Origin of the sequence: Actinomadura sp. WAC 06369 (assembly GCF_003947565.1) — a bacterium.
Lineage (GTDB): Bacteria > Actinomycetota > Actinomycetes > Streptosporangiales > Streptosporangiaceae > Spirillospora > Spirillospora rifamycini.
On the sequence record NZ_QHJN01000055.1, the window covers coordinates 1 to 43,845 of the forward strand.

Annotated in this window: 36 protein-coding genes and 1 pseudogene; 16 read left to right on the forward strand and 21 right to left on the reverse strand. The window is 67.6% G+C overall.

Annotated features, from left to right (window positions below):
- A partial coding sequence (locus DMH08_RS17010) for an AfsR/SARP family transcriptional regulator (protein WP_199747839.1) occupies window positions 1-1,225 on the forward strand: 1,225 nt, incomplete at its 5' end.
- Between the two features lie 91 nt (window positions 1,226-1,316).
- On the opposite strand, the gene DMH08_RS17015 is transcribed toward DMH08_RS17010, so the two are convergent.
- Entirely contained in the window at window positions 1,317-2,222 is a 906-nt protein-coding gene (locus tag DMH08_RS17015; RefSeq protein ID WP_199747840.1) for a phosphoadenosine phosphosulfate reductase, read from the reverse strand.
- Between the two features lie 140 nt (window positions 2,223-2,362).
- Here DMH08_RS17015 and DMH08_RS41030 point away from each other — a divergent pair.
- Window positions 2,363-2,761 (forward strand): annotated as a pseudogene (locus DMH08_RS41030) (IS5/IS1182 family transposase); the annotation flags it as partial.
- A 45-nt stretch (window positions 2,762-2,806) separates the two neighbouring features.
- Here the strand turns inward: DMH08_RS41030 and DMH08_RS17025 are convergent.
- Genes DMH08_RS17025 through DMH08_RS17035 form a run of 3 tightly spaced genes read right to left on the reverse strand, consistent with a single transcriptional unit; the run spans window position 2,807 to window position 7,199 of the window.
- Window positions 2,807-3,700 carry a phospholipase D family protein gene (locus DMH08_RS17025; RefSeq protein WP_125615652.1) on the reverse strand — a complete coding sequence of 298 codons (894 nt, stop codon included), beginning with the start codon at window positions 3,698-3,700 and terminating at the stop codon, window positions 2,807-2,809.
- 2 nt (window positions 3,701-3,702) lie between these two features.
- Window positions 3,703-5,577, reverse strand: a complete 1,875-nt coding sequence (locus tag DMH08_RS17030; protein ID WP_233617643.1) for an ATP-binding protein — start codon at window positions 5,575-5,577, stop codon at window positions 3,703-3,705.
- The gene (locus tag DMH08_RS17035; RefSeq protein WP_125615659.1) at window positions 5,574-7,199 is read right to left on the reverse strand and encodes a DEAD/DEAH box helicase; all 1,626 of its coding nucleotides are present in this window, start codon (window positions 7,197-7,199) and stop codon (window positions 5,574-5,576) included. Before DMH08_RS17035 ends, DMH08_RS17030 begins: the two co-directional genes overlap by 4 nt.
- 867 nt (window positions 7,200-8,066) lie before the next feature.
- On the opposite strand from DMH08_RS17035, the gene DMH08_RS17040 reads away from it, so the two are divergent.
- Genes DMH08_RS17040 through DMH08_RS17055 form a run of 4 tightly spaced genes read left to right on the forward strand, consistent with a single transcriptional unit; the run spans window position 8,067 to window position 14,903 of the window.
- Window positions 8,067-9,230, forward strand: coding sequence for a cysteine desulfurase family protein (locus tag DMH08_RS17040; RefSeq protein WP_125615662.1), 1,164 nt, complete (start codon window positions 8,067-8,069; stop codon window positions 9,228-9,230).
- A 56-nt stretch (window positions 9,231-9,286) separates the two neighbouring features.
- Complete coding sequence (locus tag DMH08_RS17045; protein ID WP_125615665.1) at window positions 9,287-10,411, forward strand: DUF4007 family protein; 1,125 nt, start codon at window positions 9,287-9,289, stop codon at window positions 10,409-10,411.
- Window positions 10,408-14,073, forward strand: a complete 3,666-nt coding sequence (locus tag DMH08_RS17050) for an ATP-binding protein (RefSeq protein WP_125615672.1) — start codon at window positions 10,408-10,410, stop codon at window positions 14,071-14,073. The genes DMH08_RS17045 and DMH08_RS17050 overlap by 4 nt, the downstream gene beginning before the upstream one ends.
- Window positions 14,070-14,903, forward strand: coding sequence for a phosphoadenosine phosphosulfate reductase family protein (locus DMH08_RS17055; RefSeq protein WP_125615676.1), 834 nt, complete (start codon window positions 14,070-14,072; stop codon window positions 14,901-14,903). The genes DMH08_RS17050 and DMH08_RS17055 overlap by 4 nt, the downstream gene beginning before the upstream one ends.
- 1,278 nt (window positions 14,904-16,181) lie before the next feature.
- Here DMH08_RS17055 and DMH08_RS17060 read toward each other — a convergent pair.
- A complete protein-coding gene (locus DMH08_RS17060; protein ID WP_233617644.1) occupies window positions 16,182-17,273 on the reverse strand; it encodes a hypothetical protein in 1,092 nt (363 codons plus the stop codon).
- A 622-nt stretch (window positions 17,274-17,895) separates the two neighbouring features.
- Between DMH08_RS17060 and DMH08_RS17065 the strand changes: the two genes are divergently transcribed.
- From DMH08_RS17065 to DMH08_RS42390, 4 genes are all read left to right on the forward strand, one after another.
- Entirely contained in the window at window positions 17,896-19,188 is a 1,293-nt protein-coding gene (locus DMH08_RS17065; protein WP_125615679.1) for a hypothetical protein, read from the forward strand.
- Window positions 19,185-21,686 carry a ThiF family adenylyltransferase gene (locus tag DMH08_RS17070; protein ID WP_125615682.1) on the forward strand — a complete coding sequence of 834 codons (2,502 nt, stop codon included), beginning with the start codon at window positions 19,185-19,187 and terminating at the stop codon, window positions 21,684-21,686. Before DMH08_RS17065 ends, DMH08_RS17070 begins: the two co-directional genes overlap by 4 nt.
- On the forward strand, window positions 21,668-22,780 hold the full coding sequence (locus DMH08_RS17075; protein ID WP_199747842.1) for a patatin-like phospholipase family protein: 1,113 nt from the start codon (window positions 21,668-21,670) through the stop codon (window positions 22,778-22,780). Before DMH08_RS17070 ends, DMH08_RS17075 begins: the two co-directional genes overlap by 19 nt.
- A 756-nt stretch (window positions 22,781-23,536) precedes the next feature.
- Complete coding sequence (locus tag DMH08_RS42390) at window positions 23,537-23,662, forward strand: hypothetical protein (RefSeq protein WP_267898551.1); 126 nt, start codon at window positions 23,537-23,539, stop codon at window positions 23,660-23,662.
- Window positions 23,663-23,760: 98 nt separating this feature from the next.
- On the opposite strand, the gene DMH08_RS17080 is transcribed toward DMH08_RS42390, so the two are convergent.
- The 7 genes from DMH08_RS17080 to DMH08_RS17110 form a co-directional block, all read right to left on the reverse strand.
- Entirely contained in the window at window positions 23,761-24,225 is a 465-nt protein-coding gene (locus DMH08_RS17080) for a hypothetical protein (protein WP_125615685.1), read from the reverse strand.
- A gap of 1 nt (window position 24,226) precedes the next feature.
- Window positions 24,227-25,084, reverse strand: a complete 858-nt coding sequence (locus DMH08_RS17085; RefSeq protein WP_199747843.1) for a TIR domain-containing protein — start codon at window positions 25,082-25,084, stop codon at window positions 24,227-24,229.
- Window positions 25,085-26,134: 1,050 nt separating this feature from the next.
- Window positions 26,135-27,154, reverse strand: coding sequence for an HNH endonuclease (locus DMH08_RS17090; protein WP_125615691.1), 1,020 nt, complete (start codon window positions 27,152-27,154; stop codon window positions 26,135-26,137).
- A gap of 148 nt (window positions 27,155-27,302) precedes the next feature.
- Window positions 27,303-27,650 (reverse strand): integrase, encoded by a 348-nt coding sequence (locus DMH08_RS17095; RefSeq protein ID WP_199747844.1) that lies wholly within the window; start codon window positions 27,648-27,650, stop codon window positions 27,303-27,305.
- Window positions 27,651-27,875: 225 nt separating this feature from the next.
- Window positions 27,876-28,076, reverse strand: coding sequence for a hypothetical protein (locus DMH08_RS17100; protein ID WP_125615694.1), 201 nt, complete (start codon window positions 28,074-28,076; stop codon window positions 27,876-27,878).
- A gap of 208 nt (window positions 28,077-28,284) precedes the next feature.
- On the reverse strand, window positions 28,285-28,872 hold the full coding sequence (locus DMH08_RS17105; RefSeq protein WP_125615697.1) for a dihydrofolate reductase family protein: 588 nt from the start codon (window positions 28,870-28,872) through the stop codon (window positions 28,285-28,287).
- 95 nt (window positions 28,873-28,967) lie between these two features.
- Window positions 28,968-29,708, reverse strand: coding sequence for an IclR family transcriptional regulator (locus tag DMH08_RS17110; RefSeq protein ID WP_125615700.1), 741 nt, complete (start codon window positions 29,706-29,708; stop codon window positions 28,968-28,970).
- A 66-nt stretch (window positions 29,709-29,774) separates the two neighbouring features.
- Here DMH08_RS17110 and DMH08_RS17115 point away from each other — a divergent pair, with 66 nt between their 5' ends.
- Genes DMH08_RS17115 through DMH08_RS17130 form a run of 4 tightly spaced genes read left to right on the forward strand, consistent with a single transcriptional unit; the run spans window position 29,775 to window position 33,628 of the window.
- Entirely contained in the window at window positions 29,775-30,899 is a 1,125-nt protein-coding gene (locus DMH08_RS17115) for a cupin domain-containing protein (RefSeq protein WP_125615703.1), read from the forward strand.
- On the forward strand, window positions 30,899-31,726 hold the full coding sequence (locus DMH08_RS17120) for a fumarylacetoacetate hydrolase family protein (RefSeq protein WP_125615706.1): 828 nt from the start codon (window positions 30,899-30,901) through the stop codon (window positions 31,724-31,726). Before DMH08_RS17115 ends, DMH08_RS17120 begins: the two co-directional genes overlap by 1 nt.
- Window positions 31,723-32,355: a maleylpyruvate isomerase N-terminal domain-containing protein gene (locus DMH08_RS17125; protein WP_233617645.1), complete on the forward strand. Its 633-nt coding sequence runs from the start codon at window positions 31,723-31,725 to the stop codon at window positions 32,353-32,355. The genes DMH08_RS17120 and DMH08_RS17125 overlap by 4 nt, the downstream gene beginning before the upstream one ends.
- Before the next feature lie 22 nt (window positions 32,356-32,377).
- Complete coding sequence (locus tag DMH08_RS17130) at window positions 32,378-33,628, forward strand: FAD-dependent oxidoreductase (RefSeq protein WP_233617646.1); 1,251 nt, start codon at window positions 32,378-32,380, stop codon at window positions 33,626-33,628.
- A 51-nt stretch (window positions 33,629-33,679) separates the two neighbouring features.
- Here DMH08_RS17130 and DMH08_RS17135 read toward each other — a convergent pair whose 3' ends face one another.
- Genes DMH08_RS17135 through DMH08_RS17160 form a run of 6 tightly spaced genes read right to left on the reverse strand, consistent with a single transcriptional unit; the run spans window position 33,680 to window position 40,484 of the window.
- Window positions 33,680-35,395, reverse strand: a complete 1,716-nt coding sequence (locus DMH08_RS17135; RefSeq protein WP_125615709.1) for a CocE/NonD family hydrolase — start codon at window positions 35,393-35,395, stop codon at window positions 33,680-33,682.
- Window positions 35,396-35,407: 12 nt separating this feature from the next.
- Entirely contained in the window at window positions 35,408-36,346 is a 939-nt protein-coding gene (locus DMH08_RS17140; RefSeq protein WP_125615712.1) for an MBL fold metallo-hydrolase, read from the reverse strand.
- On the reverse strand, window positions 36,343-37,284 hold the full coding sequence (locus DMH08_RS17145; RefSeq protein WP_125615715.1) for an alpha/beta hydrolase: 942 nt from the start codon (window positions 37,282-37,284) through the stop codon (window positions 36,343-36,345). Before DMH08_RS17145 ends, DMH08_RS17140 begins: the two co-directional genes overlap by 4 nt.
- Window positions 37,285-37,287: 3 nt before the next feature.
- Window positions 37,288-38,418 (reverse strand): FAD-dependent oxidoreductase, encoded by a 1,131-nt coding sequence (locus tag DMH08_RS17150; protein WP_125615718.1) that lies wholly within the window; start codon window positions 38,416-38,418, stop codon window positions 37,288-37,290.
- A 42-nt stretch (window positions 38,419-38,460) separates the two neighbouring features.
- Complete coding sequence (locus DMH08_RS17155) at window positions 38,461-39,426, reverse strand: phosphotriesterase (RefSeq protein ID WP_233617647.1); 966 nt, start codon at window positions 39,424-39,426, stop codon at window positions 38,461-38,463.
- Entirely contained in the window at window positions 39,423-40,484 is a 1,062-nt protein-coding gene (locus DMH08_RS17160; protein ID WP_125615722.1) for a phosphotriesterase, read from the reverse strand. The genes DMH08_RS17155 and DMH08_RS17160 overlap by 4 nt, the downstream gene beginning before the upstream one ends.
- Window positions 40,485-40,675: 191 nt before the next feature.
- Between DMH08_RS17160 and DMH08_RS17165 the strand changes: the two genes are divergently transcribed.
- Window positions 40,676-41,299, forward strand: a complete 624-nt coding sequence (locus DMH08_RS17165; protein WP_125615725.1) for a TetR/AcrR family transcriptional regulator — start codon at window positions 40,676-40,678, stop codon at window positions 41,297-41,299.
- Here DMH08_RS17165 and DMH08_RS17170 read toward each other — a convergent pair whose 3' ends face one another.
- Window positions 41,300-41,689: a DUF6463 family protein gene (locus DMH08_RS17170; protein ID WP_125615728.1), complete on the reverse strand. Its 390-nt coding sequence runs from the start codon at window positions 41,687-41,689 to the stop codon at window positions 41,300-41,302.
- On the reverse strand, window positions 41,686-42,243 hold the full coding sequence (locus DMH08_RS17175; protein WP_125615731.1) for a TetR/AcrR family transcriptional regulator: 558 nt from the start codon (window positions 42,241-42,243) through the stop codon (window positions 41,686-41,688). The genes DMH08_RS17170 and DMH08_RS17175 overlap by 4 nt, the downstream gene beginning before the upstream one ends.
- A gap of 216 nt (window positions 42,244-42,459) precedes the next feature.
- Between DMH08_RS17175 and DMH08_RS17180 the strand changes: the two genes are divergently transcribed.
- Window positions 42,460-43,239: a CAP domain-containing protein gene (locus DMH08_RS17180; protein WP_125615751.1), complete on the forward strand. Its 780-nt coding sequence runs from the start codon at window positions 42,460-42,462 to the stop codon at window positions 43,237-43,239.
- Here the strand turns inward: DMH08_RS17180 and DMH08_RS41655 are convergent.
- Window positions 43,240-43,845, reverse strand: a 606-nt coding sequence (locus DMH08_RS41655; RefSeq protein WP_233617648.1) for a CAP domain-containing protein, incomplete at its 5' end; no start/stop codon positions are given.

Consider the following 43,845-nt stretch of genomic DNA (forward strand, 5'->3'; position numbering starts at 1 on the left):
CCTGCTGGAAACGACCGACCGGCCCGACCTGGCCTCCCTACGCGCCACCGACCCCGCCGAACCCCTCCCCGTCCTCCTCCTCATCGGCTCGATAACCGACCAAGCAGCCCCCACCCTGCAAGCGATCCTCGGCCTGGGACGCCGCTACGGCATCGGCGCTCTCATCCTCGGCCCCTGGCCCACCGGCGCCACCGTGCACCTCAACGCCGACGCCACCGTCCACCACGCCACCGGAACGAACGCCGACACACTGGCGGGCGCACGCCTGTTCAACCTCACCACCGCCGACGCCGACGCCATGCTCCGCACCCTCCACACCGCCACCGGCGCCGAACCCACCGCGCCGCCGTCCCAGGCCAACGACAACGACACTGCGGCAGCCACCCCCGAACCCACTTCGCAGCCCGAACCGGACCTCGTCCCACCACCCCGCCCCACCAGCGAAGAACCGCCGCGACCCGCCCGACTACAGGTACTCGGCCCGGTCACCCTCCACACCGCCGACGGCCCCATCACCACCGGCCTTCGCCGCAGCGCCCGCGACCTACTCGCCTACCTCGCCCTCCACCCCAACGGCATCACCCGCGACCAAGGAACCGGCGCCCTCTGGCCCGACCACAACCCCGACACCGCCACCACCCAGTTCAACACCGCCATCAGCAACATCCGCAAAGTCCTGCGCACCACCACCGGCCTCCGCGAACCCATGTTCGTCCTCCACAGCACCGGCCGCTACCGCCTCGACCCCCAACTCATCGACGTCGACCTCTGGAGCCTCACCACCACCCTCAACAGCGCCAAACACGCCACCAACGACACCCACCGCATCACCGCACTCTCCCCCGTCGCCGACCTCTACACCGCCGACTTCGCCGACAACCTCGCCCACGACTGGGCCGAAGCCCACCGCGAATACCTCCGCCGCATTACCACGGACGCCCTAACCCGCCTAGCCCAACTCCAACGCGAAGACCACCCCGACAGGGCCCTCACCACCCTCGAGCAAGCCATCCACCTAGACCCCTACGCCGAACCCCTCTACCGCACGATCATGCAAATCCAACTCGACCTCGGCCACCCCGACGCCGCCCACCGCACCTACCGCCTCCTAACCACCCGCTTAGCCGACCTCGACACCGAACCCAACGACCAAACGGAGCAGCTCCTCAACGAACCCCCAACAGCGCCGAACCACCGTGCCAACACATGGCGGACAAAGCACTGAGAGTCACGGCATTTCAACTATGCCACTTCACTCCTAGCGACGGTCAGCGGGTGCAGCCGATTTTGTCGACCGAGCTCATACACAGAGCTTCTCAAGTCATACACCAACCTGAATCACAATCAAGCTCCCCCTCCCGCAAGGGCGCCGCTTCGATCGCTTCACCAAGCGGAACGCCATATCGCGTTAGGTACACAGCATCCCTACCAAGCATGGCTCGCTTCTCGTTAATCACTACTTCAAGCTGAACGGCCTTAGAAAATAGGTCCGGCTCATCACGTCGCTGCAGCCGCCACTCTTCAACCGTTTTTAACGGGCAGAAGTAGCAGGCGCTTTTAGCAGGTACAGGCAGACCAACGCCCGCGACGACATCAGCACAATCTTCACGACGAAGCCCAAGGTCGAGAAGCGGATATTCAATCTTCTCATAAGGTTCACACCGACGCTTGTTGGCTCGATGAATCTCGTCAACGGAGATACCGATCCCAACCGTAGCCGGAAACTGCACGCTTGCACCCCGCTGACGCAACCATTTGCCTACCACTTTGATCTTGAAGTCAGCGGTACACGACCGCCGCCCCGGAGCTCCGTTGCGCATTCGAACGGGTATTGGTATTGATCGCAGATTAGGGTTGTGAAGCTGTCGCCAAAGAGTATCGATACTCCCATCGCGACGGCATCGCCCCACCTCATGCAACTCAAGGCCGTGGCTCCGAGCATAGGGAATGGCGATCTCGCGAACATATGCGAGGGTCGCGGGATGCTCGCTGTCGTCACCAACGTTAGCGAACACAAAGGTACGATAATCAATCTGTCGCTGCGCAGCGAGAACCAGCAAAGCAGTTGACTGCACACCGCCACCATAAGAGATTACCCTGAGCGACTCCATTTCCACCCTTCCCATTTGAGCGACCGGGGTAACCATACATTTTGACATCAGATTTCGCAAGCAATAATTTCGACAAGCCGACATCTCGCGCAAGAAGTATTTATCCTTCAAGCGACAAAGGAAAGTTGCTCTGCAAATTTAGGAGCAGTTACTTCTCCAGCCGAGTCGATGCGGTGCCCACAGGTAAACCCGAGCCGGGTGTAGGTGTCCCGTTGCGTAGGTAGGCGAGGACCAGCACGGCTTTGCAGCCCGCGAAGTTCGGTGTCGGGATCACCACCGCCTACTGGTACATCACCGAGGCGGTCGAGCCCCTTGCCACCCTGGCGCCAACGCTCGCCCGGCGGCTCGGACCGCATCGACGAAGGCGCTCGTCCCGCTCGACGGTACCCTGCTGCCGATCGACCGGGGTCGCCGCCGCCGACCCTTCTACTCCGGAAAGCACACGAAACACGATACGAACGCGCAGGTCCGGCAAGGCATACCAGAGTTGCTAGCGACACGGTTCGCGTCCCCTCCCGCTGCTGGCGGGAGACGCTCTCGGAGGGACAGCAGGCATCAACCGCTCTCATGCCAGGATCCGGGCACTGGTCGAGCAGGCCATCGCCACGTTCAAGTCCTGCCACCTCCTGCGCAGCTGCGCAGCTCAGACTGAGGATGGAAAAGGCACTGTGTCGACCGTCACGGCAGGGTGGAAATCAGCTGAGCTGCCGGCCTTTACGAAGCTCCCAGCCTTCATATGTCCGATAGAACTCTTCGAAGTGGAGAATCCAAGAGGCCAGAGTCTCGATCACGATTTGAACACCCTCTTCATCGCGATTGTCAGCGGCAATGACAGCTCTCACATCTTCTGAACTCAGGCGCCCCTGGTCCAACAGTTCACCCAGACCAGGAATTGCTCGAAGTTTACCTCTCACCGCGGCGTTGAACTCGGCTTCAGTAAGCCCAGCAGGCACGTTAAGATACGCGAGATCTTTAATGACACCGGTTCGAACGGAAGTCGGGAGGTCTCTTTGCCCCTGGTAGGCGGGATACAGGCGGCTGGGGGTTCTGGTGAGGGGATACCAGGATGACAACGGCGGCCCCATCTCCTCGGACAGGACCATTGCTGACCTAAGAATCTCGGACTGCTCGCGGATCAGTGTGGCCAACTCCTGCGACGCGGGAACGAGTTGGCGCTGGATCCTGTCAAGAAGACCTTGAACCTCAAGATGGTCGAGTGCAGTCTCGACGAGAAGCTCGACGTTGGGCATTGGCGCGTGCCCCACGGCCTTAGCGGTGAGATTCGCAGAGCCGACGAGGCATGTGTTATCAGCGACGAAGAGCTTTGCGTGCAGCGCATGACAAAGCCCGATCTGAATACGGTTATCCCTGGCGATGCTATGGATGATCTCTGGGTCGGAGACGCCTGCGGCAACCTCTGCCGGAGACCAGCGTGTGATGCACTGAATCTCCCGCACTCTCGTCGGTACGGCCTCGAGGGCTGCCTCGAACACATCGCGCTTGATAAAGGGAGCTACGAGCATGACGCGGTCTTCTGCGCGGTGAAGCAGACCTTCGATCTGCTCCCAGATGTGTCCTGGGCGCTGCATTGCTAGAAATCTTCATCTTCGATGAAGGTGGTGGCGTAACGGCCCCAGTCACGGCGGGCCGCCTTAAGGGCCTTCAGGTAGTCCCTGTCGGCAGACGCCTCCTGTTCCATACGCGCCCAGGAGAACAGCAGGAGCTTGAACGTGGTGGACGCTTTGGCCAATCGATCACGCAATTCGTCGACCGCGATGTCTTCGGGGACTTCGCCGATCACAGCCATCAGACGTTCATGGAGAACATGCTCGGTGTTGAATACCACCTGAAGAATACTTTTCAGGGGATCGATGACAAAGAAGGCTTCGGTATCCTCCGCAGACTCGATCCAGTTTGCCAAGAGTCCCCGTTCCAGCGACTCCTCAACAATGGAATTAGCGGTTTTCGGATCGACATTATGGCGCTGCGTCAGATTGTCCATCTGTTCTTTGCGCTTCTCGTCGTCCGTTTGCGTCTCACTGACGCGGTCGTTCTCAGTAGCATGTCCGCTGCTTCGGCGCTTCTCGATCGCCTTGGTTGCCTTCTCTGGAGCAGGATCTGGATGACGTGTCGTGCCACCAGAGCGTACGCCAAGAGTTTGTTGCTTGAGGGCGCGTCGCATGGGCGGGAGAAGCTGAGTTTTAATGTAGAGAGCCAGATCGATTAGTGGAAGGCGCGGGTCGCCGAACTCTGCGAGGCGATCTTTGAATGCCTTGAATGTCTCGTCCCCTTCCTTCTCTGTCTCCCAATCGAACCGGGCGAGCGATTCGAATACTGTGGCATTTTGCTTGCTGTTGGTGACTCCGAAGGTCTTGTCGAGCGCTCGAGGGAAGTTCACTTCGATTCCCCACCAGCGTTCGGTGGGATCGTAACCGATGGTCCAGGCACTATCCAGGATTAGTTCCCGATTCTCCCGTACCAGTGACACCCCTAGGTTGCGCCCGGCGTGCTTACCCCAGGGCTGGTCGCCACCCTTTTTGCCAGGGATTGCGTTCTCTGGCCACGGATGGCCGGCAATGTCGGATCGTCGGGCTTCCGGACGCGAAATAGATGCTCGGACGGTAACCGGGTGAGGAGTTCCGTTTTCGTCAGCGATAGAGACTTGGTATTCTCCCGGTCGTTCTGGGTCTCCGAGGTCCCACGCTGTGAACATGGGCTCGGTGCTGAACGGTGCGGGGGTACAGGAGTCGGGTGTCAGGTACAGCGGATCGTTGGGGGCCGCATAGTACTCGCCCTCGATCACTTTGCCTTCTCGGACCGGGGCCATGCGGATGCGTACTTCACCGGACTTGAGGAAGTTGCGGTAAATTCGGCCGATCGCCTCTTCAGTGTGCTTCAGCGTGGTGCTTGCGCCGTGCCAGTCGACTCGGTCCAGGTTGGTCCACAGCACCAACGTGCCCGCCGGGCCGAGACCTTCACTAAGATCGCGCCAGTACTGAGGCACCGGGTCGAGCCGGGGCTCAGGGACGTCGTCAAGGCCAGTCTGGATCTCCTTAAGATCCAGGTAGGTGTAGAGGGCGTTGCCTGGCCCGTTCTTCCACGACCAGACCTCAACTTTCGTACATTGCGACAGGCTGGAGTTTGGCAGTCCCATACCGAAACGTCCGATGCGCCGTTCGCTGGTGCTATGGCCATCGCCGTACTTCAAGGCACGGCGCAGGACATCGGCCTCCATGCCGTGCCCGTTGTCAAGAACTGCGAGCTTGTCGACCCGGTGACTCGTGCGGGCACGGAGTTGGACCGGGCTTTCACAGGCAAACACTTCGACTAGGGACGCTGTGGCGTCGATGCTGTTATCGATGAGTTCGGCAAGCGCGTGTGCGGTGTTCTTGTAGCCGCTGTCGCGCATCGCTTTAACGGTCAGCTCGGGGCTGACGATCCGGTAGCCGCCGTTCTCGCTGCTCATGCGCTCTCCCATACGTCTTCCCAGTTGGTGAATGCTTCAGCGAGGTCACCGAATCCCGGAAGGGCCGGGTCGACGACGGTGACGATCTCGCATGTGGGGGTTCCGCCGGCCTTCGGCCCGCGAATGACACGGCCGACCATCTGGCTGTAGAGGACCAGCGACTTGGTTGGACGGGCGATGACGGCAGCGCTGGCGGCAGGAGCGTCGAACCCTGTTGTCAGCACGCCGTAGTTGCACAAGACCATAGTGCGCGGAGAGCGTCCCTTGAATCGTGCGACCGTTTGCTTTCGGTGGCGTTGTGAGGACTCGCCGGTAATCAAATCGGCGTCAATGTTTTGAGACCGCAGGATCGCTGTCAGGACGCGACAGTGATCAACTGATGCAGCAAACACGAGGACCCGTAGGTTCCGCTGTGCCAGATCGTGGATGGTCTGGATGACCTGGAGGTTCCAACTTTCTGAGACGCTGAGGCGGTCGACCAGGTCTTTGGGGATGTCGAAGGAGCGCCCAATCCGCTGGAGATCCTCCGTGGACAGCTTAAAGCCCGCCTTCGCCGCCACAGTGCGCATGGTCGGTTTGGCAAGGTATCCCTGTTCAATGAGGGCGGTGACGGGATTGCTGTGCCCTCCAATCTGGAGCATCACCTTCTGACGGTGGAAGAACTCGGAAAGTTCTTCGTCTTTGCTGATGTCGGCCCAGGTGCGCCCCGGGGTAGCGGTAAGGCCGAGCAGCGACGAACTAGGGCGGATAGTCAGTGCGTCGACGACCCTCTGGTAGGTGGGTGCAATGATCTGATGCGCCTCATCGAAGATGACCAGGCTGGTGCGGCTAGCGAGCTTACTTAGGTAGTCGGGCTCGCGTTTGGCGGCGGCGACTGCTTTCTCGAGGCCGAGAATGATTATGCCGTCGGTGATGTCGCCGACTTCAGAGGGTGCCACGCTCCAGGAGCGTGCCACCCTCACAGGCCGGTTGCCCATTTTTGTCCAGGCTCGTTCGAACTCTGCGGCGGCCTGTTCCAGAAGTTCCTGTCCGTGGGCGAGCCAGATAACGACGGTAGGGGCATTCTGGCGGAGATGGTCGGCGGCGAGGTACATGGCGCATCGAGTCTTGCCGACCCCAGTGGGCAAGTGCAGCACAGCGCGTCGATACCCGTCGTATAGCAGTGCCTTGCTTCTTTCCACAGCATCGAGCTGATGCGGGAACAGGCTGTACTCGGGAGTGACCGTGATGCGGCTCTGGGGAATAGGCGCTGCGTGTACTTCCGAAGTTTCGCCGAAGAACTCCAGAAGTTGCGTCTTCTGGTCCGATGTCCACGGGAGCGCGTACAGCAGAGCCAGAGGTGGAGCTTCCCCTGTTTCCTGTTGCAATCGCTGGAGGAGCTCGACTTGCTTGGTCTCGGGTAGGAGGGCGAGGAGTTTCTCCCGTTCCGTAGCGTCCCCAATCAGGCGATCAAGATCGAGGGCGACGCTCGCGACGGCACGGAGTCGCGGCTCGGTGACTTGGCCACCTTCGAGGACGTCGAGGAGCCGGCTGAAGTCCTCGCCGAGAAGGGAGCGTATGTAAGGGGGCGATGCAGCTTCAAGGACAGACTCGAAGGAGATGCCGGGTGACCATATCGTCATGAGCTACCACCACCGCGGGTACGTTGAGCACAGGTCTCCACCAGTTGCATTAGGGACCCGATGCCACAGGGCGCGGCCCCTAGCACTCAACGCGGTACGGGGATGTTCGCGTGTCTTCCCATCCGCAACTCCTCCTCGTTGCTTCAACTCAAACCCACACGGCGACTTGGGAGCTTCTTGGTCACGTGAGACCAACCATAGACGGAGACACTGACGCTTTGGGTCCGATTGGGTCAGGTCGCCCAAACCGGCAAACGACAGCGGGCTCATAGCCAAGGCGAACGTCGTAGGCCTGCGAGCCAGCGAAGGACGAACGGGCCATTCGGCGAACCTGCCCGCGTTGCGCTACAGGTTGGCTAGGATCTCAGTCGACTCCTGGAGAGAAGGGAGCGATGCTTGAGCGTCGCCACCAGGAGTAGTGGCCAGATTGTGCAGGAGCGGGGGGATTGCGGATGAGGTTCACCGTGCAAACGTGGTGCACCTCGTCTACCGCGCCACTCCCCCCAAGAGCGGAAGTTCTGCGACCGTCACCGAGTGCACTTCAACGTGCGGGTTACGACTCCGCCGCCGAGCTTGCCAACCGGAACGCACCATCAAGCGTCAACGCGGCTCGACGGCAGGTTGCCGGGCTGCTCGGCCGCCGCCTGAGTCGACCTCGCCCGATTTCATCAGCTTGTTTGCACCTTGTGGGCAAGCATGCGAATGCTCCACATGTGACACGCGACACATCATTAGCGACTGCCGTCGTTCCTTGCTGCTTCCTTACTTGCAAGGGATCGCCCTGTACTCCTGGCAGCTCGGCGGGCGAGAGAGATACGATGCTCCAGGAGTCGCGAGAGGTGAGCATGACGCGGAGAGTCGATCAAGATGACTGAGCCTGAGCCGACGTACCTCGACTACAACGCCACAGCACCACTTCGCCCCGAAGCAAGGGCAATGATCATGGAGGTCTTCCGGCATGCAGGCAACGCCTCCAGCCTTCATCAGGCGGGCCGGAACGCCGCCGCTCGCGTAGATCGGGGTCGACGGCAACTCGCTTCCCTGCTCAACTGCACGCCGGGGGAGCTAGTCTTCACGTCTGGCGCTACCGAGGCGAACAACCTAGCACTCCGCGCTTCCCACGCCGCAGGTGAGGCGTTGGTGATCTCAGCCGTGGAGCACCCTGCGGTGCTGGAGACAGCTCAAGATTTAACCCGTGATCGACCGGAACTGTTGACCAAGCTCCCTGTGGACGGAGACGGCACGGTCGACCTGGAGCCGCTGCGGGAGGTGTGCGCGCAGGAGCGGCTGTCGATTGTCTCGGTCATGTCGGCAAACAACGAGACTGGAGTGCTAACCGACCTAGCGCCGATCATCAAGTTGGCGCACGATGCTGGGGCACTGGTGCATACCGACGCGACGCAACATGTAGGTCGTATCCCGTTAGATCTGGCCGAGCTTGAGGTGGACCTGCTGTCGTTGTCGGCACACAAATTCGGAGGCCCCCAGGGGGTAGGTGCGTTGTTCATCCGGCGGGGCGTCCCCTTGCCGTACCGGCCGTTGTTGACGGGCGGCGGGCAGGAACGCGGTTGGCGCGCCGGGACTTTGAATGTGTCCGGCATCGCGGGAACTGGTGCCGCTGCCGAGGCGGCGCGCCTCAACCTCGTGCAGGAGATGCAGCGGGTAGGAACGCTGCGTACGCTCTTGGAATCCGAGTTGAAACGACGGGTGCCAGGCTGTCGCATCAATGGGGCTGGAACACGACGGCTACCCGGTGTCAGCAGCGTCACCTTCCCCGGGGCCCCAGCGGATGCGGTGCTGGCCGCGATGCCGGAGGTGGCTGCGTCGGAAGGCAGCGCCTGCGCATCCGGAGCGCCGACCCCGAGCCACGTGTTGTTGGCAATGGGGCTGAATCGCGACGATGCCGACGCAACCGTGAGGTTCTCGCTCGGCCACGCCACCACCGAGGACGATGTCCACCATGCCATTGAGGCGACGGTCCGGGCCGTGATGCACGTGCGCACGGCCATGGCCGCCGAAGCAGAACCGTAGCCCGCCGCAGTCCCACGCGCGGCGTCCACCCTGAACCATCGAAAGGGCTCCATCGCATGTCCGACAGTCGGCTCGCAGAGGCAGCCGAGCCGAAGTTCGCCCGGCACGAGACGTTCGCTCCCCGGTTCGGCTGGCTCCACAAAGCTCACAGCGAGATCATGAAGGATGGCGAGTCAGGTAGCGATCTGTTCCACCGTGACGACGCTCCGGTGGTGCTGGGCGTCGGAAAAAACATGGTCCACTCCATCCGGTTTTGGACGCAGGCTTTCAAGCTCACCCGCGAGCATCCGCATCCCGATCCGTCGAACCGAGCGTTGATCGCGTCACCGACCTGGCGTGCGGAGTGGCTTCTGGGCGAGCACGGCGCTGACCCCTATCTGGAGGACAGCGGAAGTCTTTGGCTGCTGCATTGGTGGCTGCTTTCCAGCGAGCCCGGTCCTGGTGGTGCGAAGTGCCTGGTGCCGAGCTGGTATGTGATGTTCCACCTGGCACCGTTCTCCAAGGTGACTGCTGCAGAGATGATCACGCTGATCATCCGGCACGTGAACGAGAGCTACCCACCGGACGCCGTGCCCGCCGCAGAATCGGTCAAGCGGGATGTGGACTGCCTGACCAAAATGTATGCGATGGATCTGGAGGTGCACGCTAACTCTCCAGGCAGCTTCGAGGACCAGCTGATGAGCCCGTTCCGCGAGCTGGGACTGTTGGAGGGGCAGGGGAAGGGCAAGGACCGCGTTTGGCGATTTACCAACCGCCCCCGCGGTAATCTCCCTCCGGCAGTGCTGCTGTACGCGTGCCTGGAGTACGCCGCACAGTTCACCGGCGGCGGGTCGATTTCGCTGGCGCGGCTGGCTAACGAGCCAGGTGCCCCTGGTCGGGCATTCCGCATGCGGGAACCGGAGCTGATCGCCTCCCTCGAGAGCCTCGTCGCGGAGCACAAATCCTTGCAGGTAACTGATTCGCTTGGGCAGCGCAGCCTGAGTTTCACCGGCGCCCCCCAGGAACTTGCATGGGATATTCTGGACCGGCATTATGGCAACATTCGCGTCCAGAACGGCTTCCCTACGCCGCAGCAGTGGCAGCAGCGGTTCTCCGGGTTGGTTGGGACCCGAAGAGGTCGTAAGCGTGGCCGGCAAGCCGGGGAGACCGCAACGCTCGAACTGATCAAGGAGAACGCGTGAGCACGGGCGCCGAGCAGCCGGGACTTCCCCCCCAGGTTCCCGCGGGCATCTCTTTGGTCGGTTCGGAGCTACGCTCCACCAACCTGGAGCGCGATATCCGTGAACCGCACCTCAACGACCCCTATGTAGGGGCCAAAGCGCTGGATGTCCTGGATCGCGTCACGAATGCGGTAGCGGATCCGAAACGGACCCGCGCCTGGTCGTTCACCGGCCCTTACGGATCCGGCAAGTCAACTCTGGCGAACCTGCTGGACGCATTCCTCGTCAAGGATGAGAGTCGCCAGGCCGAAGCATTGCAAGCAGTCGAAGCATCCAGCCCTGGGCTGGCGGCGCGCCTCGCTAAGGCGCGGGATGCTCTGGCCCCCGACGGCTTCCTCGGTGCGGTCACCACGGCGCAGCGGGAACCGCTGGCCGTCACCGTGCACCGGGCGTTGAAGGCGGCCGTGGAACGAAAGTGGAAGAGGCGCCAGCCGACGGCTGTCAAACAGGCGATGGAGACCTGCGCACGGTCGGAGGTGCCCAGCAGCGAGGACCTACTGGCGGCGGTTAATGCGCTCTGCGCCACCAAGCATCCGGTGCTACTGGTCATCGATGAGTTCGGGAAGTCGCTGGAGTACCTGGCCGCCTCAGGCGACTCCGGAGGCGCTGAGAGCGATGTCTTCCTGCTGCAGATGCTCGCGGAGAAGGGGGCCGGGCGCTCCGGGCTGCCACTGTTCATCCTCACACTCCAGCATCTGGCATTCAGCGACTACGCCGCCCGCTCCAGCAGCGTCCAGACCAAGGAGTGGGCCAAGGTCCAGGGCCGGTTCGAGGACATTACCTTCACCCCGAACCTCGGCGACGCAGTCCACTTGCTGCAACGACGCCTCGACCACGGCGCCGTGGACGAGGCCGGCCAGCAGCTCATCAGCCGTCACGCGCAGGCTGCCAGCGAGGCCTGGACCGACCACGGCCTGAACTCCGTGGTCCACATCTCACCAGAGACGTTCGAGGGCTTGTATCCGCTCCATCCGCTGACGAGTGTGGCTGCGCCGCTGTTGGCCTTCCAGATCGGGCAGCACGACCGGAGCCTCATCGGGTTTCTCGCCAACGATGAGCCGAGCACTGTCCGCCGTACTCTGGAGGAGTTCTCGACCGAGGCAGCAGCTCGGGCTTTCACCGTGCGGTTGCCGCAGTTGTATGACTACTTCTTCGCCTCCGGTCGCACCACCATCCTGGCGTCCACCAACGCCAGCCGCTGGCTGGAGGTCGACCACCGGATCAACGAGGCACACGGCATGCCACGCGAGGACCAGGACATCCTCAAGACGATCGGCATCCTCAATCTCATCGATGTTGACGGTGTGCTTCGCGCTACCGCCTCAATGATCCAGTTCGCACTGCAGGACCCCGCTGCGGACGCCGATCCAGAACGATTCACTGAGCTGCAGACACGGCTGCAGCACCTCGTAGACTCGGGGTTCCTCACGCACCGCGCCTACAGCGACGAGTATCGGGTCTGGCAGGGCACTGACGTCGACATCGATGCCCGCGTCAAGGAGATCGCCGTTCGCGTCTCCGCCAACGATGTGGTCGGCTACCTCAGCGAACATCTCGGGGCCGTTTTGCCCACCGAGGTCGTCGCCGGAGCCCACACCCAACGCACCGGTATGCTGCGCTACTTCCGCACCGCCGTCAGCCTCGAGACCGACAAGCTCGATGGCCCGGAGGTGGTGGGCGACGCCGCCGACGGCATGGTGGTCTTCCACCTCGGCGAGCCTGACAGTCGGCCGCTGGTCAACTCACCGCTGCCGGCGCTGATCGGCACGACACGCAACCCGGCGCAGATTCTGGATGCAGGCATCACCCTGCGGGCCCTGGAGGATCTGCGGCACGAAGACGACATCGATCCGGTCGCCGATCGGGAGATCGCCGAACGCATCGCCGAAATCTCCCACGGCATCGGCGCCCAGCTCGATGAAGCGTTCAACCCGCGCAGCGCCGCCTCCTCCTGGTACCTGTGGCCCCGCGGTGAGGACACCCGCACCGTCGAGGGGGAGCCGCTGGAGGCGCGCAGTTTCGCCGCGCTTGTGTCAGCAGCCTGTGACCAGGTGTTCTCCCGGACCCCGCATATTCGCAACGAAATGGCGGGCCGCCACGAACTCACCAGCAACGGTGCCCGTGCCCGCCGTGTGTTGTTGAGCGACCTGGTCACCAAGACCGGCCTGCCGGTGCTGGGGTATGACACCACCCGGTACACCCAGGAACGCGCGATGTACCACGGGGTGGTGGAGTACCTCGGTTTGCACCGTGCCGACGACAACACCAGCGGCGCCATCCAGGCCGGAAGCATCACCACCCACGGTGTAGCACGCCCTACTCCAGAGCAGAACCCGCACGCTGCGCCGGTCTGGGAGGCGTTGGAAGGGATACTGACCGACGCGAAGCAGAACACCCGGATCGTTGACATCTACGCTCAGCTCATGGCGCCGCCGTATGGCGTCAAAGCTGGGGTCGTGCCGATCCTGCTGGTCACCGCGCTGATTGTGCGCGGTGACGACATCGCGCTATTCGAGGAGGGCAACTACTGCCCCCGCCTCTCCCCAGAGGTCATTGAGCGGCTGATCGCCGACAGGGGCCCGGATCGGTTCGCGGTCAAGTGCGTGCCGACCGGAACCGGGCAAGGCCGTCTGGTGGTGGAGGGGCTTGCCGCGTCCCTGGGTGTGGACGTGCCGCGTTCCCGCACGGCACGTAACCCGAAGCTGCTGGCGGTAACCCGGGCAGTGCTGGAGCGGATCATGGTGCTGACACCGTATGCGCGGAAGACCCAGCGGCTGTCGCCAGAGGCACAGCGGGTCCGGCAGGTTCTGTTGACAGAGAATGACCCAGGGCAGCTGATCTTCACCAGCCTGCCGAAGGTCCTCGGGCTGTCCCCCGTTCCCGCGACGGCTCCGGCTAACAAGGCAGAAGCCGAGACGTACGTCGCTAAGCTGACCAGCACGCTGGCCGAAATCTCCGGAGCCCTGGAGGCTCTACGGGCGGATGTCGCAGCCGCGGTCGGCGAGGCGTTCGGGATCTCCGGTGATCTCCCGCAGCTGCGTCGCGGCCTCACCGATGTGCTCAGCGGGTTCGCCGACGCCCCACTCGAGCTGGACCTACAAGGCTTCGTCACCCGAGTCCTGAACACCTCCCTACCGGATGAGGACTGGCTAGACCCGATCATCATCCGACTGACCAACAAGGCGCTCGGAGACTGGACCGATCAAGACTTCGACAGCTTCCCGCTCCGCGTCAAGGAGATCGCACGCCGGTTCGACCGCGTCAGCCACCTGTACAACTTGCAGCAGAAGCAGGACACCTCGCAGACGCCGGCGGCCCTGGCGGTACATGCCGAAGCATCGGAGGTCAGTCTTCAGCCACAACAGGAGCCTCGGGACCATCCGGCGCGGCAGGTCGACACACACCTACTCACCCTCACCAGTCCCCAAGGCATCGAGGAACGCGTGCTCGTGCACATTCCTCACGAATCCAGGAAGATCGTCGACGAGCTGATTGTCAGAGTCATAGAGCAAGCTGAGCACGAGATCGGTAGCGGCGGATCACGCATCCTGCTCGCCGCCCTCGCCGAACGGCTCACCCGGACGGACTCCGACAGCGCCCCCCTCGGGAAGGTGGAACGGTGACCAACGACAACTCCCCAGCCAAGACACGTCACGTCCTGGGCATCTCTGGAGGCAAGGACTCCTCGGCCCTGGCCATTTACATGCGCGACCGTGTCCCGGAGATGGAGTACTTCTTCTGCGACACCGGCGCCGAACTACCCGAAACCTACGAGTACCTCAACCGGCTCGAAGCGGCCCTGGGCAAGCCGATCGAGCGCCTGAACTCCAGCCGCGACTTCGACCACTGGCTAGAGGTGTACCAGGGAACCCTCCCCAGCCCACAGATGCGCTGGTGCACCAAGAACCTCAAGATCAAGCCTCTGGAAGCATGGGTAGGAGACGACGACGTCGTCTCCTACGTCGCGATCCGCGCCGACGAGAACCGCCTCGGCTACGTCAGCACCAAGCCCAACATCCAGGCCGTCTTCCCGTTCCGTGAAGACGGCATCGACCGCGAAGGCGTCGACCGGATCCTGGAAGAGGCAGGCATCGGACTGCCGGCCTACTACGAGTGGCGCACCCGCTCTGGCTGCTACTTCTGCTTCTTCCAGCGCAAACACGAATGGCTCGGCCTCAAGGAACGCCACCCCGACCTGTTCGAGAAGGCGATCGCGTACGAAGAGAAGGTGAACTACCAGGCGACCGCTATGAAGGACCGCAAGTACACCTGGTCCCAAGGCGAATCGCTGGAGGAGCTCCTGGATCGCCGCGAAGAGATCGAGGCCAAGCACGAGGCCGCGCTGTCACGCGCCGCTAACCGCATCAAGCCGAATCGCCCGCTACTGGAGGTCCTGTCGGATGCTCTAGACGAAGACGACGACTCGGTAGGCTGCGCCGTCTGCCACCTCTGATCTGATCTGGCACATCCCACGTCGGCAGCCCGGGGAGTACGTCACAGAAGCAATGATCGCGGTGGCCGGTCCGCCATCGGCAAGAAACGCTCCCAACCGATGTGGCGGGCCACCGCAGCGATCGGTGAGGGTTCCCCTGAACGCTGGCAAACGCCGGGCCGCCAGCCGCGCCCGCGCCGCCGGGGCCGGGACGGTCGGTGCCGACGGCGTCCGGCGGTCACCGGCTGGAGAACGGGTATCACCGGCTGCTGGCCACCGTGTTCGGCACGGTGACCCTTACCCGCTGCGCCTGGCACGCCCCCGGAGCCGCGAACCTATATCCGACCGATCGGCAGCTGTCCCTACCAGCCGGGCGGAACTCGCACGGGCTGGCTCGCCTGGCCGCCCTGGGAGCGGTGCGGGCTCGTTCGACGACCCCCGCGCTTCGATCACTATGCGCTGCGGAAACGTGGTCGACAAACGAGCGCTCCTGTAGCTGGTGCGACAGCCGACATCGACGCCTTCGACGCCTCGGTGAGGCCGCTGCCCAGGACCGCCGACGAACTGCTGGTCCTCAGCACCGACCAGAAGGGCGTGGTGATGCGGCCCGAGCCGTTGCGGCCAGCCACCGTTGAGGCGGCCGCCCGACACGCCCGCAACTTCCGCACCTGCCTGGCCGCCGCAGAGGAGCCCGCCCGAAAACGGATGGCCCCCTCGGCGCGGTCTATGACGCCGAGCCCGCGCCCCGCCGTCCACGACGTGATCGCCGTGCCCGGCGGCCGTCACGGCGACCGGACCATCCGCCCGGGGCCGCGCGACCGGGAAATGGCTGTGCGGGTCGGTAATCGCCGAACCCGGCGAGATGATCGCCCAGGTCGTCGACTAGGCCGAGGCTCGCGACCCTGCCCACGCCCGGACCTGGGTCGTGCTGGTCGACGGCGCCGCCACCAACTCGGTCCGATCCGAGCCGAGGCCGCCCGCTGGCGCGTCACCCTCCACATCGTCATCGATTTCGTGCACATGATCGAGAAGGCTCAGGTGGGACGAGGGACGCCCTCTTGCGCTCGGAGACCTTCCTGCCGACGTCCATTCCCCGCCGCGGTGTCGGCCGCTGTCACGCTCTGGGAGTCGATGAGGCCAGCGTTGCGGTCGGCGTCGCAGCCTAACCGCGCGGGCGTATCCCCCTGGGGTATCTGGCCCTGTCACCGACATACCCTCACGCCAACAGCCCGTGCACTTATTAAACCGCCATGACCAATTAGCACTGATCAGCCTCCCACTTGCCAGGGAAGTGCGTTGTTAAGCTACTGCCGGTGCCGGTTCTCCCCAACGGTGGCCGCACTTCGACCATTTCCCGCGGCCACAGGGACATGAGCGGCTGCCTCGCACCGGGAAGAAGTTGCGCCAGTACTGGCGTCGAGTCAGCGTCGCCGCGGCGGTCGTCAAACCAATGTCATCTACAAGGGCAAGAGAGCGATCGAGTACGTCGACGATCACACGGCCGGCTCCGATCACGGCATCCGCAACAGTGAAAGCGATCGTCGGCTCCATCAACTGATGCTGGCCATCGCCCTGGAGCAAGAGCGGAGACCTCGCGTAGTACCGAACAGTGACAGCACCTGAGTCGTGGGCCATAGGAGGAGACGCATATGCGATCCTCGCCCCGAACGCCGGGTGCGCGGCATCGGACAGCCAGTCGTACCACTCGTGGAAACGAGGATCCCCTGAGACCTTGGCCAGCTTCTTCACCAGCGTCAAGACGTTGGTCGCCTGCAGCTTCTCATTGCTGCCCGTGAGGCGAGAACCCATGCCAGCATGTAGCAGGACGGGTGCAAGCGCATCGCGGACGGTCGCAGGCCGTTCGAGCGCCTTCCCTGGCGCAGCCTTACCGACCCTCCATGCCTCGGCGAGCTTCTGCGCCTCGTCAACGAGTGCACCGGCCTCCTCGAGAACAGCCCGCGCTGTTACCGCTCCGGAGGCGATGCGCCAGCGCCACAGATTATCCACAGTATCTTCAAGGAGGTCGATGCTCCGCCAAGCGTGCACTAGCCACCAACTGACAAGCCGTGTATGCAGCTCAGGGTAGATCACTGCGGCAGCTTGATCCCGCATACCAGCCTCTGACGGTTCATCCAAAGCCAAGACGACGGCCTCGTCGTCGGAAGCCACGTACACCCATTCTTCGCCATGCTGTGCGGCAAGCGCTTTCCACCGAACGACTTCGCGGTCCTTGCGCGGGACGAGCAAGAGATCGACCGTGTCGGCGTCCTCAGTTGAGATCCGCAGATCCTCAACGCGGCGGACGAGCGTGTCCAATTCCTTGGTGCGTGCTTCACCCAGCGCCTTGGCAGCCGTCTCAGCCGTGCTTCGTCGCACGCCCATAATGATCACTTCCTCAGGTCGCGGCAGACGCGTCCCCAGCTAGTACGGCTGTCTGAGATCCTTGGACTGCCGTACTAGGGCCGTAAACCCACACTCCACAGTATCGCTCACGTTCATCTTCGACCGCACTTGAATTTCTCATTCGGCCCACGACCGCGCAAATTGCATGCGGGTCGTCTTGGTTATGGAGTGCGCGTCGTCGTCGACACGCACTCCCGCGATCAGCCGATCGTGAAGTGGGACGGGATCGTCAGTTGGCAGCGGTGGGCGGTGGGGCTTTGGGTGCAGCCATGCACGCGGTTCCCCGTAGAGGACTCGGACCTGCACCGTTGCCGGTGGCTGCGCGTCGGCGCTGAGTATCGAGGAGCGTCATCGCGAGCCGGACCTCAGCCGACCCCACCGATCCCTCTCCCTCGTTCGATCCTGCTGTCGCACGCCGCATGCCACCGCTCATTCCCCTCCGCCGCGTACCGTGATCTGTCGGTGCCGTCAGATATCGTCCGCGCCGAGCGCGCCCTTGGGTCCGCGTTCGCCAACAGGTTCCGATCGCCGTCCCTCCGGGTGCCGCCCCCTCGCCCCGACCTGGTTCGGCTGAAGACCCCGAGCGCCATAGGTTGAGGAGGATGAGGCAGTGGCTGAAGAACATCCGGACATGGGTGTCGTTTTCTGGCCCGTGGGCACCGGTGACAGCACCACGATCGTGGTGAGCGAGGAAGTCGTCATGCAGGTCGACCTGCATGACATGGACAAGGCCAACGACGACGATAATCCCGAGGTGCCGGTCGTTGACCGGCTCGTGGAGGCGCTGCCCACCGTCGGCGGGCGGCCCTATCTCGCGGTGTTCGTCCTGACCCATGCCGACAAAGACCACTGCCTGGGATTTGCTGACCTGCTGGACAAGGTCGACATCGGCGAGCTGTGGGCGACCCCGCGGTTGTGGCGCGAGTTCGAGCAGGCCGTCGACGAGAAACTCTGCGAGGACGCCAAGGCGTTCCAGGCCGAGGCCGAGCGGCGCGTCAAGGCAGTGAAGAAGGCGATTGAGGAGGAGAGGGAGCCGGTCAGCGGCGATCGCGTCATCGTGATCGGCTACGACACCGACCACGACAAGCACGCCTACGACGAGCTTCCCGAGCAGTACAAGTCCGGCCCCGGCAAGTCGATCACGACGCTGGACGGACATTCGTGCGAGGAACGCTTCGAGGTGTTCATCCATGCGCCGTTCGCGGCCGACTGCGCCGCCGAGCGCAACGACACCTCGGTTGCGATGCAGGTGACGCTCACCGAGGCCGGCGGGGAGTGCGGCAAGATCCTGTTGTTTGGCGACCTTGCCCACGAGACGATCATGAAAATCTTCACCTTCAGCGAGGCGCGCAAGCGCGAGCACTACCTGGAGTGGGATGTGCTTTTGGCTCCACACCACTGCTCCAAGAAGGTGATGTTCCTGCCCGAGGACGGCGAGGACGTGCTGCAGCAGGACATCATGGACGCCTTCGCCCGGCACGCCCGCGACGAGGCCGTCATCATCGCAAGCAGCGGAGTGATCCCCTCCAGTGACGAACCGGGGAAGAACCCGCCCCACCGCAAGGCGGCCGATGAATACGAGGAGATCACCGAGCTGATCTGCACGATGGAGTGGCCCGACGCCGACACCCCCCACCCGATCGTGTTCGCCGTCGACGCCGATGGCGCCGGTGTCCTGCGCGAAGCCACCGTCGCTGCCACCCACACCGCGGTGATCGAGGGCAAGGCGTGGCGGCGCGGCCGGCGCCTGGCCGCGGTCACCTCAGCGGCAGCCGTGGTCGGTAGTGACGTCGCCAAGGCGCGGGGCAAGGCCTCGGGCGGCACCGACCGGATCCGTGCCGCGATCGCCGCCGATCGCGGCGCCGGCGATGTCGCGCCGCCTCCGGTGGGTTTCGGCCAGTGAGCCATGTCGGCTATCAGCTCGCCGCCCGCCAGCTCACTGCCCTGGCCGCGGTGAGCGGCGGTGTCGTGGAGGTGCTGGCTGAACACGCTGAGGCAGGCGAGCTGGTGATCGCCCTGGACGTGCGTGATATCCCGCGCGGTCCGGGGATCAGACTGCGCAACCGGGAACGGTTCCGGCTGCGGGTTCCGGAAACGTTCCCGTTCACGCCGCCCACGGTCCGGGTCCTACACGATCGCTGGCGGAAGAGTCCGCACGTCCAGTGGGGTAGCCACCTGTGCCTGTACGCGGCGGTGTCGGTGGAGTGGAACCCCGGCGACGGGGTCCGCGGGCTGCTGGAGAGGCTGGTGACCTGGCTGGAGAGGGCTGCCGCGGGCACTTTGGACCCCGACGGGCAGCCGCTGCATCCGCCGACGGTGTACTTGTCGGCCGAGGCCGGTGACATCATCGTGCATCCCGACCTCGGTGCCCGGACGCCCTGGGCGCAGGCCGCTGACCCGGGGCCTTCGACCATGTACGCCTGGTGTGTCAGAGACCTCGACCGTGTCGAGGTCATCGACTGGCTCGACGAACGCGACGCCTTTGCACGAGTTTTCGCCAAGGATGTCCAGCCGGTAGACGAGCGGGGACGCCCGTATTTCCTCATCCCGATGATGCTGGTCGACGACCACATCGCCTGGGAGTACCCCGTGCGCGCACGCGACCTCGCCGCCGCTCTGCACAGCGTCGGCTACCCACGCGAGGCCCTGTTGCAGGACCTGACCTGGTCCAGCAGATTGAATCGGCGGCTGCGGCGGGCGGAAGACCCCGACACCGACGACCCCGACACCGACCCGGTGGCGATGCTGCTGGGCACCCCGTCCAGACGCATCGAAGGCGATGCCAGGCTCGCGCATCTTGTCGCCTGGAACCTTGACGCATTGGGCGCGGACGTCGCCTGCCTGATGGGATATGCCCAGAAGCTCGAAGACAGGAAACTCACCGGTAGGGTCCTGGAACTTGCCCACCATTGGCTCGACACCGCGGCCGTCCGGTGGATGAGGGTGCACGAGGCCCGCGCTGAGGTCACCCGCCGCCGCGATGCGGGCTCGCCACTGTCCTGGCTGCACGGCAAACGGATCCTGGTCCTGGGTGCGGGCGCACTCGGCGCACCCGTCGCCGAGCACTGCGTCCGCGCCGGCGCCATGCACCTGACGGTCCTCGACCGGGGCACCGTCAACCCCGGGATCCTGGTCCGCCAGCCCTACACCTTTGACGACATCGGCCTTTCCAAGGCCCGCGCCCTCGCCACCCGCCTGAATACCCTCACCCGCCAGCCCACCACGACCGGCACCCACCAGGACGCCATCGCCGTCCTGGTGGGCTCCTCATTTAACCCGGACAACTTCGATTTGATCATCGACGCGACCGCTGACGCCGGCGTGCGCGCCGCTCTGGAGCGGGCCCGCACCAGCCGCCGCGACGACTGGCCCCACGTCGTCACTATGATCATCGGCCATCGCGCCGAGCACGGTCTGCTCGCTGTTTCGTCACCCCAGGCCATCGGCGCGGGGCATGATGTGCTGCGCCGAACCGCGATCCGCGCCCGCATAACGCAGGACACCGCATGGCGCGACATCGCCGACGACTTCTTCCCTGACCCGCCCCGGACCGAGATGTTCTTTCCCGAGCCCGGCTGCTCGGCCCCCACCTTCGTCGCCTCTGCGGCCGATGCCGGCGCTCTGGCCGCCGGCATGCTCACCCAAGCCATCCAGGTCGTCTCGGCCACCCCCCGCGACCGGGGAGCGATGACCGCCGCAGCAGTGCGGCAGCCATCGGCAGGAGCACGAGGCCACGCCGGGATACCACTGCTCGCCTGGGACGACGATGTGACCTGCCTGGACACCGGCGCGGGCTATGAGGTGAGGATCTGCGCGGATGCCCTTACCCAGATGCGGATCGAGACTCGTCGCGGCGCCCGCGTCCGCGGCAACACCATCGAAACCGGCGGAATGCTCCTGGGCGCCTTCGATGACGCGGTCGGCGTCGTCCACGTCGACGTCGCCACCGGTCCTCCGCCGGATAGCCTGCTGTCGCAGCACTACTTCGAGCACGGGACCGCTGGAGCCCAGGAACTCATCGACCACCACAACCGGCGCACCAAGGGCCTGACAACCTTCGTCGGCATGTGGCACTCCCACCCCTACGGGCAGGCGCGACCCAGCGCCATCGACGAAGCGGGCATGACGACCATCACCTCCCTGGCCGGAGGGAGCCGGCGTGCGGTGATGCTGATCCTCGGCGGGCCCGAAGCTGTATGGAACGCCTGGAAAGACGGCATCGGCACACCGCACCTGTACGCCAGGATCGTCGAGAACCGGCAGCCGGCCGATAGCGAATCTCCGCCGCGCCAACCCGATCGGCCTCCCGGCCGCTACTTCACCGGCGGCTACAGCTACCCCATAACCGGGCAGGACGGCCATCCGCCAAGACGCCGCCTCAGATGGAGGCGGAGACGCTGATGAGGAACACCCCCGCGATCGGGCTCGCCCTGTCCGGCGGCGGCTTCCGCGCGACCGCATTCGGCCTGGGCGCCATGCGCGCCCTGCACGACTGCGGCCTGCTCACCCAGGTCCGGGTCGTCTCCGGGATCAGCGGCGGCAGCCTGCTGGCCGCGATGTGGGCCTACGGCCCCGCCGACTTCGCCGAGTTCGATGATGCTGTCACCACCCTGGTCAGGCGGGGACTGCAGAGAGAACTCGCCGCACGCGCACTCGCACCCCGGCGAATGATCAACGGCATGGCCAGCAAGGTCCAAGCCGTTCCCGGGGTCCCCCGACGTCGGCTCCGCACGCACGCCCGGACCGAGGCCCTGGTCGCTGCGATCCACGCCCGGCCCTTCGGATCCCGCGACATCACCGAGGTCACCCACCCCGACCTGGCCACGGTCATCAGCGCAACCGATCTGATCACCACCAACGCCGTCCGGTTCGGTAGCCAGGTCAGCGCCTGCTCAGCCATCGGACGCATCACCGGGCCGATCCCGGTCGCCGACGCCGTGGCCGCCTCCGCGGCCTTCCCGATCCTCCTGCCATCTCTGGTCAGGACCTACCAATTCCAGGATCGCCACGGGCGCACCACCTCGCGCACCATCGCGATGACCGACGGCGGCGTCTACGACAACCTCGGCCTGAGCGCCCTACAGCCCGGCCGCTCACCAGCCCACACCGACCACGTGTACGACCTGGACTACATCTTCGCCATCGACGCCGGCCGCGGCCGCAAGACCAAGCACGGTGCCCCGTATCTGCTGCCCCGACTGGCGCGCAGCTTCGACATCACCTACAACAAGACCCAGGACGCCGCCCGTGCACAACTGAACCTGGCCGCCCAGCACGGCAGCATCCGCGGCTTCCTGCACGCCTACCTCGCCATGCAGGACCGCAACATGCCCGTCCCGGTCACCGACTACGTTTCCCGCGAGAAGGTCGTTACCTACCCGACCGACTTCCGAGCCGTCCCAGCCGAACACTTCCGGCACCTGACGCTCCGCGGCGAGCAACTCACCCGAGTTCTCCTGGCACACTACTGCCCCGAACTCCGTGTCCTGGCCTGACACTGCCCGTCTACCTGAAGATCCGATTCGGGCTGGACACCGATCGTTGCCACAGGCGTGCCGTGCCATCGTGAGGTGACTCGGAGAAGTCGGTCGGCGGCCGTAGGGTCTCGCCTATGCGCCCATATTCCTCTTCCACCTTCAGGGAGATCACATGACCCATCCGTCGGCCTGGTCCGCCCCGCCGGAGATCGAAGACCTGCTACACCGCTGAGGTGACCTCTCGACATTCCTGGTCCACCTCACCCGAGACGAAGTGCAGTCGGCGAGGCAGAACCTTCTAACCAGGTCCGCACGGCCCTCGTGGAGCGGCTGGCGTCTCCCGCTGGTACCGATGTTGGTGCATGGTCCCCGGAATCTTTTGGATGCGGTGTACCGTCGCCGGTGTGAGGAGCCGAGCCAACCGGGGCTCGCCCTGCAGGTGACGAAAGCGGCGGAAGGGATCTCGGCGCTGGCGGAGGCTGCCCACGACGCCGAGATTATCGGACGCCGCGGTGCGAGTGGTGCTGGTTTATGCCGCCTCGGGTTCGCCATCGCGGGACAGCAAACCAGCTACTCGACGACTATGGCCTGCCGCATCGTGACGTGTTCGGCTGGGCCGACGAGCGGTGTGGGCGATCCTGAAGTTCGTGTAGGCGCTGGGTACCGAGGAGCTGAACCGGTACGCACCGTTCGACGGCGCCGATCTGCAACTCCTCCGGGACGCCAGCGCAGCCGAACACGAGCTCGTGGCACACCTGAAAGCGCTCAGTGGTCGTGGCAGCGATCGTCACGCTGGCAGCCACGGCGCAGAGGGTGATTGAGCCGCTGGCCGACGCTCCGACGGAATCGCGTGGTGCTGCGCGAATGGCGGTCAACACCGCGCAGTTGCTGCACAGCTGACGGCGTTGCCGGAATCAGAACTGGCTCAGCCCTCTGATCACCGTGTGAGGCGCAGGCATCTGCTTCGCGTAACGGCTACTTCGATCGATCGCCTGAAATCAGACGGCGAAGGTTTGAGCACAAACGAGGCAGTAATATGGGCCTGACGTGTCTTCAGAGACCTTTACCGGCTCGTACGAGTGGCATGGGGACGTCACGATGACCATGTCGTCGGGCTCGGTAAGCGGAGCAGGTACATCTGGTGTGTCGAAGCTCCCTTTAAACTCAAGCATCGCATGCTTGCTACTGCCGCCCTTGAGCGCATCTCGCAGTCCTTGTTCGATCTCCCGTACCGCTGCCGGAGTGGCCACGCCCTGGACGTAATCGAGTTGCTCCTGTGTCCACCATGAGTCCATACCTGCTGGCTGCCCGCACAGAGGACAGTGATAGGCCGCCGGAACAGGCTGCTGTTCGGCTTCCTCGTTCGCTAGACCGTCATGCCACTTGAATTGGCGTATACAGTGCGGGCATTCCCGACGGAGAAACCCGTCGTGGTCCAGAGGCAAGGTCACGCGGATATCCATGTCACGCTCCGCTCACGAACTCGTCGACCTCGATCAGTGTCCCATCGACGGTTTTGCCGGTGATGGTGACGTTGAAGTACGAGTTAGAGCGCGAAGCGAGGGAGTCCGCCGACCTGCGCAGCACGCGCACTGACTTGCCAGCAGGCAACTTCGGGACGGGAAACTCGTTGTCATTTCGCGATGCGAGCCCCACGTCGGCAGCCGCGTCTACGTCCAGGTCGTACACGTCGCCGGGCCCGTGGTTGGTGATCTGAATCTCGTCCATCTTGCCGCTCCCATTATCGATGTACCGGGCCTCCAATCGCGGTGTGCCTGACGCCTGTGATGACGGCAGCTTTCGCCCCATCGAGAGCCCGCCGCCTGGTGGGACTGGCGGTGTCAAGTCCCCTGCGTCATGCCAGTCTGTCCCACTCGTTCTCGTGGCGCACCCTGCGGTTTGCAGCCTGGTCGCGAACTCCTGCCGCTTCTTGATGCTGTTGTCAAGGCGCACGACATGTCGGCCGTGGATGTCACTAAAGACTTTCACCTGTCCGAGTTCCACGATGATTGTGCGGTCCTCGTGACGGCCCATGGCCATGCCAGCTTCGAAGAGGACGTTTGGACGTGGTTGCATCTGGGGGCTGCACTCCGGGTCGCCTGCGTAGGTCAAGCTCTCGTGCAGGTAGGTGACATCGTCGGGCGTTTGGAGGACCACAACCGCTTGGGCGTTTGCGAAGGCCGTGTCCAGGACTTCGCCGATGTAGGGAGAACCCTTCCTGGTCATCTGGATGGCTTCCGACCACTCGATCGGGTCGAGCCCGATCGCCCGCAGGAACTCGAACAGTCCCTTGCGGGCGAGTTCGTTGCGTCCATGGATCACGAAGACTTTGCGAGGGTCCGCACCTCCCTCGGCCCCACTGTCTGTCATTTCTCCGCACCGCCCACGGTCGAGGGGGAACCTGTCTCGAAATACGCTAGCGGTAGGCACGGACAGTCGAGGGAGGTCTGTGCTTGGAAGTAGTCTTCGAAGCCGGGCCAACATCGACAACCTCCGTGAAGCGCACGGCCACCAAGTCTTGCGCGCGGCCAACAAGGGCGCCTGGATGGTGGTGGCACCTCTTCCACCGGCGGTCAGCAGAGCGATCGACCGGGCCAGCGGGCCGATCTTGCTCAGCACCCGCAGGCCCCGCACGGATCGGCACGCCACCACTCGCAGGCTGCGGCGGTTCGCCTGACTTTCCGCTCACCTCCGACGAGGAGCCGCCGTGGTTCGGGAACGGGCAGCAGTAGGGTCCTGGGTGGTCGGGATTGGTCACCCCAACACACGCGGTCATGGGTTTGAGAAGCGGGACGGAACCGTCAGGCGGCCACCGAGGGTAGCGGGGTGCACCGGTCTGCGTTAACCCCGCAAAGGGTTCGAACTAGCGTGACAACTCTGGACGAGACTTGACCTTGTCCCCGCTCCGAAAGGGCCACAGAGACGGTACTGTTAGGCCCATATACAGGCGTTTCGGCTTGCATGTGGGATCGACACGACGGCGGTTGCCCGACTATGCGCCTAACCGGGATGCGGTAGGGCGCGCCGATTGCGGTACCGGCGGACCATTTGCTGTCGGTGTGTGTCGCCTCACCGACATGAAGCCCCATGGGGCGCCTACATGCGGTCGCTGTTCGCTATGTCGCGCGGCGCTATGGGGCTCCGACTGTGAACGAGCCGGTGATAATCAGGGTGCCGCTGGGGGATGCGGGGCGTTCCCCTGTGGCTGGGGCCCCACAGGGGGCACCTCCACCGGACCAGCGGAATCAACCCGCTGACCAGCACAGACACCCAAGAACCGGGCGGGACTCAGTCCAACTGAGTCCCGCCCGTTCTCACTGTCTAGCAGGATTCGCGAGAGACCCACGAGAGAGCCTCTCGCGGCCGGACGACCTAGACGCCGGCCTCGACCTCAGCGGCGCCGTCGCGGTGCTTCACAACCAGCGTGCGCAGCTCCTCAGGCGTCGGCCAGGGTGAAGCCCGATGGACCATCCGATGGCAGTTCGCGCAGAGTAGGGCCAGATCCTGCAGTCGCGTCTTGGTTTCGCCGGAGACGTGCAGCGGGACGACATGATGGCACTCGATGTAGTCCGCTCCACGAGGGCCGTAGGTCCGCTCAAAGTCGAAGCCGCAGACCTCACAGGCAAGGTCCCCATGCTGCTTACGCGCCTGCTCAATCCGCCTCTTCCGGAGCTTCGGGTCACGCTCCCGCACGAAGTGCTTGCGAAGCAGGAGACTCCCCTCAGGCGCGCTGACATCCTCGTCGACTACGGCATCAGGCCACGCGACATCAAGGAGAGTCCCCGACTCGACTCCCGCTCGGATCAGCTCTGCAGAAGCGTGCATCCTCGCCGGGTCATCAAGGAACGCTTGCAAGACCTCCAAGTCCAAGACGCCACCATTGGTTGGTTTGCCCTGGTAATCGGGGTGTCGTGTGGCGATGTCCGAGGTCTTATGCGCTACTCCATTGGGGTTGCGGAACTTCTCCCCACGTGCGGCAAGCGGGTGAATCGGCAACCGCTGGAGAAGGTCGGAAAGCTCAAGTACGCGCTTGTCCTCTGGCATGAGCCGGCGCCAGCCGTTGGCAGCAACCAAATCGCAGGCAAGGACAAGTTCGTCCCATCCCCACGGAGGATTACGCGTGGTGCGTACCTCAAAGCCGAGCCGCTTGAGCGTCCGAACCGCGTGTTTCGCTCCGCCGGAGAAGTCTCCCGCCGTGAGCGCCGTCCCGGTGGCGTACCGGTGCGCGACGCCTGCGATCGCTTTGGAGTCGTAGAAGCCCTCTTCGTATACGAGTAGGTACTGACGTGCTTCTCCGAAGCCGTACCGGCTCAGAAACCGCTCACGGCCAAGTTCTCGGTACTCGGCAATTGCCCTCAGCACATCTACGCGGGAGATCTCTGCCAGGACCATGGCGCTGAGCGTATGCCATAGACACGACAAACCTAGGCGCACCGGAGATAGCCACACGCGCACAAGGGGCGCCCAACCACATTATCGCAGGTCGGACGCCCCTTGTGGAGGACTCCAGGTATCGGCGAGCGTTGAACCGCCGACGTGATCAGTCGTCCTCTAGATCCCTCTCGATGCGCCGGTTGATGTTGTCGTCTTGGCCGTCCAAGCAACCGGCGTAGCGCTTGAGCAGCACCTCAACCGAGTTGCCCGCTCGCTTGGCCACGTCCGCCGGCGAGACTCCCGCATTGAGCCACGTGGTCAGCGCCGCGTGACGTAGGTCGTACGGACGCCCGGCAAGCGGCGACTCGACTTGCACCGGCGCGAACGCGAACTGGCGAGCCTCCTCCCACGCGCGCGAGTAGGTAGAGGCTCCGAGGATGCCGCCGCGCTCGTTGCGGAACAGGCGCCCATCATCGGCGGTGCCGAACCACCGACCGCGAACGCTTCGGAACATGTGCGGAATGCCGGATGGTCGTGAACCGGGCGGAAGCATTCGTGTGCGGGTCAGCGAAGTTGTCTGTGCTGATCAGGTACGCGTCCTCCGGAGCCTTGTGCGGAGGTTCGAATTTGCGGGCAGCACCTCAGATGATCAGTCGGGCTCCAGTTGACCTGTGGGCCGGGGTTTTGCATGTTGGCAGGCGGGCGCTGGCGGAAATCGTCAGGGGCGACGGGTGGGCGGCTAGTTGGGGCTGTTTAAGTGCCGCCTCTTTATGAAGTAGGTCAGCAGGATTGCCCCGGCCATGGCCAGACTGACGACTTGGGTGAGCGCGATGATGCCGCCTACCTGATCGGCGATGTGTGAGACGAGACCCGACCAGTTGAGTGGGGTCTCGTTTTCGGGATGGCCGAGGTCTGGGGGCTCGGCGGCGTAGGCGTCCATACGGCTCAACTCCTCCAACAAGGGATCACAGCAGGCTAGCCGAGGAGCCGCGATCCGGAACGAGGCGTGTGCGATTTCGCAGAGCGAAGCGCGAAGGAGCGATCGGCCGGTTTCTGTAGTTCATGGGCGGTCTGCACGACTTGAGCGTCTGCTGACGTTCTCTGTGCGAAGAAGCGCTTCATGTTGCACGTCTCCGGCCCGGGGGTGGTTAGCGGCGGACTCGGTATTGCAGGTGGAGTGCTCGGTTGCCCTGGACGACGGTGGGGTCGTCGAGGAGGCGGTGGCCTGGGGTCAGCTTGGCGAAGTAGGGGATGCCCTCGCCGAACAGCACGGGCACGAGGCTGACGCACACCTCGTCCACCAGGTCGAGATCGAGTGCCTGCTGGATGATCGACGCGCTCGCGATCGTGACGTCCTGGTCGCCGGCGATCTCCTTCGCCTTGGAGATCGCGGCTTCGACTCCGTCGACGAACGTTGTCGTGGGCCATCGTGTGGCGGCGTCTTCGGGGGGTCGGTGCGTGACCACGACGACGGGGGCGCCGGCCGGGTGCTTGTCGCCCCAGCCGTCCGCGATGTCGAACAGGCGGCGGCCCGCGACGAGCGCGCCGCAGTTCTCGGTCAGGTCCCGCAGCATTTGAGCTCCGGCTTCGTCGACCTGGAACGAGACGGTCTCGTTCGGGTTCGGCACGTTGATCTCGCCCGTTTCGTACCAGTCGAACAGCTCTCCTACCTGGTCGTTGGGGTCCGCGACGAACCCGTCCAGCGACATCGTCATATGGGTGAGCACCTTGCCCATCGTGTCTCCTTTGGTTGCCGGTTCGCTGTAACGACTCGGTCCGGCCGTGGGACTCATCGGTTCCGGGGCGGTGATCCGTGGTGTACGTCGGCGGCTCAGTTTTTCAGGTCGTGTTCTAGGGATCGGGCGACTGTGCGGAGGGTGGTGACCAGGGTGGGGAGGCGGTGCTTTTCGTAGCGGGCGCTGGGCATCGAGATCGAGAGGCCCGCGGCGGCTTCGCCGTCGGGGGACGTCACGGGGACGCCGACCGCGACGACGCCGCGTTCGGAGCGGCCCTCGTTGAGGGCGAAGCCGTTGCGGCGGACGCGGGCGAGGTCGGCGCGGAGGGTGTCGAGGTCGTGGTCGGTGTAGAGCTCGTCCAGTTGGTCGGGTGGGAGTTCGGCCAGGAGGAGCAGGCCGGCGGTGGTGCGGTGGGCGGGGAAGACCATGCCCTCGCGGGAGCCGACGCGGAGGGCCTGGCGTGACTCGACGCTGGCGATGAAGCGGACCGTGGTGCCGGTGCGGATGGTGAGGTTGGCGGACTCGTCGAGGATGTCGACGAGCCGGTGCAGGTGGGGCAGGGCGGCGGCGCGGAGCCTGGCGGTCGTCGACTGGGAGTGGGCGGCGAGTTCGAGGACGGGGCCGACGCGGTAGCTGCGGTCGGCCTGGCGGACGGCGAAGTCGCGGTAGACGAGCATCGCGAGCAGGCGGTGGGCGGTGGAGCCGGCGACGCCGAGGCGCTGGGCGACCTCGGTGACGGTGAGGGGGCCCTCCAGTTGGAGCATCGTCGCGATGCGGAGGGCGTTGTCGACGCTCGTGATGGCGTACGGCGGTGGTGTCTTGAGTGGTTTGTCCATTGCTTGCTCTTTCTGTAGGGCAGAATTTCCTTTTCTGTAGAGGGTACGAGCGGGACGATCGTGGCCATGACCAGTTCCCCTGTGCGGCTCCGGGCCGTGGACGCGCCCGGGCAGCCGGACGTCACGCCGGAGCTCGAGAGTCTCTATCGCGGGTTCGAGGCCGAGCTGCTCGTGCCGCTGTGGACGGAGATCGGCGACCTGATGCCGGTGCATCCGCGGTCCGGGGCCGTCCCGCACGTGTGGAGGTGGGAGAGGCTCGCGCGCCTGGCGGAGGAGGCCGGACGGATCGTGCCGGTGGGGCGCGGGGGCGAGCGGCGCGCGATCGCGCTGGCCAACCCGGGGCTGGGGGGACGTCCGTTCGCCTCGCCGACGCTCTGGGCGGCGATCCAGTACCTCATGCCCGGGGAGGACGCGCCGGAGCACCGGCACACGCAGCACGCCTTCCGGTTCGTGGTGGAGGGGTCCGGTGTGTGGACGGTCGTGGGCGGGGACCCGGTGCCGATGAACCGCGGCGACTTCCTGCCGCAGGCGGGGTGGAGCTGGCACGCCCACCACAACGCGGCCGATCGGCCGATGGCCTGGATCGACGGCCTCGACATCCCGTTCCAGTACATGGCGGAGTCGCAGTTCTTCGAGTTCGGGCGCGAGGAGGTCACCGAGCGGACGACGCCGGAGCGGTCCCGCGCGGAGCGGCTGTGGGGGCACCCGGGGCTGCGGCCGGTCGGGGTGGGCCGCGGTGGTCCGGGGTCGCCGCTGCTCTCGTACAAGTGGGAGTACACCGATCGGGCCCTGGCCGACCAGCTCGCGCTCGAGCGGGAGGGGTACGGCGGGGTGGTGGAGCCGGGCCACGCGGCGGTGCGCTACAGCAACCCGGTCGACGGGGGCGATGTGCTCCCGACGATGCGCGCGGAGTTCCACCGGATCGCCCGGGGCGCCGAGACGGCTCCGGTCCGGGAGACGGGGTCCAGCGTCTTCCAGGTCTTCGACGGTTCCGGGACGGTGACGGTCGGGGACCGCGCGTGGTCGGTGGCCCGCGGGGACCTGTTCGTCGTCCCGTCGTGGACGCCGCTCTCGGTGCGGTCCGAGGCCGGTTCGTCGGACTCCGACTCCGGGGCCCTGGATCTGTTCCGTTTCAGTGACGCGCCCGTGTTCGAGGCGCTCGAGCTCGACCGATACGCGAAGGACGCCTGATGAAGCTCGCCACCATCCGCACCGCCGACGGCACGCGCGCCGTCCGTCTCGACGACGGCGGGCTCGTCGACGTCGGTTTCGCCGACCTGGGCGCCCTGCTGGCCGAGCCGGACTGGCGGGAGCGGGCGGCGGCCTCCGGCGAGGTGCACGACGCCGAGGGCGCCGACTTCGCGCCGGTCGTGCCCCGGCCGTCGAAGGTGATCTGCGTCGGCCACAACTACTCGAACCACATCAAGGAGATGGGCCGGGAGCTCCCGGCGTACCCGACGCTGTTCCCGAAGTTCGCCGACTCCCTGATCGGTGCCCGCGACGACGTCGTGAAGCCGCCGGAGACGGAGGCGCTCGACTGGGAGGTGGAGCTCGCCGTCGTGATCGGGCGGGACGTCCGCCGCGCGGACGACGCGGAGGCGGAGGCGGCGATCGCGGGGTTCACGGTCATGAACGACGTGTCGGTGCGGGACTGGCAGTTCCGCACCATCGAGTGGACGCAGGGCAAGATCTGGGACTCCTCGACCCCGGTCGGGCCGTTCCTGGTCACCCCGGACGAGGTCGGCGGCGTCCGTCCGGCGCTGCGGGTGCGGACGGTCGTGGACGGCCGGGTGATGCAGTCCGACGACACGGGGACGCTGCTGTTCGACCCGGTGTTCCTGGTCAAGTACGTGTCGACGATCGTGCGGCTGCGTCCCGGCGACCTGATCGCGACCGGCACGCCGGCGGGGGTGGGGCACGCCCGCGACCCGAAGGTGTACCTGACCGGCGGCGAGACGGTGGTGACCGAGGTCGAGGGCATCGGCGCCTGCACGAACCGCGTCGTGGGGGACGCGTGACGGCCCGCACGCTCGCGGACGCCCTCCGCTGGGCGGAGGAGGGCACCGGGATGTTCCTGGACGGCGTCCGCGGCCTGGACGAGCGGGGGTTCGGCGCTCCGTGCGGGCTGCCGGGCTGGACGCGCGGGCATCTGGTGGCCCATGTCGCGGCGAACGCCGAGGCGCTCGGCAACCTGGTGCGGTGGGCGGCGACCGGGGAGCCGACGCCGATGTACGCGTCGCCGGAGGAGCGGGCGGCCGGGATCGAGCGCGGCGGCCGGACGGGCGGCGCGGAGCTGACCGCGTGGCTGGTGCGCGCGTGCGACGGGCTGCGCGCGGGGATGGGCGGGCTGACCGGGGAGCAGTGGGGGCGGGAGGTGGTGACGGCGCAGGGCCGCACCGTGCCGGCGTCCGAGGTGCCCTGGCTGCGGTCGCGCGAGGTGCTGGTCCACGCCGTCGACCTGGGGACCGGGGCCGGTTTCGGGGACCTGCCGGACGGCTTCCTCCGCGCCCTCGTCGCCGACGCGGCGGCGAAGCGGGGGCTGGACGCGGCCGCGCTGCCGGACGGGCCGCGGCCCGAGGTGGCGGCGTGGCTGACCGGACGGCCGCACGCCCTGGCCGACGCTCCCCTTCTCGGCCCCTGGCTGTGAAGCACTCCAGAGAGTAGAGATCATGACGAATCCTGATGTGCTCGTCGTCGGCGGGGGGATCGGCGGGCTGGGCGCGGCGTACGCGCTGGCGCGCCGCGGCCTCGCGGTGCGGCTGCTCGAGCGGTCCGACGCGTTCGGCGAGGTCGGCGCGGGGATCCAGCTCGCGCCGAACTGCACCCGCATCCTGGACGACTACGGGCTGCTGGACGAGGCGCGGAGCCGCGGCGTCGCGCCGGACGCGATGGTCATGCGGGACGCCGTGGACGGGTCGGAGCTGACCCGGCTCGACCTGCGCGACCTGGAACGCCGCTACGGCTTCCCGTACCTGGTCATCCACCGCAGCGACCTGCACGCGATGCTCGTCCGGGCCTGCGAGGGCGCCGGCGTCGACCTGGTGACGTCGCGGCACGTGGTCGGGTACGCCAACACGGACGGCGGCGCCCGCGTGACGCTCGCGGACGGCGGCGCCGAGGAGGCGCGGGCGGTCGTCGCGGCGGACGGGCTGCACTCGGTGGCGCGCGGGCTGCTGGTGGACGACCGGCCGGTGTCGTCGGCGTACGTGGCCTACCGCGGGACGACGCCGACGGCGGCCGGACGGGCCGCGCAGGTCGATCTGTCGGAAGTGGCCGTGTACGTGGGCCCCCGCTGCCATTTCGTCCACTACGGGCTGCGGGGCGGCGAGCTGCTCAACCAGGTGGCCGTGTTCGAGTCGCCGAAGGCGCTCGCCGGCGCGGACGACTGGGGCACGCCGGACGAACTGGACGCGGCGTTCGCGGACACGTGCGCGTTCGTCCGCGCCGGGCTGCCCGACATGTGGCGCGACCGGTGGTGGCGGATGTACGACCGCGACCCGGTCATGACGTGGGTGGACGGCCGTGTCGCGCTGCTCGGCGACGCGGCGCACCCTCCGCTGCAGTACATCGCGCAGGGCGCGATCATGGCGATCGAGGACGGCTGGGTGCTCGGCGAGCACGTCGCGCGGAACCGGTCCGGCGACGGGTCGGTGGACTGGGCGGCGGTCTTCGCGGCCTACGGCGCCGTGCGCCCCGAGCACTGCCGCCGCGTCCTCACGACGTCGCGGGCGTGGGGCGAGCTGTGGCATCTCGACGGGCGGCCCCGGCTCCAGCGCAACGTCCTGCTGCGGGAGCGCGACACCTACGACTACTCGTTCGTGGACTGGCTGTACGGGCCGACGGCGCTGTTCCCCGCGGAGGAGCCGCCGATGTTCACGCCGGTGCCGCTGGCGTCGGCGGAGATCGGCGCGCCCGGCTGACGCGCCCGTCCGCCGGCGGCGAGCGGTCGGTCGCCGCCGGCGGACGCCGCGTCAGGCCGCGGTGAACGGCAGGACGAGGCGGGACGGGTGGGCCGCGTCGCGGTAGATCTTGTGGGTGACGGGGCGGCCGACCGGGAGGTGGAAGGCGTCCGGCGGCAGGAGCGCGTTGTGCGCGTCGGCGAGCGGCTCGTTGTTGGAGAGCTCGGCGACGATGCGGTGGCCGGGCAGGAACGTCGCCGCGAAGGGGTAGAGGCGCAGCACGTATTCCTCGATCGTCCCCGGTTCGACCGGCACGGCGCGGGTGTGGGGGTGGTACGGGTCGCCCTCGGTGGTGCGCTCGTCCAGTTCCCGGTGGGACGCCTTCAGGTAGCCGGTCGTGATGAGCCGGCGCCCGCCGTCCGGGGCGGCGTCCCAGAGGCGGAGGATGAAGTTGGTGTCGGGCTGGTCGATCTCCGCGAAGAGGTGCGCGGCGCCGGTGCCGATCAGTTCCGTCGGCTCCTCGAACGGTTCGGTGCTCCAGCTCAGGATCTCGACCTCGTCGGTGACCGTGAGCGGCGCCTGGTAGAAGCCGTCGGGGGCGGCGTGCTCGGGGCCCAGGGGTTCGGGGTCGGGCGACAGCCCGCGGCGGGGGCGGAGGTAGAGCGGCCGGTACTCGACGGGCTTGGGCGGCCACTGCGCGCCGGTCGCCCGCTCGCGGGAGCCCTCGACGAAGACGGTGACCGCGGGCTCGTCCATGATCCCGTTGTCGACGCCCTTGAGCCAGTGGTCGTACCAGCGGAACATCTTGTCGTGCTCCTCGACGAAGGGGCGCGACTGCATCGGCGGGTAGGGGCCGATGTCGAGCTTCTTGGGGCCGTTCAGCGCGTCGAAGAGCTCGATCGTCCCGTCGACGGTCCAGCCCCGGCCGTGGTCGATCTGCAGGTAGACGGGGACGTCGATGTTCCCGGCGAGCGTGATCGGGTTGCGTTCCTCGTACCAGTCCCCGTCGAGGGGGTTCATGACGATGTCGAACCACGCCTCGTGGTGCCGCGGGTAGTGCAGGACGTGGACGAGGTTCGGCCAGGCGGCGACGTCCGGGTCGCGGAGCCGCTCGGCGACGCGCGCCTCGATCTCCTCCGGGGAGTACGTCTCGAGCATGCGGGACTTCACGCGGTCGGTGAACGCCCAGCCGGAGTCGCCGCCGCGGCCCTCGCGCGCGGCGCGCGGCATGAACCACATGACGCCGCCGTGGTAGGTGGTCTCGTAGAAGTCGTAGTGGCCGCCGCTGACGAAGATCGCCTTGAGGCTCGGCGGGCGTTCGGCGGCCGCGAGGACCTGCATCGACCCGAAGTACGAGATGCCGATCATGCCGACGTTGCCGTCGCACCACGGCTGCGCCGCGACCCACTCGACGAAGTCGTACGCGTCGCGGCCGAGCGGGACGCCCCCGGCGTTGTAGTTGCCGATGTGCTCGCCCTCGGAGTCGCCGGAGCCGCGCAGGTCGCCGATGACGTGGACGTAGCCCTCCCGGACGACCCGCGCGATGTCGCCCGCCTCGATGCAGCCGTCCCACATCGGGCTGGGGCGGCGCTGCGGCGGCGTCGTCAGCGCGAGGGCCTGGAGCTCCTTGCCGTACGGGCTGAGGGCCACGAGCGCCGGGCGCGGCTCGTCCGCGACGCCCTGGTAGGCGTCGGCGGCCAGCGCGACGCCGTCGCGCATCGGCACGCGGAGGTCCTTGCGGACGGCGATGTCGTCCAGGCCCGCCTTGATGGTGCGGAGGTCGGCCATGAGACTCCTCTGTCACGAGTTCCGGTTGAAGGACGTGCGGTAGCCGTGCATCGACGTGAAGAAGGGCGACGGCTCCGGGGCGGGGTCGGCGGTGTAGCCGACCGCCCGCGCGACGGGCTCGAACGGCGAGTACGCCGAGCCGGTCTCGCGGAGCCCGGCGCACAGGCAGGCGCGGGCCGCCCGGCCGACGCGGGCCTCGATGTCGAGGCTCTCGCGGAGGGCCGCGCGGGCCTGCGCCGCGTCGAGCTCGACGCCGTAGGGCGTCCCGTCCGCGCGGCGGTACGGGTGGCCGAGGTAGAGCCGCTCGGGCCGGACGTCGTCGCGCAGGTATTCGAGGCTCGCGCGGTAGGCGTCCGGGTCCTCGAAGCCCGGGAAGCCGTTGGCGGCGCCGTGCACCTGGACCGCGTCGCCGACGAACGCGGCGCCCGTCCCGTCGAGGACGTACGCGACCGACCCCGGCGTGTGGCCGGGGATCGCGTGGACGGAGACGGTGACGCCGCCGCCGAGGGGCAGGGACTCGCCGCCCTCGACGAGCAGGGTCGGCTCCATCTCGCCGGAGATGACGGCGTCCGCCGCGGCGGCCGCGTTCGCCGCGCCGCCGGGGTCGCGCAGGTACCGGCCGCGCCCGGCGAGGTACGCGTCCGCGTGGGCCCGACGCGAGCGGAGCAGCGGCGCGTCGGCCGCGTGGATGACGACGCGCGCGCGGCGGCCGGTGAGCTCCCACAGGGCGCGGGCGCCGCCGATGTGGTCGATGTGGCCGTGGGTCAGCAGGATCCAGCGGACGTCCTCGATCCTGCGGCCGGCGGCCCGGAGGGCGGGGGCCATGCTTTCGGCGGGCGACGCGGCGACGCCGGTGTCGACGATCGCGGGTTCGGGCGCGTCGATGTAGAAGCTGTAGAGCCCGAACCGCCCCCACGGCGACACCAGGGGAAGGACCTCCGCCGCGGTCACGCCGCCGCTCCCCCGCCGCGCGGCGCGAGGAAGTCGCGGGTCTCCGCGTAGACCCGGTGGTACTCGGGGATCCACGAGAAGTGCTGGACGAACCCGTGGCCGGCGCCCGGGTAGCGGCTGACGACCGCGTCCACGCCGGCGTCCCGCAGGCGCCGCCCGTACTCCTCCCCCTCGTCCCGCAGCGGGTCGAGTTCGCCGGTGACGATCAGTGCGGGCGGCAGCCCGGTGAGGTCCGCGCGCTTGATCGGGGAGACGCGGGGGTCGGCCGGGTCGGCGCCGCTGTCGAGGTAGAACGCGTTGAACGGCTTCAGCGCGGCCGTCTCCAGGCCGTGGCCGACGGCGTTCTCCCGCAGCGACGGGTAGCGGGCGGGGTCGAAGTCCAGGTCGAGCGACGGGTAGTACAGCACCTGGTGGGTGATGCGGTCGAAGCCGTCGTCGCGGGCCTGGGCGGCGACCGCGGCGGCGTACGTGCCGCCGGAGCTGTCGCCCGCGACGGCCAGCGTCGTCCCGTCCCAGCCCAGGGACGCGCCGTTCGCGGCGGCCCACCGGACGGCGGCGGTGCAGTCGTCGAGCCCCGCGGGGAACGCGTGCTCGGGCGCGCGGCGGTAGCCGGCGGAGACGACCTTGAGGCCGGTCTCGGCGGCGAGGGAGCGCGCGACGTGGTCGTGCGTCTCGAGGCTGCCGAGGAAGAACGCGCCGCCGTGGAAGTAGACGAGCAGGCCGTACGCGTCGGCCTCGGCGGGCGTGTAGATCCGCAGCGGCAGCTCGCCGGCGGACGTCCGGGCGGTGACGTCCTCGACGCAGTGCAGCGGCAGTCGGTCGGCGGGCGGCGGGACCTGTGCCTCCTCGGCGGCGCGCATCGCGGCCGGGTCCAGCGGTCCGGGCGGCGGCGCGGGCGCCGCGGCGAGCGCTTCGGCGATCTTCGGGTGCAGCGGCATGGGTCAGCCCTCCTGGTGGGACGCGGGGTTCTGGGACGCGGGCCGCTGGCCGGGGAAGACGTCGTCGATCTCGTCCTCCGTCCAGCCCTGGCGGGAGATCCGCTGCAGCTCGTCCGTCACCGGCTTGCGGACGGCCTGGTAGCGGGCGAGCGCCTCCGGCACGGAGCCCTCCTCGCGGAGGGCGTCGGCGAGGGCGCCGGCGTCGAGGATCGCCGAGTTCGCGCCCTGCCCCTGGTGGTGCAGCATCGAGTGCGCCGCGTCGCCGACGAGGACGACCGAGCGGGAGTGCCACGTGTCGACGGGGTCGATGTCGTAGACCGCGCGGCGGTTGACGGCGGCGGGGTCGAGGCCCCGGGTGATCTCCACGATCCGCTCGTCGAAGCCGTCGACGCACCGGACCAGGTCGTCCGCGGTGACCTCCGGCGCCCAGGTGCCGTCCGGGCACAGCGCGGTGATGTCGAAGGACACCTGGCCGCGGTGGCGCAGCGGCAGCAGGTAGACCTTGGTGCCGCGGCCGATGTACATCCGCAGGTTGTCGTCGACGACGAGGCCGCGGGCGTCGTCCTGCGGGATGACCGCGCGGTAGGCGTGCTCGCCGGAGAAGACGGGCGGCCGGTCGCTGAACAGCCGGTCGCGCACGACCGACCGGATGCCGTCGGCGCCGACGACGAGGTCGGCGGTGACGGACGCGCCGCCGTCGAAGGTCAGCGTCGCCGCGTCGCCCGCGTCGGTGATGTCCACCAGCCGGTGCCCGAGGCGGACCATGCCCGCGGGCAGCGTGCCGAGCAGGGTCTCGATGAAGTCGCCGCGGTGGATCAGGCGGGTCGTCTCGCCGTACGCGGCGGTCTCGGGCCACGCCTCCTTCATGATCGGTTCGCCGGTGGCGGTGAGGATCTCGAAGTAGTCGCTCGGCGAGCTCACCGCGGCGACGGCGCCGACGATGCCCCACTCGCGGAACCGGGCCATCGTGGACGGCCGCAGGCCGATGCCGGCGCCGACCTCGCGGATGCGGCCCGCCTGCTCGTAGACGGTGACGTCGGCGCCGAGCAGGCTCAGTGCCTTGGCCGTCGCGGCGCCGCCGTACCCGGCGCCGACGACGGCGATGGTCAGGTCCTTCAGGTCTGCGGTCTTCATGGTCGTGCTGCTTCCTGGAGGGGGCGCGCGGGGCGCGGGAGGTCAGTCCTGGATCGTCAGGAATTCGGCGGGGTTGTCGACGAACAGCGTCGTGATGGACGCCTCGTCGAGCCCGGCGTCGCGCAGGTCCGGGATCAGGTCGTCGAAGAGGTAGTTGACGGTGTGGCCCTTCACGCCGGGCCAGCCGAGGGGGCTGCAGTTGGCGTCGGCCGAGGCGAGCGCCTTGCGGAGGTGCCCCCGGCCGACGAACCGGAGGAAGTGGGCCAGCCGCTCGCGGCGCGGGCGGGCCCAGAACGGCGGGTCCTCCAGTTCGGTCTCGTAGCCGAAGGTGTCGAAGCCGACCCGGCCGCCCTGCTCGGCGATCCACATGTCGCGCGTCTTCTCCGCGTTCACGCCGTCGTCGGCGTGCCCGAACAGGACGCGGTCCAGCGGGAGCCCCTCCGCACCGAAGATCGCGATCGCGGTCTCGGCGTCGACCGCGAGGTGCGTCAGGATCGGGACGCCCGTGGTGAGGGCGGCGCGGGCGGCGGCCCGGTAGATGCGCCCGTCCAGCTCCGTCATGCGCCCGCCGCGGCTCACCCCGACCTTGATGGCGCCCGCGCGGGCGCCGGTGCCGCCGATGCCGACGGTGATCTCGTGGACGAACTGGCGGGTCAGGTAGTCCGTGCTCGCCCGGGCGAAGAAGGGCAGCGCGGTGTCGCCGCCGACGAAGCCGGTGCAGGCGACGATGTGGACGCCGGTCTTCGCCGACAGCGACCGGTAGTAGTCGACGTCGCGGCCGTTGCAGATGCCGGTCGCGTCGACGAACGTCCCGCCGCCGTACTCCCGGCTGCGCTCGTGGAACCCGCGCAGCTTCGGGACGGTCTCCGCGTACCGCTCCTCGGGCGTCTTCCACCACGTGTCGTCCAGTTCGGAGCCCGGCATGCCGTACCCGATGTGCTCGTGGACGGCCACGAAGCCCAGCTCCTCGGCCGGGATCGTCCCCAGGACGGTGTTCACTCGCGTCACGACGCACCTCTCGAAGTCCGGAGCTCGGTGTCGCGTCCGGCCGGCGGGCGGCGCACCGCCAGCAGGTCGCGGGGGTTGTCGACGAGGAGGCGCCGGACGTCCGCGTCGCCGAGCCCCCGCGCGGAGAGGAGCGGGACGAACGCGGACAGGACGCCGCCGTACGGCCGGTCGTCGCCCGGGTGCCCCTCGGCGACGCCGACCGCGCCGCTCGACAGCAGCACGCGGTCCCCGTGGCCGGCCCGGACGAGGTCGAGCACCAGCGCGGCCCGCTCGCGGTCGGTGACGCGGTCGCCGTCCTCCGCGCCGACGCCGTCGAGGACGACGTAGGCGCCGCGGCGCGCGACCTCCAGCGGGGCGCCGGCGGCGACCGCGTCCCGGCGGTCGAGCCCGCCGACGGCGACCCGGTCGGCCGGGAGCCGCTCGTCCAGGGCGGTCTCCAGGTCGCGGACGGCGTCGGCGCCGTGGCGGACGGACAGCGCGACGCCGGTGGCCAGGGCGGTCCGGGCCGCGCCGCGGACCAGGCTCGCGTCGGTCGCGGTCATGCCGGTGCGGGTCGCGGCGGTCGCCACGAGGCCCGCCGCGCCCCGCCGCTCCACGCGCGGGACGACCATGCCCTCGGTGATCTCCCGGGTGAACAGGTCGGCGAACTTCCCGGCCGGCCACGGCGTCGGCGGGTTCGTCTGCGGGGTGAGGAAGTAGCCGCCGAGCAGTTCCTCGGGCCCCATGCCCGTGGACGCGACGATGTGGACGCCGGTCGAGCGCGAGAGCGCCTCGTACAGCCGCGGGTCGCGGCCGTGGAACATGCCGGTGGCGTCCACGACGGTCCCGCCGCCGCGGGCGCGGAAGTCCCTGAGCTTCGCCGCCAGCACCGCGAAGACCTCCGCGCGGTCGATGGCGGCGTCGAACGCGTGCTCCGCCCCGGGAAGCACCGACAGCAGCGCCTCGTGGACGGCGACGACGCCCAGGCCGTCCGCGGGGACGGGGCCGAGGACCGTGTTGACGGTGCCCGGGGCGGTCGTGGTGGCGCCGCCTCCGGCGGCGGTCTGCGTGCCTGTCACTGGCACTTCCCTTCGATGCCGAGGTCATGGCTGCGGCCCGGGAGTGACCGCGGTCACGCCCTCGTCGTGCAGAGTGCCAGTTCAGCTTACAGACTGTCAAATATGCGTCTGCCAGGTAAATCACCTGGCCAGCGTGCATTCCGAGCGCTCGCGCCGTACGGAACCCGGACGGGGTCCTCTACGCTGGCGGCATGGCGAGGCTTCGCGAGGCGCAGAAGGAGATGACCCGCCGGCTGCTGCTGGACACCGGCCTGGAGATGTTCGTGTCGAAGGGGTACACGGCGACGACCGTGGACGACATCGCGTCGGCGGCGGGCACCACGCGGGTGACCTTCTACGCGTACTTCCCGTCGAAGGTCGAGCTGATGAAGGCCCTCGTCTCCGAGCGGCTGAACGCCGAACTCGGCCGCGTCCCGTCCGCCGAGCACGGCACGACCGAGCGCGAGCTGGTCGCCGTCGTGGCGGACGGCTCGCGGGAGCGGATCCGCGCGTGGCTCGCCGCGACCGCGCGGCGCTGGGACGCGATCCGCCCCTACACCACGACGGCGTTCGAGGCCGCGGCCGCCGACCCCGAGATCCGCGCGCTCCTCGACGCGTGGCTGGACGAGGCCATCGGCGACGTCGCGGACGGCCTTGACCGCGCCGGCCGGTTCCCCGCGGGCACCCGGCGGTTCCGCGGCGTCCTCGCCATCACCGAACTCGACCGCGTCGCGCGCACCTGGACGCCGGGGCGCTGGGGCGTCGGGCACGACGCGATGCTGGACGTCCTCACGGAGAGCTGGGTCGGCACGATCGGCCGCCCGGACGCGGAGTGATCAGTCGAGGGAGGCGGGGCGCCGCGCGGCGACCAGGGCGAGCACGCCGATGGCGACGAGCGCCCAGCTTCCGGTGACCGGGAAGTAGATGGCGCTGAGCGGCACACCGAGCGCCAGCAGGTACCAGCCGACCTGGGCCGGGACGCGGCCGGTCGTCCGCAGCGCCTGCCGGGTCAGGGTGCCCAGCGCGAGCAGCGCGATGCCCGCGCCCATGAACCAGATGCTGGCCTCGCGCTCGAAATAGCCGGGCGCGTCGGCGTCGACGGCGGTACGGAAGAAGCCGTCCGCGGCGATGTCCGCCCAGGCGTTGGGCTGGGCGAAGGCCCACCCGAAGTGGAGCACCGCGGTCGCGATGATCAGCCGGGGCGTCCACCGGGCGAGTGCGCTCATGGGGTCCGTCCGTCCTCTCGCGGCGCCAGGCGCAGCGCCAGCGTGTAGATCTCCCGCAGTTCGCCGCCGGGCACCGGCGGCACGACCTGCTGGGCGCCCACCAGGAGCAGGTAGAACAGGCGGGCCAACGGCCCGCGCTCGCGGTCCGCGGCCCCGAGGCCGCCCACCAGTTCCCGCAGGTAGTCGACGCGCAGCCGGTCGACGCGCTCCTGGAGGGCGCGGACCTCACCGTCCTGCAGCGCCCAGGCGCGCACGGCGTTCTCGAGGTCGTCGCTCGCGTCCTTGCTCTCCAGGACCAGTTCCATCAGGCGTTCCAGCCTGGCCCCGGCCGCTTCACCGGCGCGCTCGGCGTTCTCGACGAAGCGGCCGGTGTGCTCGCTCTCGTAGTACGCGAGCAGGTCCGTCTTGTAGCCGGCCATGCCCTTGAAGTGGTGGTAGAAGGACCCCTTGGTCAGGTTGAGGCGGTCGGTCAGCCGTTCGAGGGTCAGTGCGGGCGCACCGTCCTCGGCCAGAATCCCGATCCCCGCGTCGAGCCAGTCCCGTTTGCCCGCCATGCCACCACCTTGTTCGCTCCTTCGGAACATACCATACGGAATGGTATGGCGGGCGGGCCGACCGGCCCCCACCCCGACGGCTTCGTCCGGCGGCGGTTCGTCCAGGACACCGCCTGCTGGAACCACTCCGCCGGATGAAGTTTCCGGACTTTTCGTTATCCGCCCCTTCCCCGCACGTCTGCCTCGTGATCCGTACACGGAAGGGACGTGGAAGCGATGAGGGAACGGGACGGACGCGGGCCGCGGCGGGCGCCGGAGCGGGACGGGCGCAAGCCGCGGCGGGCGTCGGACCGGGTCGTCGTGTGGACGGCCGTGGGCGCGGCGGGGCTGCTCGTGGCCGGGGCGGTCGCCGGGACGGTCGCGAGCCTGGTGCGGGACGATCCGGACGGGACGCTCGCGGGGCACGCGGGCACGCCGTCGCCCGCGCCGACGTCGGCGAGCCCGACCCGCACCGCGTCGCCGAGCCCGTCGCGGACGGCTCCGGAGCCGAAGTCGCAGAAAACGCAGGAGCCCGTGCGGAAGGAGTCGCGGGCGCCCGAGCGGGCACGGACGTCCGCGCCCGCCCGTCCCACGCGGTCGAGCGAGCCGCGGCCGTCCGCGCGGCCGGCCCCGGCGGGCGGGACGGTCGCGGCGCGGGTGGTGGCGCTCGTGAACGACGCGCGCGCCGACGCGGGCTGCGGGCCGGTGCGGAGCAACGCGCTGCTGGTGCGCGCGGCGCAGGGGCACTCGGCGGACATGGCCGCGCGGAACTTCTTCGACCACAGCAGCCCGGACGGGAAGGACCCGGGCGACCGGATCACCTCGACCGGGTACCGGTGGTCGACGTACGGGGAGAACATCGCGAAGGGGCAGTCGGGCCCGGAGAGCGTGATGGAGTCGTGGATGAACAGCCCCGGGCACCGCGCGAACATCCTGAACTGCGCGTTCGACGAGATCGGCGTCGGCGTCGTCGAGTCGGGCGGCCCGTACTGGACGCAGGTCTTCGGGGCCCGCTGATCAGCGCGGGGTCGCGAACACCTGCGTCCACCAGGGTCCGCCGGGGCCCCGGGACACCGCGACGCCGATCTGCCGCAGGTCGCAGTCGACGATGTTGGCGCGGTGCCCGGGGCTGCCCATCCAGGACGCGACGACGCGGTCGGGCGTCGGCTGGCCCTGCGCGATGTTCTCGGCCCACGTGCTCCAGCGGTACCCGGCGGCGGTGATCCGGTCGCCGGGCCCGTCGCCGCGGGACCCGCGGTGGTCGAGGGCCCGGCGGGCGGCCATGTCGGACGAGTGCGCGCGGGCCGCCCGGCTCAGCGCGGGCGCGACGGTCAGCGGACGGCAGCCCGCGCGGGCGCGCTGGGCGTTGACCAGCCGGACGACCTGCTCCTCGACCGTCGGCGGCGCCGCGGACCGGGGACGGACGAGGCGGTCCTTCGCCGGCGTCGTCTCGGGCGCCGCCTCGGGGGCGGGCGTGCGGGACGGCGTGCTCGGCGCGGGCGCGGGGTCGAGCGCGCGGGGCGCCGGAGGCGGGGCGTCCCGCAGGCTCCAGACGGTCACGGCGGCGGCGATCACGACCGCCGCACCCGCGGCGGCCCACCCGGCCCGCGCCCAGCCGCGCCC

Coding starts and splice junctions, on each gene's coding strand:
- DMH08_RS17145 (WP_125615715.1), bottom strand. CDS start 37,284: ATGCCGCTGCACCCGAAGATCGCCGAAGCGCTCGCCGCGGCGCCCGCG.
- DMH08_RS17175 (WP_125615731.1), bottom strand. CDS start 42,243: ATGGCGGGCAAACGGGACTGGCTCGACGCGGGGATCGGGATTCTGGCC.
- DMH08_RS17080 (WP_125615685.1), bottom strand. CDS start 24,225: ATGGATATCCGCGTGACCTTGCCTCTGGACCACGACGGGTTTCTCCGT.
- DMH08_RS17075 (WP_199747842.1), top strand. CDS start 21,668: ATGGAGGCGGAGACGCTGATGAGGAACACCCCCGCGATCGGGCTCGCC.
- DMH08_RS17170 (WP_125615728.1), bottom strand. CDS start 41,689: ATGAGCGCACTCGCCCGGTGGACGCCCCGGCTGATCATCGCGACCGCG.
- DMH08_RS17180 (WP_125615751.1), top strand. CDS start 42,460: ATGAGGGAACGGGACGGACGCGGGCCGCGGCGGGCGCCGGAGCGGGAC.
- DMH08_RS17100 (WP_125615694.1), bottom strand. CDS start 28,076: ATGGACGCCTACGCCGCCGAGCCCCCAGACCTCGGCCATCCCGAAAAC.
- DMH08_RS17105 (WP_125615697.1), bottom strand. CDS start 28,872: ATGGGCAAGGTGCTCACCCATATGACGATGTCGCTGGACGGGTTCGTC.
- DMH08_RS17035 (WP_125615659.1), bottom strand. CDS start 7,199: ATGACGATATGGTCACCCGGCATCTCCTTCGAGTCTGTCCTTGAAGCT.
- DMH08_RS17095 (WP_199747844.1), bottom strand. CDS start 27,650: ATGTTCCGAAGCGTTCGCGGTCGGTGGTTCGGCACCGCCGATGATGGG.
- DMH08_RS17025 (WP_125615652.1), bottom strand. CDS start 3,700: ATGCAGCGCCCAGGACACATCTGGGAGCAGATCGAAGGTCTGCTTCAC.
- DMH08_RS17150 (WP_125615718.1), bottom strand. CDS start 38,418: ATGAAGACCGCAGACCTGAAGGACCTGACCATCGCCGTCGTCGGCGCC.
- DMH08_RS17040 (WP_125615662.1), top strand. CDS start 8,067: ATGACTGAGCCTGAGCCGACGTACCTCGACTACAACGCCACAGCACCA.
- DMH08_RS17165 (WP_125615725.1), top strand. CDS start 40,676: ATGGCGAGGCTTCGCGAGGCGCAGAAGGAGATGACCCGCCGGCTGCTG.
- DMH08_RS17045 (WP_125615665.1), top strand. CDS start 9,287: ATGTCCGACAGTCGGCTCGCAGAGGCAGCCGAGCCGAAGTTCGCCCGG.
- DMH08_RS17110 (WP_125615700.1), bottom strand. CDS start 29,708: ATGGACAAACCACTCAAGACACCACCGCCGTACGCCATCACGAGCGTC.
- DMH08_RS17030 (WP_233617643.1), bottom strand. CDS start 5,577: ATGAGCAGCGAGAACGGCGGCTACCGGATCGTCAGCCCCGAGCTGACC.
- DMH08_RS17115 (WP_125615703.1), top strand. CDS start 29,775: ATGACCAGTTCCCCTGTGCGGCTCCGGGCCGTGGACGCGCCCGGGCAG.
- DMH08_RS17120 (WP_125615706.1), top strand. CDS start 30,899: ATGAAGCTCGCCACCATCCGCACCGCCGACGGCACGCGCGCCGTCCGT.
- DMH08_RS17130 (WP_233617646.1), top strand. CDS start 32,378: ATGACGAATCCTGATGTGCTCGTCGTCGGCGGGGGGATCGGCGGGCTG.
- DMH08_RS17135 (WP_125615709.1), bottom strand. CDS start 35,395: ATGGCCGACCTCCGCACCATCAAGGCGGGCCTGGACGACATCGCCGTC.
- DMH08_RS17090 (WP_125615691.1), bottom strand. CDS start 27,154: ATGGTCCTGGCAGAGATCTCCCGCGTAGATGTGCTGAGGGCAATTGCC.